Here is a 57,671-nt window from a genome sequence, read left to right as displayed (position 1 = left end):
TGCCCGAGCCGGAAGTCATGCTCGACGTCGAGGTGCTGGAGATCAAGCGCAGTCGCCTGATGGACCTGGGCGTGAGCTGGCCGGGCAGCCTGAGCTTCTCGCCGCTGATCGCGGCCGAGGGCGGGCCGATCTCGCTCAACGAGCTGCGCGGCCTGAACAGCGACACCATCGGCGTGACCGGCATCGGCGCGACCGTCAACGCCAACAAGACCGATTCCGACTCGAACACCCTGGCCAACCCGCGCATCCGCGTGCGCAACAAGGAAAAGGCCAAGGTCGTGATCGGCGACCGGGTGCCGAACATCACGACCACGGTATCGACCGGCGTCGGGGGCTTTGCCTCGCAGTCGATCACCTATGTCGACGTCGGCCTGACCCTGAATGTCGAGCCGACCATTTACCTGAACAACGAAGTCGGCATCCGCATTTCGCTCGAAGTGAGCAACCTGATCGATTCGATGACGACCAACGATGGTTCGGTGGCCTACCGTATCGGCACCCGTTCGGCCCAGACCCTGCTGCAGCTGAAGGACGGAGAGAACCAGGTGCTGGCGGGCCTGATCAGCAGCGAAGACCGCAGCAGCGGCAGCAAGGTGCCGGGCGTGGGCAGCCTGCCGATCCTGGGCCGCCTGTTCGGCAGCACGCGCGACTCGAACGACAAGACCGAGATCGTGCTGTCGATCACGCCGCACCTGGTGCGCACCATCCAGCGTCCGCCGGCCGGGGCTTCCGAGTTCAGCGCAGGCACCGAGGCCAGCTTCCGCCGCCGTCCGGATACGGCGGTGCGCCAGCCGGTCGTGGCGCCGTCCGCGCCAGGCGCCCGTCCCGCGCTGCCGGGCAATGGCGCATCCGCCGTCCAGCCGAACGCGCTGCCGGTCGCGCCGCCGGTCGGCCAGCCGCCGGTTGCGCCGGCGGTGCCGCCGGTGACCGGCATGCCGCTGTCGCAGCCGATCGGCACCACGCCGCCGCCCGCACCGGCCCCCTACACGCCGCCCGCGAACGCGCCGGACGTGCCGCCGCCGGGCACGCCCTACACCGCGCCGCCGGCCGTCCAGGTCACCCCGATCCCGAACCCATGATCCCGATCCGTGCCGCCGGCGCATACCCACGCCCGCGCGGCTTCACCCTGATCGAACTCCTGGTCACGCTGGCCATCCTGGCGCTGCTGGCCACCCTGGTCATCCCGGTCGGCCAGACCGTGGTCCAGCGCCGCAACGAACAGCAGCTGCGCCAGTCCCTGCGCGAGATCCGCCTGGCGATCGACGCCTACAAGCGCGCCAGCGACGAAGGGCGCATCAAGAAGAACGCCGGCGCCACCGGTTATCCGGCGAAGCTCGAACTGCTGGTCGAGGGCGTGCCCGACCTGCGCAGCCCGAAGCAGGCGAAGATCTACTTCCTGCGCCGCCTGCCGCGCGACCCCTTCAACCCCGATCCGGAACTGGCGGACGCGCAGACCTGGGGCAAGCGCAACTATGCCAGCGAAGCCGAGGAGCCGAAAGAGGGCGACGACGTCTACGACGTCCATTCGACGTCGAACCGGGTCGGCCTGAACGGCATTCCCTACAGGCGCTGGTGACAGGATGAGAGTCTTCATGCATAAACCGCGCGGCTTCACCCTGATCGAACTGCTGGTGGTGCTCGGTATCGTGGCCCTGCTCCTGACGTTGGCGGTGCCGCGCTTTTTCCCGAGCATCGACAAGACGAAGGAAACCATCCTGCTCGATAACCTGCGCAACACGCGCGCCGTGATCGACCAGTACCACGCCGACACCGGCCGCTATCCGGATTCGCTGGAGCAGCTGGTCGAAAGAAAATACCTGGCGCGGATGCCGGTCGACCCGATCACCGAAAGCGAGAGCACCTGGGTGCTGGTGCCGCCCGAGGAAGACGGAGCGCCGGGCGCCGTCTACGACATCCGCAGCGGCGCGCCGGGGAATGGCCGCGACGGCCGCCCCTACGCCGAATGGTAGCGCGGCGCGCACGCTCGCCCGACGCCGGCTTCACCTACGTCGGCCTGGTGATCTTCGTGGCGATCCTGGGGCTGGTGGGGGCAGCGACGCTGAAGGTCGACTCCCTGCTGCGCCGCGTGGCCGCCGAACAGGAGCTGCTCGAGATCGGGGCCGAATACAGCGAAGCCCTGCGCAGCTATGCCGCCGCCACGCCGCGCGGTTATCCGACCGCGCCGCCGACCATGCGGGAGCTGCTCAAGGATCCGCGCTTTCCCGGCACGCGCCGCCACCTGCGCAAGATCTACGTCGATCCGGTCACGGGCAGGCAGGAGTGGGGCTTCGTCTACCAGGGAGACAAGACAGGGGTGCTGGCGGTGTACAGCCTGTCGCAGGCCCAGCCGCTGAAGCAGGCGAATTTCGACGCCCGTTTCCAGAATTTCGAGAACAAGCAGCACCTGTCGGAGTGGAAGTTCACGGCCGCCGGCACCGGCGCCAGTGCATCGCCGGCAGCGAATGGACTGCCGCCGCCGAATCAGCCTAACCCGCCGGACATCCCGAATCCGGCGCCGCTGTTCCCGGCGCCCGGGACGGAGCCGCCGGCGCCGGCTGTCCCGCCGGTGCCGCCCCCGCCGGAGCCGGCCGACCCGCGCATCGAAGCGCCGAAAACGCCGCCGGACAACGACGCCGAGCCGGAGAAGGAGCGCGAGGAGCCGCCAGCCCCGCCGGAGCCGGCCGACGCCGAACCGGCGCCGCCCGCCGAGCCGCCGCCGAACGAAGGGCGGCAGGGCGGACGGTGATTACTTGGCGCGGCGCTTGAAGTCGCGCGGGCGGAAGCCCAGGGCGCCGAGCACGCCGAAATAGCAGATGCCGCACACGGCGATGATGCCGAGCAGGGCGCCGCCGCGCAGCAGCGGATGGGCGCGCAGCGCGATCCAGTCGAACTGGACCTGGCAGAACCAGGCCACCGCGCCCATGACCGACACGGCCACCACCAGCTTGAGGAAGAAGGCGCCCCAGCCCGGCTGCGGCACGTAGATGTTACGGCGACGCAGCCCATGGTAGAGCAGGGCGGCGTTCAGGCAGGCGGCGACGCCGATCGATAGCGCCAGTCCGGCGACGCCGAACAGCGGCACGAAGACCAGGTTCATCAGCTGCGTCGCGACCAGCACGCCGACCGCGATCTTCACCGGTGTGCGCACTTCCTGGCGCGCGAAGAAGGCCGGGGCCAGGGTTTTCACCAGGATGAAGCCGAGCAGGCCGGCGCTGTAGGCCATCAGCGGCAGCGACGAGGCGTTCACGTCGGCCGCGTCGAAGGCGCCGTAGTGGAACAGGGTGGAGATCATCGGCGTGGCCAGGGTGGCCAGGCCGACCGCCGCCGGGATCGACAGCAGGAAGGTCAGGCGCAGGCCCCAGTCCAGCAGGGACGAGTATTCCTGGGTGTCGCCTTCGGTGTTGGCCTTCGCCAGGCCAGGCAGCAGGATGGTGCCCAGGGCCACGCCGAGCAGGGCGGTCGGCAGCTCCATCAGCCGGTCCGCATACTGCAGCGCGGTGACGGCGCCGGCCGCCAGGCTGGCGGCAATCGTCGTGTTGATCAAGAGGCTGATCTGGGCCGCGGCGACGGCGAACACGGCCGGCCCCATCTTGCCCAGCATGCGGCGCACGCCGGCGTCGCGCAGGCCGGTGAAGGGGTTGATCGACAGGCGCGGCAGCATGCCGAGCTTGATCAGCGGCGGCAGCTGCAGCGCGACCTGCAGGATGCCGCCGATGCAGACGCCCGCCGCCATCGCATAGATCGGTTGCGTAAAGTAGTCGGACAGCACGACCGCGGCGAAGATGAAAGACAGGTTCAGCAGCACTGGCGTAAAGGCCGGAATCTTGAACTGGCGCCAGGTATTGAGCACGCCGCTGGCCATGGCGACGAAGGCCATGCAGGCGATGTAGGGGAACATCAGGCGCGTCATCACGACCGCCGCGTCGAACGCGGCCGGCTCGCGCTGCAGGCCGCCGCCGATCCAGTAGATCAGTACCGGCGCGGCCAGGATGCCGACGATGCTGGTCACCATGGTGGCCCAGATCAGGACGGTGGCCACGTGGTCGACCAGGGTCTTGGTCGCTTCCTGGCCGTGTTTCGTCTTGTATTCGGTCAGGATCGGCACGAAGGCCTGCGAGAAGGCGCCCTCGGCGAACAGGCGCCGCAGCAGGTTCGGCAGGCGGAAGGCGATGTTGAAGGCGTCGGTGAAGTTCGAGGCGCCGAAGGTGGCGGCGAACAGACTTTCGCGCAGCAGGCCCGTGATGCGGGATACCATGGTCATGCTGGAAATTGCAGCGAGGGTCTTGAGCAGATTCATGGGGCGTTATTATAGCTGGGCAACACCCCTGCACACGGCTGATCTCGCGAGAATAGTGAATTATGAATTGCCCGGATGGGATTCCTTCGCTATAATCGTGGGCTGTACTGAATTCTGTTAGCAGACACTTATGTTTGGCAGGCACTGGAATGGGCCAGTTTGACTCGCTAATGTTTGCAAACGCAACTTGACCCCGATTTAGGAAATTCCATGGCAAATACCGCACAAGCGCGCAAACGCGCTCGTCAAGCAGTTAAGCAAAACGCACACAACAGCGCTCAGCGTTCGACCCTGCGTACCGCAATCAAGGCCGTCCGCAAAGCCATCCAGGCTGGCGACAAGGCCGCTGCAACCACCATCTTCCAGCAGTCCGTGTCGACCATCGACAGCATCGCTGACAAGAAGATCATCCACAAGAACAAGGCCGCTCGCCACAAGAGCCGCCTGGCTGCTGCTCTGAAAGCCCTGTCGGCCTAATAGACCGGTTGGCGCGCGGCCTTGGCCGCGCAGGCAGTACAGTGGAAGAAAGACCCGCCCGACTTTGGTCCCGGCGGGTTTTTCCGCTTGTGCGCTTGGGTTTGTAGGGTGGACACCTGTGTCCACGCGGTTTCACCGGTTGAAAGGACGCGGCGCGGATCGCGAGCGCACGACAGCGTGGACACAGGTGTCCACCCTACGAAAAACCGGGCCTCGTAGGGTGGGTACTCGTACCCACCGCTTGTTCATGCGATGAAAACGGTGGGTTCGAGAACCCACCCTACGACCCCTTCGCCGAGGTCCAGGCCAGGCAGCCCACCGCCAGCATCGAATTGCTGACCAGGAAAGCCCCGTGCCGGTAGAGCAGGGGCGTTTTATTCTGGTCGGCCACGTCCAGCGCCCACACGTCCCCCGACGGCGCCGACCACAGGATGCGCCCGTCGACCGCCTCGATTCCGGCGAACACCTGGTTCGGCGTGGTGCCTGGCTTGAAGAACACCATCACCGTATTCACGCCCGGCGGCGGCAGCGCGGCCACCGGCGCGCCCACCAGAACGGCCAGCACCAGCGCCGCGGCGCCCGCCTTGCCGCCGAGGGCGCCGGAATCCGTATCGCGCCGCAGCCACCAGCCCAGCGCGGCAACCGCCACCCCGAACACGACGAACCACAGCACATCCCAGAACAGCACGTTGTCGCTGTCGAGCCGGATGCGGTGGATGCCGAGCACCCAGTGCGAGAGCACGCCGTCGATCATGTGCCAGGCGCCGAAACCGATCGCCGCGTTCGCCAGCAGCAGCCGGTCGCCGCCCGGCGCGCCGAAGCTGTGCCGGCCCTTCCAGAGTTTCCACAGCCCGGCGAGCGCGATCGCATACATCAACAAGTGGAACAGGCCGTCGGCCAGGATCTGCACCCGGATGTCCTGGAAGGGCGGGCGCGTGACCAGCGACAGCAGGTGATGCCACTGCAGGATCTGGTGCAGCAGGATGCCGTCGAAAAAGCCGCCGAGCGCGAAGCCGAGCAGGAAGCCGGCCCAGCCGAGGGCGCGTAGTGCGGGGATGGCGTGGGCGTCGGACTGGCGGACGGTCATGGCGGCTCCTGTCGAATGATCCTGGCGCTGAAAAGCGGATGGCACATGCTAGCGCGTTGGCGTAGGCGGGCGCGCCGGGGAGGGCGCCGCGGCCCGATTTTCCGAGCGTAAACGCAGCGCGCTCGACGCCGCTGGCCGGCGGCAGGCCTGCGGCCACCGGCCCGAAGCGGGTCGCCGGATCGCTAAACCGGTAGCGCAGCGTAAAATACTGGTGCATAATGTGAAACGCGCGTCTTATGTCTTATAGAAGACTTGCGGCGCAGCCGGGAGAACGCCAAGCGCGCCGAGCGGCCGGGAACACCCTTCGCGCTCTGTCCATCGCGCTCTGGGCGGAGTAGTATCGGAGTAGTATGATCCATCGAGCGCGGCGCATACCATGCGAGCGCAGGCAGGCGTTACTTATCAAGTTTTACACATCGCGAACCCTTCGCGATAACCGAGGAAATAGTGCATGAGCAGTGATCCGACCATCATCTACACCCTGACCGACGAGGCGCCGCTGCTGGCGACCCACGCCTTCCTGCCTGTCGTCAGCACCTTCACCAAGGCTGCGGGTATCCGCGTCGAGCAGGCCGACATCTCGGTCGCCGCACGTATCCTGGCCCAGTTCCCGGAGCGCCTGACCCCGGAACAGCGCGTCCCCGACGTCCTGAGCGAGCTGGGCAAGAAGACCCTGGAGCCGGACGCGAACATCATCAAGCTGCCGAACATTTCCGCATCGGTCGGCCAGCTGGTCGCCGCGATCAAGGAACTGCAGGGCAAGGGATACGACCTGCCGGACTACCCGGCCGACCCGAAGACCGACGAAGAGAAGGCCATCAAGGCCAAGTATGCCAAGTGCATCGGCTCGTCCGTGAACCCGGTCCTGCGCGAAGGTAACTCGGACCGCCGCGCACCGAAGGCGGTCAAGGAATACGCACGCAAGAACCCGCACTCGATGGGCGAATGGTCGCCGGCCTCGCGCACCCACGTGTCGCACATGACCCACGGCGACTTCTACCACGGCGAAAAGTCGATGACCCTCGACCGCGCGCGTGAAGTCAAGATGGAACTGATCACCAAGAGCGGCCAGACCATCGTCCTGAAACCGAAGGTCGCGCTGCAGGACGGCGAGATCATCGACTCGATGTTCATGAGCCGCAAGGCCCTGCTCGAGTTCTACGAGAAGCAGATCGAAGACGCGAAGAACACCGGCGTGCTGTTCTCGCTGCACGTGAAGGCGACGATGATGAAGGTCTCGCACCCGATCGTCTTCGGCCACTGCGTGCGCATGTTCTACAAGGACGCCTTCGCCAAGCACGGCGCGCTGTTCGACAGCCTCGGCATCAACGTCAACAACGGCATGGCCGACCTGTACAACAAGATCGCCGACCTGCCGGCCTCGCAGCGCGAAGAAATCGAGCGCGACCTGCACGCCTGCCAGGAACACCGTCCGGCGCTGGCCATGGTCGACTCGGCCAAGGGCATCACCAACTTCCACTCGCCGAACGACGTCATCGTCGACGCATCGATGCCTGCGATGATCCGCGCCGGCGGCAAGATGTACGGCGCCGATGGCCGCCTGAAGGAAGTCAAGGCCGTCATCCCGGAATCGACTTTTGCGCGCATCTACCAGGAAGTCATCAACTTCTGCAAGTGGCACGGCGCCTTCGATCCGAAGACCATGGGCACGGTCCCGAACGTGGGCCTGATGGCCCAGCAGGCCGAGGAATACGGTTCGCACGACAAGACCTTCGAGATCAGCGAAGACGGCGTGGCCAACATCACCGACATCGCCACCGGCGAAGTGCTGATGAGCCAGAACGTCGAGCAGGGCGACATCTGGCGCATGTGCCAGGTGAAGGATGCCCCGATCCGCGACTGGGTCAAGCTGGCGGTCACCCGCGCGCGCAACTCGGGCATGCCGGCCGTGTTCTGGCTCGACCCGTACCGTCCGCACGAGAACGAACTGATCAAGAAGGTCAAGACCTACCTGAAGGATCACGACACGACCGGCCTGGACATCCAGATCATGTCGCAGGTGCGCGCGATGCGCTACACCCTGGAGCGCGTCAAGCGCGGCCTGGACACCATCTCGGTGACCGGCAACATCCTGCGCGACTACCTGACCGACCTGTTCCCGATCCTGGAACTGGGCACCAGCGCCAAGATGCTGTCGATCGTTCCGCTGATGGCCGGCGGCGGCATGTACGAAACCGGCGCCGGCGGCTCGGCGCCGAAGCACGTGCAGCAGCTGACCGAAGAGAACCACCTGCGTTGGGATTCGCTGGGCGAATTCCTGGCGCTGGCCGTCTCGCTGGAAGACCTTGGCATCAAGACCGGCAACGCCAAGGCCAAGATCCTGGCCAAGACGCTCGACGCCGCCACCGGCAAGCTGCTGGACAACCGCAAGTCGCCGTCGCCGAAGACCGGCGAGCTCGACAACCGCGGCAGCCAGTTCTACCTGTCGCTGTACTGGGCCCAGGAACTGGCCGCGCAGAGCGAGGACGCCGAACTGGCGGCTCACTTCGCACCGCTGGCCAAGGCCCTGGCCGAGAACGAGCAGAAGATCGTCGCCGAACTGCTGGAAGTGCAGGGCAAGCCGGCCGACATCGGCGGCTACTACAAGGCGGACGACGCCAAGGTGAAAGCCGTGATGCGTCCTAGCGCGACCTTCAACAGCGCGCTGGAAACCATCGCCTGATAGGGAAGTGTGCGCGGTGCTGCCGCGCAGTTTGATGTAAAAGAAAACCCGCCGGTCCTTTCGGACCCGGCGGGTTTTTATTTGGTCGGAAGCGTCAAACGTGGGGACGTAGGGTGGACGGGTTTCCCGTCCACGCGTTCAACCAGCGGATGATTGCTCGTACAGTCGATCGCTGCGGGTGTCGATATCGTGCCGGATGATCTTGCTGCAAACTATCGCCGCGTGGACGGCAGTGCCGTCCACCCTACGGCTCTATTTCCGCAACTCCGCCACCGGCACCTCCACATATTCCCCCGGCATCAGGGGATGCGTCGCCAGCGAAAACGGCCCGATGCTGCTGCGCACCAGCCGCAGCGTCGGCAACCCGACCGCCGCCGTCATGCGCCGCACCTGCCGGTTCTTGCCTTCCTCCAGCGTGATGGCGATCCAGCTGGTCGGCTTGTCGGCCCGCACGCGGATCGGCGGATTGCGCGGCCACAGCCATTCGGGCTCGGCGATGCGCACCGCGCGGCAGGGCTTGGTAACAAAATCGCCCAGGTCGAGCGGCGCTTGCAGGCGCGCCAACGCGGCGGCGTCGGCGATGCCGTCCACCTGCACCAGGTAGGTCTTGGCTTCCTTGTGGTCGGGGTGGGCGATCTTGTGCTGCAGCTTGCCGTCGTCGGTGAGGAGCATCAGGCCCTCGCTGTCGGCATCGAGCCGGCCGGCCGGGTAGACGTTCGGAACCTTGACGTAGTCGGCGAGCGATTCGCGGCCTTCCTGCGGGCTGAACTGGCATAGCACCTGGAAGGGTTTGTTGAAGAGGATGAGGGCCATGGAAGAGGGTGAGGAAATCGGGACGGGGTGCCGGGCGTGGCGCGGGGCACGATACTGGTGCATAATGCAAGAGACAACATGATGTCTTATACAAGACTCGCAACCACTATTGTAATGCAGTTCGCAGGCCATGCCTGAGGCCGCGGCATTGCAGAGCGCCGTGCGACCCGCCGTGCGACCATTTTGGAGAACACGATGTACCAGCATATCAACGTACCCGCCGACGGCCAGAAGATCACCGTCAACGCCGACTTCTCGCTGAATGTACCGGACCACCCGATCATCCCCTACATCGAGGGCGACGGCACCGGGATCGACATCAGCCCGGTGATGCTCAAGGTGGTCGACGCGGCGGTGGCCAGGGCCTACGGCGGGTCGCGCCGGATCCGCTGGATGGAAATCTACGCCGGCGAGAAGTCGACCAATGTCTACGGCCCGGACGTGTGGCTGCCGGCCGAAACCCTGGACGCGGTCAAGGAATACGTGGTCTCGATCAAGGGCCCGCTGACCACGCCGGTCGGCGGCGGCATCCGCTCGCTCAACGTGGCGCTGCGCCAGGAACTCGACCTTTATGTCTGCCTGCGCCCGGTGCGCTATTTCGCCGGCGTGCCCTCGCCGCTGAAGCAGCCGGAAAAGACCCACATGGTCATCTTCCGCGAAAACTCGGAAGACATCTACGCCGGCATCGAATGGGCCGAAGGCTCGGAAGGCGTCAAGAAACTGATCGACTTCCTGACCAATGAAATGGGCGTCAGGAAGATCCGCTTCCCGGAGACCTCGGGCCTGGGCATCAAGCCGGTCTCGCGCGAAGGCACCGAGCGCCTGGTGCGCAAGGCGATCCAGTACGCAATCGACAACGACAAGCCCTCGGTGACCCTGGTTCACAAGGGCAATATCATGAAGTACACCGAAGGCGGTTTCCGCGACTGGGGCTACGCCCTGGCGCAGCGCGAATTCGGCGCCGAACTGATCGACGGCGGCCCATGGTGCAAGTTCAAGAATCCGAAGACCGGACGCGACATCGTCATCAAGGATTCGATCGCCGACGCCTTCCTGCAACAGATCCTGCTGCGTCCGGCCGAGTACAGCGTGATCGCTACCCTGAATCTGAATGGCGACTATATCTCGGACGCATTGGCGGCCCAGGTCGGCGGCATCGGCATTGCGCCGGGCGCCAACATGTCGGATTCGGTTGCGATGTTCGAGGCCACCCACGGCACCGCGCCGAAGTATGCCGGCAAGGATTACGTGAACCCGGGTTCGCTGATCCTGTCGGCCGAAATGATGCTGCGCCATATGGGCTGGACCGAGGCAGCCGACCTGATCATTTCGGCGATGGAGAAGGCGATCCAGTCGAAACGCGTCACGTATGACTTTGCCCGTTTGATGGAAGGCGCAACCCAGGTATCGTGCTCGGGCTTTGGCGAGGTGATGATCGAGCAGATGCAATAATCACGCAATCATTTGATCTGAATCGAAAGCCCCGCCATGAAAGGCGGGGCTTTTCTTTTATAGGGCAGGGCCCATATGCGAGAGAATAGCCCTATCCAAATAGATAGGTAAAAAAAACCCCGCCTGGGCGGGGTTCTTCGCGTGCTTCCGCAGGGATGATTACATGCCCTGGATGTTGGAAGCTTGCTTGCCTTTAGGGCCTTGCGTGACTTCGAATTGGACTTTCTGACCTTCTTTGAGGGTCTTAAAACCGTTCATGTTGATTGCGGAGAAGTGTGCAAACAGATCCTCGCCGCCGTCATCTGGAGTGATGAAGCCAAAGCCTTTGGAATCATTGAACCACTTAACAGTACCAGTTGCCATAAAAGAACTTTCAAATTTAAACAAATCACACGAGCCATAAAAGCAAGAAGCTTCTTGCCCCCTCCTCAGCCTGCTCACTTCTTATCAACAAGTACATAAGTACAAGTCAATGTTTGCATTGTTGATGGACTAATCTTGTAAGTCAAGCCCTTTGATCGATGTGTTGCTAAATTCTTCACACGACCTGCAAAGCCAGCTCTTGATTTCTGCAATCGGAACGCCATCTGCGCTTTCAACGGAAAACAAGTAAGATGAAGGCGAGTCGAAGTGAACTGATCGAGGTGATCTGATCTTTACGCTTGGCATCATCCTTGAAAGCATTAGAATACGTCCATGGCAACCAAGCACGATACCGAACAGCTGCTGGAGCGGCAGATTGTAAAACCACCGCCCCTGTATCAGGTGGCGTTGCTGAATGACGACTACACGCCGATGGAGTTCGTGGTCGCTATCATTCAGGAGTACTTCAACAAGGATCGCGAGACAGCGACGCAGATCATGCTTTCCGTACACCGTCACGGCAAAGGCGTGTGCGGCGTGTTTTCCAAAGATATAGCGTGTACCAAAGTGGAGTTTGTCTTAACGCATGCGCGTAAGGCAGGGCACCCCCTGCAGTGCGTGATGGAGGAAGTATGATTGCGCAGGAACTTGAAGTATCCCTACACATGGCCTTTGTCGAAGCTCGACAGGCACGGCACGAGTTCATTACCGTGGAGCACCTGCTGCTTGCGCTCCTCGATAATCCCTCGGCCGCTGAAGTCCTGCGTGCATGCGCCGTCAACATCGACGATCTGCGCAAGACCTTGACCAATTTTATCGGTGACAACACCCCGACCGTGCCGGGCACGGGCGAGGTCGACACCCAGCCGACGCTCGGCTTCCAGCGCGTGATCCAGCGTGCGATCATGCATGTGCAGTCGGCGTCGAACGGCAAGAAGGAAGTCACCGGCGCGAATGTGCTGGTCGCGATCTTCGGCGAGAAGGACTCGCATGCCGTTTACTACCTGCACCAGCAGGGCGTGACCCGCCTCGACGTGGTGAACTTCATCTCGCACGGCGTGCGCAAGGACCAGCAGATCGACAGCCAGAAGGCGTCGGAAGGCGTGGAAGAGGCGCAGGTCGAAGGCGCGACGAAGGAAAGCCCGCTCGACCAGTTCACCCAGAACCTGAACAAGTCGGCCGCCGACGGCAAGATCGATCCGTTGATCGGTCGCGAAGAGGAAGTCGACCGCGTGATCCAGATCCTCTGCCGCCGCCGCAAGAACAATCCGCTGCTCGTGGGCGAGGCCGGCGTCGGCAAGACCGCGATCGCGGAAGGGCTGGCATGGCGCATCGTCCAGGAAGACGTGCCCGAGATCCTGCAGAATGCCGTCGTGTATTCGCTGGATATGGGCGCGCTGCTGGCCGGCACCAAGTACCGCGGCGACTTCGAACAGCGCCTGAAGGCCGTCCTCAAGCAATTGAAGGACACGCCGAACGGCATCCTGTTCATCGACGAGATCCACACGATCATCGGCGCCGGCTCGGCATCGGGCGGCACGCTGGACGCCTCGAACCTGCTGAAACCGGCCCTGGCCAACGGCCAGCTCAAGTGCATCGGCGCGACCACGTTCACGGAATTCCGCGGCGTGTTCGAGAAGGACCATGCACTCTCCCGCCGCTTCCAGAAGGTGGATGTAAACGAGCCGTCGGTCGAGCAGACCGTGCAGATCCTGCGTGGCCTGAAGTCGCGCTTCGAAGAGCACCACGGCGTGAAGTACTCGTCGTCGGCGCTGTCGACCGCGGCCGAACTGGCGGCGCGCTTCATCAATGACCGTCACCTGCCCGACAAGGCGATCGACGTCATCGACGAAGCGGGCGCGGCCCAGCGCATCCTGCCGAAGTCGAAGCAGAAGAAGACCATCGGCAAGACCGAGATCGAGGAAATCATCGCCAAGATCGCGCGTATTCCACCGCAGACCGTCAACCAGGACGACCGCAGCAAGCTGCAGACGATCGACCGCGACCTGCGCAACGTCGTCTTCGGCCAGGACCCGGCGATCGACGCGCTGGCATCGGCCATCAAGATGGCGCGCGCGGGCCTGGGCAAGCAGGACAAGCCGATCGGCTCCTTCCTGTTCTCGGGTCCGACCGGCGTCGGCAAGACCGAGGTCGCCAAGCAGCTGGCCTTCATCCTCGGCATCGAGCTGATCCGCTTCGACATGTCCGAGTACATGGAGCGCCACGCCGTGTCGCGCCTGATCGGTGCGCCGCCGGGCTACGTCGGCTTCGACCAGGGCGGCCTGCTGACCGAGGCCATCACCAAGAAGCCGCACGCGGTGCTGCTGCTGGACGAGATCGAAAAGGCCCACCCGGACATTTTCAACATCCTGCTGCAGGTGATGGACCACGGCACGCTGACCGACAACAACGGACGCAAGGCCGACTTCCGCAACGTGATCATCATCATGACCACGAACGCGGGCGCCGAAAGCCTGACCAAGCGTTCGGTCGGCTTCGTGGATGCGCGTGCGACCGGCGACGAGATGGCCGACATCAAGCGCATGTTCACGCCGGAGTTCCGCAACCGCCTGGATGCGATCATCAGCTTCCGTGCGCTGGACGAGGACATCATCCTGCGCGTCGTGGACAAGTTCCTGATGCAGCTGGAAGAGCAGCTGCACGAGAAGAAGGTGGAAGCCGTCTTCACCGAGAAGCTGCGCAAGTTCCTGGCTTCGAAGGGCTTCGATCCGCAGATGGGCGCCCGTCCGATGTCGCGCCTGATCCAGGACATGATCCGTAAGGCCCTGGCCGACGAGCTGCTGTTCGGCCGCCTGGTCAACGGTGGCCGCGTGACCGTGGACCTGAACGAGAAGGACGACGTCATCCTCGAGTTCCCGGAAGGCGACGCCCTGCCGCCGCCGGCCCCGGCCGAGACGGTCGAGATCGAGTAATTCCGGTCTCTCCCAAGAAACCGCGCCTTGTGCGCGGTTTTTTTATGGGCGGCGAATAGCGCGAGCTTCGTAGGGTGGGCGCCCTGTGCCCACGCGGAACGACGAGCCGTATTGATGTTCGCATGTGCGCACACACATCCCATCTCCGGAAGGTCTCATGAGGCATCTCGTTGGCCCTCGTCGTCATGGTAAGGCGACGGAGTGAAAAGTCGCGGTAAGCAACCCCGGGCCAACACGTAACGCGTGGGCACGGGGCGCCCACCCTACGGTTATTTCCCGAGCCATCGATACGGTTCGACGCAGCGGGGTGGGCAGGTTTTTTTGCTTGTATGCACGTCAACGCATCCGCGCACTGTGGCAAACTGATGCTCTTTTGCAACCTTTGCCACCGTGTCCATGAACGTCTCCCGCACCATCCTCGCGCTGTCGCTGGCGCTGATCGGCAGCCAGGCTGCCGCCGCCGACCCTTACTTCCGTTTCCCCGCCGTGCGCGGCGACACCGTCGTCTTCACCGCCGAGGGCGACCTCTGGCGCACGACCGTGAACGGCGGCAAGGCCACGCGCCTGACTACCCACCCGAATGCGGAAACCCACGCCGCCATCTCGCACGACGGCAAGTTCGTGGCCTTCGCCGCTTCCTACGAGGGCGCGCAGGAAGCCTATGTGATGCCGCTCGAGGGCGGCCTGCCCAAGCGCATCACCTTCGAGAACGGCGGCGTCACCGTGCTGGGCTGGACCGCGCAGGGCGAGGTACTGGTCAGCACCGAGAACTCGGTCGGGCCATCGAAGCACCGCGTCGTGGCCGCGCTCGACCCGGTCAAGATGACGCGCCGCGTACTGCCGCTGGCCGACGCCAACGATGCCGTGCTCGACGACAGCGGCCGCACCGTCTGGTTCACGCGCATGGGCCTGACGATGACGAACGATAACGTCAAGTCCTACCGCGGCGGGGCCACCGCCCAGCTGTGGCGCTACGAGCTGGGATCGAAGGGCGAGGCCCAGCAGCTGTTCAAAGGCGACAATGCCAACAACCGCCGCGCCATGTGGTGGCAGGGGCGCCTCTACTACATCAGCGACGCCGGCGGCGCCGACAACATCTGGACCTCGAACCCGGACGGTTCCGACCGCCGCCAGCTGACGAACCACAAGGAATGGGACGTGCGCAATGCCTCGCTGGGCAACGGGCGCATCGCCTACCAGCTCGGCGCCGACCTGCGCGTGTTCGACATCGCCAGCGGCGGCGACACCCGCCTGAACGCCAGCCTGCTGTCGGACTTCGACCAGCAGCGCCTGCGCCGCGTGAAGTCGCCGCTCGATGCGCTGACCGGCATCGAGCTGGCCAACAAGGCCGAGCGCATCGTGATCACCGCGCGCGGCCGGGTGACGATCGCCGGCACCGGCAGCTATCGCCGCGTCGAGATCGCGGTGCCGGATGGCGCGCGCGCCCGCAGCGCCGTCTTCAGCCACGACGACAAGTGGGTCTATGCCATCGTCGACGCCAGCGGCGAGAACGAGATCTGGCGCTATGCGGCGGACGGCTCGGGCAAGGGCGAGCGCCTGACCATGGACGGCGCCTCGCACCGTTCCAGCCTGTATCCGTCGCCGGACGGCCGCTGGCTGGCCCACACCGACAAGAAGGGCCGCACCTGGCTGCTCGACCTCGACAAGAAGACCAACGTCGTCATCGACGACGCCGGCCAAGCCGGCCTGGACCAGCCCGACCAGGTCGTGTGGTCGCCCGACAGCCGCAACCTGGCGTTCGTGCGCGTCGGCAGCATGGAGCAGCGCAACCAGATCGGCATGTATAACCTGGCGAGCCGCCAGATGAGCTTTGTCACGACCGACCGCTTCGAGTCCAGCTCGCCTGCCTTCTCGCCGGACGGGAAGTGGCTCTACTTCCTGTCGGCGCGCCACTTCAACCTGGGGAACAACTCGCCCTGGGGCGACCGCAACATGGGGCCGGTGTTCGATAACCGTGTCGGCGTCTACGCGCTGGCGCTGCAGCCGGGGACCCGCTTCCCGTTCAAGCCGGAAGACGAATTGACCAAGCCGGAAGAGAAGTCGCCCGAGGCCGCGGCGCGCGAAGCGATCAAAGCGCCCGGCGCCGACGATGCCGAGAAGAGCGCGGCGGTTGCCGCTGCCGTGGCCGCGAGCGCCAGCGTCGCCGGCAAGGACAAGCCGAAGGCGCCGACGCCGGCGATCGTCTATGCCGGCCTGCGCGAGCGCCTCTACGAGGTGCCGGTCGCACCGGGCAACTACCGCGCGCTGGCGCTCGACGACAAGCGCCTCTACCTCCTCGATTCCGACGACGGCCAGAAGGGCACGCTCAAGACCCTGGAGATCTCGCGCAACGCGCCGAAGCCCGAGACCTTCGTCGCCAACGTGCGCGAGTTCGGCCTGACCCAGGACCGCAAGCACATCTTCTACCGCACTTACGCCAAGGGCACGCCGGGCGACATGCTGATCGTCGACGCCGGCGCCAAGGCCCCGGCGGATCTCACCCGCGCCAAGGTCAAGGTCGACGACTGGGCGGTGAGCTCGAACCCGCGCATGGAATGGGTCCAGATGTTCAACGACGCCCGGCGCATGCACCGCGACTTCCTGTACGACGCCAACATGCGCGGCGTCGACTGGAAGGCCGTGCGCGCCCGCTACGCGCCGCTGGTCGAGCGCGTCACCGACCGCGCCGAACTGGACGACGTGCTGGGCATGATGGTCGGCGAAGTCGGCGCCCTGCATTCGCAGATCCGTCCGGGCGACGTGCGCCGCGCCCCGAGCGAGGGCACGCCGTCCAGCCTGGGCGCGGTGCTGACCCGCACCGGCGAGGGCTACCGCGTCGACCGCGTCTACCGCAGCGAGCCGGAACTGCCGTCGGAGGCCGGGCCGCTGTCGGCGCCGGACGTCGACGTCAAGGAAGGCGACGTCATCACGATGGTCAACGGCAAGTCGCTGCCTGAGGCGCGCGACATCGCCGACCTGCTGCTCGACCAGGCCGACAAGCAGGTGCTGCTGCAGGTGAAGAGCCCTGGCGGCAAGCCGCGTTCGGTGATCGTCACGCCGGTATCCATGATGCGCCACGCCAGCCTGCGCTATTCGGACTGGGAGCAGGGCAGGGCCCAGCAGGCCGACGCCGCCTCGAAGGGCCGGATCGGCTACCTGCACCTGCGCGCGATGGGCGCGCGCGACATCAACGCCTTTGCCCGCGACTTCTACGCCAACATCAACAAGGAAGGCCTGATCATCGACGTGCGCCGCAACAACGGCGGCAACATCGACAGCTGGATCATCGAGAAGCTGCTGCGCCGCTCCTGGGCCTTCTGGTCTTCGAACGGCAAACAGCCGCAGTCGAACATGCAGAACACCTTCCGCGGCCACCTGGTCGTGCTGGTGGACGAGCTGACCTATTCCGACGGCGAGACGTTTGCCGCCGGCATCAAGGCCCTGAAGCTTGGGCCCCTGGTCGGCAAGCGCACCGCCGGCGCCGGCGTCTGGCTGAGCGACTCGACCGGCCTGAGCGACAACGGCATGGCGCGCGTGGCCGAGTTCGGCCAGTTCGGGGCGGACGGCGAGTGGCTGATCGAAGGCGTGGGCGTCGCCCCCGACGTCGAGGTCGACAACCTGCCGCACGAGACCTTCAACGGGCGCGACCGCCAGCTGGAAGTGGCGATCGAGCTCCTAGAGAACAAGATGAAGGAGCAGCCGGTCAAGCCGTGGAAGCCGGCGGCGATTCCGGCGTTGAAGCGGTGATGTTTGATCCGCGGCGTCCCGAGGACGCCGCGGATAGTTCGAATCGTGATGACGGTGGGTACAAGTACCCACCCTACGCCCTTGCCGACGTTCGTGACTCCGGTTTTGTAGGGTGGACACCTGTGTCCACGCGGTCTCAACGCCCGATCGGAGCCACACTTTCCACTTCATCAAGCCGTCACATTCCCGGCCTACACTGCGCGCATCCTCACTCCCCGTGACCCGCATGCGCTCTTTCAAGCTCCACACCGGCACCAAGATCCTCGGCGCCTTCGCCATCGTCTCCCTGGTCCTGCTCGTCATCGTGTCGAATGCGCTGTGGCGCATGCATGCGGCCGACGCGCTCACCGCCGACCTGGTGAACGACAAGCTGGCCAAGCAGCAGCTGGCCTCCGACCTGCTGGGCCTGGAGCGCCTGAACGGCTCGCGCACGCTGTCGGTCGCGCGCAGCGACAGCCTGGAGCTGGCCGACTACTTCCTGGCGCAGCTGGCCGAAGGGCGCCGCCAGGCCGAGTCCATCGAGGCCAAGTGGACAAAACTGCCCGCGAGCGAACGCGAAACCGCGCTGCTGGACGCCAGCGGCCGGCGCAAGGCCAGCCTCGCCGCCGCCCAGGCCGAGCTGCTGCGCGCCAAGGAGTTCGGCCAGACCCAGCTCGTGGAGGACATCATCGCCAGGCGCTGGGAACCGGCGTACCAGGCACGGGTCGGCGCGCTCGAGGCGCTGCTGGCGCACGAGAGCGGCGAAGCACATCGCCTGGCGGCGGAATCGGCCGCGGCCTCCAGCTTCAGCAAGGCCCTGCTGCTGGCGCTCGGCGCCGGCGCGCTCGTCATCGGCGCGCTGCTGGCCTGGCTGCTGACCCGGAACATCGTCGGCCCGCTGCAGCAGGCCGTCGCCCTGGCCGAGCAGGTCGCGCACGGCGACCTGCGCCCGACCATCGCCCACGATCGCAGCGACGAGATCGGCCGCCTGTTCGACGCCCTGAACGGCATGACGGGCGGCGTATCGAACACCGTGGCCCAGGTGCTGCAGGGCGCGGTCGCGATCGACTGCGCCTCGCACGAGATCGCCGACGGCAACCACGACCTGTCGCAGCGCACCGAGCGCCAGGCCGGCGCCTTGAAGCAGACCGTGACGGCGATGGCGGCCTTGACGGATGCGATCGCCGAGAACAATGCCAGCGCCCGGCGCGCCAACGCGCTGGCCCAGGCGGCATCTAGCGTCGCGGGCGAAGGCGCGGCGGCGGTCGAGCAGCTGGTCGCGCGCATGGGAGCGATCAAGGCCTCGGCCGCGCGCATCGTCGACATCACGGGCATGATCGACAGCATCGCCTTCCAGACCAATATCCTGGCCCTGAACGCGGCAGTGGAGGCGGCGCGCGCCGGCGCCGAGGGGCGCGGCTTCGCCGTGGTGGCCGCCGAAGTGCGCAGCCTGGCCCAGCACTCGGCCGGGGCGGCCAAGGAAATCAAGACCCTGATCGGCCGCTCCGCCGGCGAGATCGAGGCCGGCACCGGCATCGCCAACGCGGCCGGCGCCACCATGCGCGCGATGCTCGCGCACGTGCGCGACGTCGCCGCGATCCTGGACGCCATCGACACCGCCAGCGCCGGCCAGGCCGGCGGCGTGGCCCAGCTCGGCCAGGCGATCGCCGAGATGGACTTGTCGACCCAGCAGAACGCGGCGATGGTGGAACAGGCCGGGGGAGCCGCCGAATCGATGCGCGCGCAGGCGGCCGAGCTGGCGCGCCTGGTCGCCACCTTCAGGCTGCGCGACGAGGCAACCGACGAGGCGGCGGACGCGCCGGAAAACGAGGCGCCCGCCGCAGCGCCGCGGCTGCCGGCCCTGGTCGCCGCCTGACTAGCTGGCGACTATACCGCCGCGAGCGCGCGCGCCAGGTCGGCGCGCTGGTCCTCGAGGTGCTCGATGCCGACCGACAGGCGGATGAGGGTGTCGCCGATGCCCAGTTCCGCGCGCTGCGCCGGCGGAATGGTCGCGTGCGTCATCAGGGCCGGATGCTCGATCAGGCTCTCCACCCCGCCCAGGCTTTCGGCCAGGGTGAACACCGAGCAGCTTTCCAGGAAGCGGCGCGCGCCGGCCAGGTCGGTGTCGAGCTCGATCGAGATGATGCCGCCGTAAGCCTCCATCTGGCGCCGCGCCAGCGCGTGTTGCGGGTGCGATTCCAGCCCCGGGTAATGCACCTTGCGCACCTTCGGTTCGCGCTCCAGCCACTGCGCCAGCGCCAGGGCGTTGGCGCTGCTGCGCTCGACGCGCAAGGCCAGGGTCTTGATCCCGCGTAGCACCAGGAAGCTGTCGAAGGGACCTTGAATGGCGCCGACCGCGTTCTGGATGAAGCCGAGCTGCTCGCCCAAGGCCGCGTGGCGCGGCTCCCGGCCGACCACGGCGACGCCGCCGATCACGTCCGAGTGCCCGTTCATGTACTTGGTGGTCGAGTGCACCACGATGTCGATGCCGGACTCCAGCGGGCGCTGGACGATGGGACTGGCGAAGGTGTTGTCGCAGACGCTGACGATGCCGCGCTCGCGGCACAGCTGCGCGATGGCCGCCAGGTCGGTCAGCTTCAGCATCGGGTTGGTCGGCGTCTCGACCCAGACCAGTTTCGTCTCGGGCTTGATGGCGGCCGCCAGCGCTTCCGGATCGGCCAGGTTCACGTAGCTGAAGTCGTGGCCCGCGCTTTTTCTCCTCACCCGTTCGAACAGGCGGTAGGTGCCGCCGTACATGTCGTCGCCGGCGACGATGTGCGAGCCGCCAGGGAGCAGTTCCAGCACCGCCGAGATGGCCGCCAGGCCCGAGGCGAAGGCAAAGGCGGCGCCGCCGTTTTCGATGTCGGCCACGCAGCGCTCGAGCGCCCAGCGCGTCGGGTTGTGCGAGCGCCCGTAGTCCAGGCCCTTGTGCACGCCCGGGCTCTCCTGGACGAAGGTCGAGGTGGCGAAGATCGGCGGCATCACCGCGCCGGTGGCGGGTTCGGGCGACTGGCCGCCGTGGATGACGCGGGTGGCGAGATGCCGCTTGTTGGTCGGCTTGTCGGTGGAGTCGGTCACGATAAGGTCCTGCGCAAATGGTTGAGGAGGTCGAAGCGGGTGATCAGGCCGTAGAAGCGCTCGCCGTCGGCGATGACGGCGGTCAGGCCGCGGTCGAGGATGTCGCGCAACTGCATCATGCCGGCCGACGGTGTGAGCGTCTGCAGCTGCGCCGTCATGGTGCTGGAAACGGGCGCCTTGAAGCGCCCGGGTTCGCTGGTCACGTGCAGCAGCAAATCGGATTCGTCGATGATGCCGACCAGGCGGCCGTTGTCGATCACCGGCAGCTGGGCCAGGTCGCTGCTGCGCATGCGGTTGAAGGCGGTGAGCAGGGTGTCGGTCGGCGCCACGGTGACGACTTCGCCGGCATCGAAGCGGCGCCCGATCAGGTCGCGCAGGTCGCCCAGTTGCGGGCGGTGCAGCAGGCCCTGGTCGACCATCCAGCCGTCGCTGTAGACCTTGGTCAGGTAGCGCGTGCCGGTGTCGCACACGAAGGTGACGACGCGCTTCGGCGTGGTCTGCGCGCGGCAGTAGCGCAGGGCGGCGGCCAGCAGGGTGCCGCTGGACGAGCCGGCCAGGATGCCTTCGTGCTGGAGCAGGGCGCGCGCCGTGTTGAAGCTTTCCTCGTCGCTGATGGTATAAGCGCTGCGCACCCGCGACAGGTCGGCGATGCCGGGGATGAAGTCCTCGCCGATGCCTTCGACCGCCCAGGAACCGGCCTCGGTCGACACCTGCCCGGTCTGGACGTACTCGGCCAGGATCGAGCCCTGCGGGTCGGCCAGCACGAATTCCAGCTCCGGCTGGACGCGGGCGAAGTAGCGCGACAGGCCGCTCAGCGTGCCCGAGGAGCCGACGCCGACCACGATGGCGTCGAGCGCGTGCCCGGCCTGCTGCCAGATCTCGGGGCCGGTCGTGGTTTCGTGGGCCAGCGGGTTGGCCGGGTTGTTGAACTGGTCGGCGAACCAGGCGCCCGGGATCTCGCGCGCCAGCCGCGCGGCGTAGTCCTGATAGTACTCGGGGTGGCCCTTGCCGACGTCGGAGCGGGTCAGGTGGATCTCGGCGCCCAGGGCCTTCAGGTGCAGGATCTTTTCGGCGGCCATCTTGTCGGGCACCACCAGCACCACGCGGTAGCCCTTGATGCGCGCCACCAGCGCCAGGCCCAGGCCGGTATTGCCGGCGGTGGCCTCGACCACGGTGCCGCCGGGCAGCAGGCGGCCGTCGCGCTCGGCCGCGGCGATCATCGCCACGCCGATCCGGTCCTTGATCGAGCCGCCGGGATTTTGCGATTCCAGTTTCAGGAAGAGCTGGCAGGGGCCGGTGTCGAGCCGGGTGACCTGGACCAGCGGCGTGTTGCCGATCAGGGAGAAGATAGCCGCCTGCGCCGGTGCGTGGGACGGGTGTTCCAGATTGCGTTGCATGTTGCCTCCAGGAAGGCGCCTTGTGGGCGCCGCGAACGCCAGAAGAGGGCGCGGATATGCGCCGGATCGTGAAGAACAAGACATCTTACGGCGATCGGCAGGCGAGCGTTTGAAGTGGCGCCAAGCGTGAGCGCGACCGGCCGTGAAGCGTCGAGGAGCCCAAGCTTAACAGTCAACGCATTGTTTGTTTAATAAGATAATCTCATATTGGTATGCGATTCATGAGACGGGCTTATGAAGCATAGGCAGGCCGCAAGCGCGCTCGACGGGCGCAAACGTGTTACCTGAAATGCATGCGATTTTGCCAATGATTGTTGCTCGCTGATGCTATACTGCCCCATCTTCCTTGCCCCGACATCCAGACCCATGCGCTTCCAGCGACTCTCCCTGACCGCGGCCGCCGCGCTGCTCCTGCTTGCCGCCTGCAGCGACAACGGCGTCCAGCTCGGCGAATTCCCGCCGATCACCAAGACCGAGGGCGACGAGCCTTTCGACCTGGTGGCGCCGACGTCGGACAGCCCGGCGCCGTTCACCTTCGACAGCAGCGATGCGCGGGTGGCCAAGATCGAGGGCAAGAGAGTGACGATCGGCGTGGCCGGCGTCGCCACCATTACGGCGCGGCAGGGGGAGCGCGGCAGCTACAATCCGACCTCGACCAGCACGACCCTGACCGTGAACGCGCGCGTCTGCGAAGCGCCATCGGTGCGCGAGAACGGCCTCTGCGTAGCGCCGCCCACCACCGCCGGCTACGTCACGCGCGGCGAAGTCGTGTGGATGCCGGCTTCCTTCCAGCTGAGCTGGGCCAAGGCCGATGCGTTCTGCAGGAACACGACCATCCAGGGCGCGAAAGCCTGGCGCCTGCCGACCAGGAACGAGCTGGCCGAACTGGTCGCGTCGGGCGAGCTGGACGGGCGCGGCTGGAAGGGCGGCGACGCCTGGACCAAGAGCGCCGGCGCCACCGCCAATACCTATGCGACCGTCAACCTGCTGAGCGGCGCGGCCAGCGACCTGGCCGCCGGCGACGAGGCCTACGTCACCTGCGTGCGTTGAGCGCAGGGACCGTGCAGCGTCTTCGCCCCATGACAGCGGCCATGCCTGCACGCGTATCTGCGTGCATGCCTTCGGCAAAGCCGCGGGCGTGAGCGTGCGCCTGTCCCAGGGCCTGCGCGCCGTCGCGATGCTTGAGGCCGCCAAGGGGCTGATCGTCCTGTTGACCGGTTTCGGCCTGTTCTCGCTGCTGCACCGGGACGTGCAGCACTTTGCCGAGATCCTGGTGCGGCACGCCCACCTGAATCCGGCGTCCCACATACCGCGCATCTTCCTCGCCTATGCGGCCAGGCTCGACGACGCGCACTTGCTGCAACTGGCCGCGGCGGCGCTCGCCTATGCCGCCGTGCGCATGGTCGAAGCCTACGGCCTGTGGTTCGGCCGCGCCTGGGGGGAGGGCTTTGCCGCCGCCAGCGGCGCCGTCTACCTGCCCTTCGAGCTGCACGAGCTGGTGCACCGCCCCGGCTGGCTTCCCGCCAGCCTGGCCGCGCTCAACCTGGCCGTGGTCGCCTTCATGATCTATAGCCTGCGCCGGCGCACGCGCGCCGGCAGGCCCGGTTAAGCGAGTCCTACCGGGGCTGCGTGCTACAATCGACTGCCGGCGCATCGTGCTCGTTTCGAGAGCGTCCCGGCGAGCGCGGGGCCGCATATGGTAGCGAGTCAACCTGGCTTTATCTTTGCAACCGGCATCGAAAACAGTATCCCGACCATCGATGGCGGGCGCGTCCGCATGGACGAGATGGCCAAGTGTGGCCATTACCGGCACTGGCGGCGCGATTTCGACCTGGTCGAGGAGATCGGCCTGCGCTTCCTGCGCTACGGCCCGCCCTTGCACACCAGCCTGCTGGGCGCCGGGCGCTACGACTGGTCGTTTGCCGACGACGTCTTTCCCGACCTGCGCCGCCGCAACCTGGTGGCCATCGTCGACCTCTGCCATTTCGGCTTGCCCGATTTTCTCGGCAACTTCCAGAACCCCGACTTTCCCGAGATCTTCGCCGCCTACGCCCGCGCGTTCGCCCAGCGCTATCCCTGGATCCAGCTCTACACGCCGGTCAACGAAATGTCGATCTGCGCGCTGTTTTCCGCCCTCTACGGCTGGTGGAACGAACAGATGCACAGCGACAGGGGCTTCGTCACAGCCCTGAAACACGTGGTCAAGGCCAACCTGCTGGCCATGCGCGCCATCCTGCGCGTGCGTCCGGACGCCTTGTTCATCCAGAGCGAATCGACCGAGTATTTCCACGCCGTGAAACCCGCCGCCATCGGCCCGGCGGAAACCATGAACGCGCGCCGTTTCCTGTCGCTGGATTTGAACTATGGCCGCCGCGTCGACTCCACCATGTACGAATACCTGCTCGACAACGGCATGACCCGGGACGAGTACCACTTCTTCCTGAACAACAACCTGAAGCACCACTGCCTGATGGGAAACGATTACTACCAGACCAACGAGCACCACGTGACGGCCGATGGCGCGACCACGGCGTCCGGCGAAATCTTCGGCTATGCTGTGATCACCCACCAGTACTACAACCGCTACCGCCTGCCCGTGATGCACACCGAGACCAACCTGTGCCAGGGACCCGCCGGCGACGAGGCGGTCAAGTGGCTGCGCAAGGAGTGGGCGAACGTGCTGCGCGTGCGTAACAACGGCGTGCCCATCGTCGGCTTCACCTGGTATTCGCTGACCGACCAGGTCGACTGGGACACTGGCCTGCGCGAAAACAATGGCCGCGTCAACGCCCTCGGCCTGGCCGACCTCGACCGCAAGCTGCGGCCGGTCGGGCTGGCCTACCGCGACCTGATCGCCGACTGGACCGAAGTCCTGCCGACCCAGAGCGTCTGCCTGCAGGTGCCCGTCGCCCTCGGCCAGGATTACCCCGGGCTCGCCGGTCCGCCCGCGCCCACGTCCCTTGATGCCGCGACCGCCACCAGCGCGCCGCGCAATGCGGAGTAAGGCCGAGGGGGAGCCAAGCATGCGATTCTCGAACAAGGTGGTCCTCGTCACCGGCGCCGCCGGCGGCATTGGCCTGAGCGCGGCGCTGCGCTTCGCCGCCGAGGACGCCAGCGTGGTGCTGGTCGACCGCGACGCCGCCGCCTTGCGGACGGCGTTCGACCTGCTGCGCGGGCATGGCCACGAGCAGGTACTGGAAGCGGTGTGCGACGTCGGCGACGAGGGGCAGGTGGCGAGCGCCGTCGAGCAGGTCATGCGGCGTTTCAAGCGGCTCGACGCGGTCGTCAACAATGCCGGGCTGATGATGTTCAAGCCGATCGAGGCCTTGAGCGGGGACGACTGGAGCAAGGTGCTGCGGGTCGACCTGCTCGGCGCCTTCTACTTCATCAAGCAGGCCTTCCTGCACATGCGGCCTGGGGGCGCGGTCGTCAACGTCTCCAGCGTCCACGCGCTGGAAACCGAGCCCCGGGTCGCGCCCTATGCCGCGGCCAAGGCCGCCATGCTGTCGCTGACCCGCTCGGCGGCGCTGGAAGGCATCCCCAAGGGCATCCGCGTCAACGCGATCCTGCCCGGCGCGATCGACACGCCGATGTTGTGGAATAACCCGGAAGTGCATTCCGGCGCCGAGCACATCGATCCGGCCGAGGTCGGCAAGCCCGCGGACGTGGCCGCCGCGATCGCCTTTCTCGCCTCCGACGAAGCCGCCTTCATCCAGGGCGCGTCGCTGCTGGTCGACGGCGGCCGGATGTGCCGTCTCTGATCGCAATGCTTAGGTGCCTGCCCTCAAGCGCCGCCACAGCGTCGTGCGGCTGATGCCAAGGTGCCGTGCGGCGGCCTCGCGCGAGCCGCCGAAGCGGGCGACGACCTCGGCGGCGGTCTCCAGCGCCGGCGCCGCCATAGCGCCCGCGACGAGACCGGATGCCGGCTGCGATGTGGGCTGCGATGTGGGCTGCGATGCGGCCTGCCCCAGCTCGGGCGCCACCGACAGCAGGAAGGCCGGGCTCAAGGCCTGCAGCGGCTCGGCCGCCAGGAACAGGGCCAGGCGTTCCATCAAATTGCGCAGCTCGCGCACGTTGCCCGGCCAGGCATAGCGTTCCAGCAGCGGCGCGCAGGCCGCCAGCTCGGCATGCAGGTTCGGGTGCGGCCGCGCGCCGAGCGCGGCGAGCGACTGCTTGAGCGACCACTCGGCCAGCGGCGCGATGTCAAGCAGGCGCGCGCGCAGCGGCGGCAGCGCCAGGCGCAGCACCGCCAGCCGGTAGAACAAATCGGCGCGGAAGCGTCCTTCGCGCACCCGCGCTTCAAGGTCGCAGTGGGTGGCGCTGATCACGCGCACGTCGATCGGCACCGGCCGCGTGCCGCCGACCCGCATCACCTCGCGCTCTTCCAGCACCCGCAGCAGGCGCGTCTGCAGGGGCAGCGGCATCTCGCCGATCTCGTCCAGGAACAGGGTGCCGCGGTTCGCCGCCTCGAACAGCCCGGCATGGCCGCCGCGGCGCGCGCCGGTAAAGGCGCCTTCCTCGTGGCCGAAGAGTTCCGATTCCAGCAGCGACTCCGCGATCGCCCCGCAGTTCACCGCCACGAAAGGCCGGTTCGCGCCCAGGCTGCGCGGGCCCTCGCGGTGGATCGCCTGGGCGACGAGCTCCTTGCCGCTGCCGGTCTCGCCCTGGATCAGGACGGTCGCCGGCGAGCGCGCATACAGCACCACCGATTGCCGCAGCCGCTCCATCGCCTCGGACTCGCCGCGCAGGTCGTTCAGGCCGCGCCGGGCGCGGCGCGGTTCGCTGGCGGGGCCGCGCCGGATGCGGTTCGCTTCCAGCTGGGTCAGGCGCGCCACTTCCAGCGCATCGTCGAAGGCCTGGCGGATCGACGCGGCCGAGTACAGGAACACGCTGCCCAGGCCCGCTTCTTCGGTCAGGTCGGCGATCAGGCCGGCGCCGACGATCACCTCGATCCCGGCCGCCTTCATTTCCTTGATCGCGGCGCGCGCGTCTTCCCGCGTCACATAGGTGCGCTGGGCGATGCGGATGCCGAAGGTGGCGCTGAAGTCGGCCAGCTCGGGCAGCGGCTGCTGGTAGCTGATCACGCCGATGCGGCTGGAGGCCTTGCGTGCCCGCGCCAGCGCCTGCATCACGTCGAAGCCGCTGGCCTTGGCCACCACCACCGGCGCCGAGACCCGGCCCTTGAGGTAGGCGCCGTTCGAGCCGGCGGCGATCACCACGTCGCAGCGCTCGCTCGCCATGCGTTCGCGGATGTGGCGCGCGGCCTCGTCGAAGCCCAGGTTGATGGGTTCGATGGTGGCCAGGTGGTCGTACTCGAGGGTGATGTCGCGGAACAGGTCGGACAGGCGCGACACCGAGACGGTCCAGATCACCGGCTTGTCGACTTCCTGGGGAAGAGGGGAGAGAGGGCGCATGTTGCAATTGTAACGCATCGTTGTTTCAGATGTTTCACCGTGAAACGCATGTGCAACATCGCCTTGCTTGACGCAGCAGGCTGCTTGACGCTAAACGCCTGAACTATCAGGCTTTCAGGGAGCCCAAGCAGTGCCGGCGCCGCTGGCACGGTCCTTGCAAAAGAACATGCATCATTGTGCAATCGTTTGCGAACCACCAGGAGAGACCATGATCCAATCGCCAGGCGCGCTGTTCCGCCGCGCCGTCCAGGAAGAATCGCCGCTGCAGGTCGTCGGCGCCATCAATGCCAACCACGCCCTGCTGGCCAAGCGCGCCGGCTTCAAGGCCATCTACCTGTCGGGCGGGGGCGTCGCCGCCGGCTCGCTGGGCCTGCCGGACCTGGGCATCTCGAACCTGGACGACGTGCTGACCGACGTGCGCCGCATCACCGACGTCTGCGATTTGCCGCTGCTGGTCGACGTCGACACCGGCTTCGGTTCCTCGGCCTTCAACGTCGCCCGTACCGTGAAGTCGATGATCAAGTTCGGCGCCGCCGCGATGCATATCGAAGACCAGGTCGGCGCCAAGCGCTGCGGCCACCGTCCGGGCAAGGAAATCGTCTCCAAGCAGGAGATGGTCGACCGCATCAAGGCAGCCGTGGACGCCCGCACCGACGAGAACTTCGTGATCATGGCGCGCACCGATGCGCTGGCCGTGGAAGGCATCGACGCGGCCATCGACCGCGCGGTCGCCTGCGTCGAGGCCGGCGCCGACATGATTTTCCCGGAAGCGATGACCGACCTCAAGATGTACGCGCAGTTCGCGAAAGCCGTCGGCGTGCCGATCCTGGCCAACATCACCGAGTTCGGCTCGACCCCGCTGTTCACGGTCGACGAGTTGAAAACCGCGGACGTCGGCATCGTGCTGTACCCGCTGTCGGCCTTCCGCGCCATGAACAAGGCGGCCGAGAACGTCTACACGGCGATCCGCCGCGACGGCAGCCAGCAGGCTGTGGTCGACACCATGCAGACCCGCGCCGAACTCTACGAGCGCATCAATTATCACGATTTCGAGCAGAAACTGGACGCGCTGTTCGCAGCGCAAAAGAAATAATCGGACACTGAACAGGAGACCAACATGAGCGAACAAAATCCAACTTTCAAGCCAAAGAAATCCGTGGCCCTGTCGGGCGTCGCCGCCGGTAACACCGCGCTGTGCTCGGTCGGCAAATCGGGTAACGATTTGCACTACCGCGGTTACGACATCCTGGACGTGGCCAACTCCTGCGAATTCGAGGAGATCGCCTACCTGCTGGTGCACGGCAAGCTGCCTACCGGCGCCGAACTGAAGGGCTACAAGGCCAAGCTCAAGATGCTGCGCGGCCTGCCGCAAGCGGTCAAGCTGGCGCTGGAAGCGCTGCCGGCCGGCAGCCACCCGATGGACGTGATGCGTACCGGTGTCTCGGCCCTGGGCTGCGCGCTGCCGGAAAAGGACGACCACAACATCGCCGGCGCGCGCGACATCGCCGACCGCCTGATGGCGTCCTTCGGCTCGATGCTGCTGTACTGGTACCACTACAGCCACAACGGCAAGCGCATCGAGACCGAGACCGACGACGATTCGATCGGCGGCCACTTCCTGCACCTGCTGCACGGCACGAAGCCGCCGGAAGAGTGGGTGCGCGCGATGCATACCTCGCTCATCCTCTACGCGGAGCACGAGTTCAACGCCTCGACCTTTACCGCGCGCGTGATCGCCGGCACCGGCTCGGACATGCACTCGGCCATCACCGGCGCGATCGGCGCGCTGCGCGGCCCGAAGCACGGCGGCGCCAACGAAGTGGCGCTGGACATCCAGAAGCGCTACGAGAACGCCGACGAAGCCGAGGCCGACATCCGCAATCGCGTGGCAAATAAAGAAGTCGTGATCGGCTTCGGCCACCCGGTCTACACCATCAGCGACCCGCGCAACGTCGTCATCAAGGAAGTCGCGCGTTCGCTGTCGCAGTCGGCCGGTTCGATGAAGATGTTCGACATCGCCGAGCGCCTGGAATCGGTCATGTGGGAAGTCAAGAAGATGTTCCCGAACCTGGACTGGTTCTCGGCCGTGTCGTACCACATGATGGGCGTGCCGACCGCCATGTTCACCCCGCTGTTCGTGATTTCGCGCACCTCGGGCTGGGCCGCGCACATCATCGAGCAGCGCATCGACAACAAGATCATCCGCCCGAGCGCGAATTATGTCGGTCCGGAAGACCTGCAGTTCGTGCCGATCGCCGATCGAAAGTAATGAGCATCACCATGAACAACGCCTACCGCAAACCCCTGCACGGGACCAACCTGCATTACTTCGACGCGCGCGAAGCGGTCGACAGCATCGAAGCCGGCGCCTGGGACAAGCTGCCCTACACCTCGCGCGTGCTGGCGGAAAATCTCGTGCGCCGCTGCGAGCCGATGGCTTTGGTGCCATCGCTGAAGCAACTCATCGAGCGCAAACGCGACCTCGACTTCCCCTGGTTCCCGGCGCGCGTGGTCTGCCACGACATCCTGGGCCAGACCGCCCTGGTCGACCTGGCCGGCCTGCGCGACGCCATCGCCCTCGAAGGCGGCAACCCGGCCCTGGTCAATCCAGTCGTGCCGACCCAGCTGGTGGTCGACCACTCGCTGGCCGTGGAGTGCGGCGGCTTCGATCCCGATGCCTTTGCCAAGAACCGCGCCATCGAGGACCGCCGCAACGAGGACCGCTTCGACTTCATCAACTGGACCAAGAAGGCTTTCCAGAACGTCGACGTGATCCCGCCGGGTAACGGCATCCTGCACCAGATCAACCTGGAGCGCATGAGCCCCGTGATCCAGGTGAAGGACGGCGTCGCCTTCCCGGACACCCTGGTCGGCACCGACTCGCACACCCCGATGGTCGACGCGCTGGGCGTGATCGCCATCGGCGTCGGCGGCCTGGAAGCCGAGAGCGTCATGCTGGGCCGTGCTTCGTATATGCGCCTGCCGGACATCGTCGGCGTCGAGCTGCTAGGTGCGCCGCAACCGGGCATTACCGCCACCGACGTGGTGCTGGCGCTGACCGAATTCCTGCGCCGTGAAAAAGTCGTCTCGACCTACCTCGAATTCTACGGCGAGGGCGCGGCCAGGCTGACCCTGGGCGACCGCGCCACCATCTCGAACATGGCGCCGGAATTCGGTGCGACGGCCGCGATGTTCTACATCGACGAGCAGACCATCAAGTACCTGAAGCTCACCGGCCGCGAAGACGAGACCGTGAAACTGGTCGAGCTCTACGCGAAGGAAACCGGGCTCTGGGCCGACGCCCTCGCAACCGCCGAGTACGAGCGCGTGCTGCGCTTCGACTTGTCGACCGTCGTGCGCAATATCGCGGGACCGTCGAACCCGCACAAGCGCGTGCCGACCTCGGAACTGGCCGCGCGCGGCATCGCCGGCGTCGTGGAAAACGAGCCCGGCCTGATGCCGGACGGCGCCGTTATCATCGCCGCGATCACCAGCTGCACCAACACGAACAATCCGCGCAACATGGTCGCCGCCGGCCTGCTGGCGCGTAACGCCAACAAGGCCGGCCTGCTGCGCAAACCCTGGGTCAAGTCCTCGCTGGCGCCGGGCTCGAAGGCGGTCTCGCTCTACCTGGAAGAAGCGGGCCTGCTGCCGGAACTGGAAAAGCTGGGCTTCGGCGTGGTCGCCTTTGCCTGCACCACCTGCAACGGCATGAGCGGCGCGCTCGACCCGGTCATCCAGAAGGAGATCGTCGAGCGCGACCTGTACGCGACCGCCGTCCTCTCGGGCAACCGCAACTTCGACGGCCGCATCCACCCCTACGCGAAGCAGGCTTTCCTGGCCTCGCCGCCCCTGGTCATCGCCTACGCGATTGCCGGCACCATCCGCTTCGACATCGAGAAGGACGTGCTGGGCACGGACGCGAACGGCAAGCCGGTGACCTTGGCCGACATCTGGCCGAGCGACGAGGAGATCGACGCCGTCATCGAACAGAGCGTGAAGCCCGAGCAGTTCCGCAAGGTCTACACGCCGATGTTCGCGCGCGTGGCCGACGACGGCGAGGCCGTGAGCCCACTGTACGACTGGCGTCCGCAAAGCACCTACATCCGCCGTCCGCCCTACTGGGAAGGCGCGTTGGCCGGCGTGCGCACCTTGTCCGGCATGCGTCCGCTGGCGGTCCTGGGCGACAACATCACGACCGACCACCTGTCGCCGTCGAACGCGATCATGATGGACTCGGCCGCCGGCGAATACCTGTTCAAGATGGGCCTGCCGGAAGAGGACTTCAACTCCTACGCGACCCACCGCGGCGACCACCTGACGGCCCAGCGCGCGACCTTCGCCAATCCGACCCTGAAGAACGAGATGGTGCGCAATCCGGACGGCAGCGTGCGCGCCGGTTCCCTCGCGCGCATCGAGCCGGAAGGGCAGGTGACCCGCATGTGGGAAGCGATCGAGACCTACATGGAGCGCAAGCAGCCGCTGATCGTGATCGCCGGCGCCGACTACGGCCAGGGTTCCTCGCGCGACTGGGCGGCCAAGGGCGTGCGCCTGGCGGGCGTGGAGGCGATCGTGGCCGAAGGCTTCGAGCGCATCCACCGCACCAACCTGGTCGGCATGGGCGTGCTGCCGCTGGAGTTCCAGCCGGGCACCAACCGCCTGAGCCTGGGCATCGACGGCACCGAGACCTTCGACGTGATCGGCGAGCGCACCCCGCGCGCGACGCTGACCCTGGTCATCCACCGCAAGAACGGCGAGCGCGTCGAGGTGCCGGTCACCTGCCGCCTCGATACGGCCGAAGAGGTGTCGATCTACGAAGCCGGCGGCGTGCTGCAGCGCTTCGCGCAGGACTTCCTGGCCTCCTCGAAGGTTGCGGCGTAATCACGCCTGCGACTTGCCCGGGAACCCGTAGGGTGGGCGGCTCCGCCGCCCACGCGTTCAAGCAGCAGGTGATTAATCGCGACAATGCGCGCCGATCACACGTGCGTTGAACGCGTGGGCGGGAGACCCGCCCACCTTACGTCCCTTCGGCCCACCAATTGGGAATTCAAACAATGGCACACCAACCCCAAATCAAAATCCCCGCCACCTACATGCGCGGCGGCACCAGCAAAGGCGTCTTCTTCCGCCTGCAGGATCTCCCCGCAGCCGCCCAGCAGCCCGGCCCGGCCCGCGACGCGCTCCTGCTGCGCGTGATCGGCAGCCCCGACCCCTACGGCAAGCAGATCGACGGCATGGGCGGCGCCACCTCGAGCACCAGCAAGACCGTGATCGTGTCGAAAAGCACCCGCCCCGACCACGACGTCGACTACCTGTTCGGCCAGGTCTCGATCGACAAGCCTTTCGTCGACTGGAGCGGCAACTGCGGCAACCTGTCCTCGGCGGTCGGCTCCTTCGCGATTTCAAGCGGCCTGGTCGACCCCGCGCGCCTGCCGAAGGACGGCATGGCGCTCGTGCGCATCTGGCAGGCCAACATCGGCAAGACCATCAATGCGCACGTTCCGATGACCGACGGCGAAGTCCAGGAAACCGGCGACTTCGAACTCGACGGCGTGACCTTCCCGGCGGCCGAGGTCCAGCTCGAATTCATGGACCCGGCGGCCGACGAAGAGGGCGCCGGCGGCTCGATGTTCCCGACCGGGAACCTGGTCGACGACCTGGAGGTACCGGGCCTGGGCACCCTGAAGGCGACCATGATCAACGCCGGCATCCCGACCATCTTCGTGAACGCGGCCGACATCGGCTATACCGGCACGGAGCTGCAGGAAGCCATCAACGGCGACGAGCGCGCGCTGGTGATGTTCGAGACCATCCGCGCCTGCGGCGCCGTGCGCATGGGCCTGATCAGGCACGTCGACGAGGCGGCCGGGCGCCAGCACACGCCGAAGGTCGCCTTCGTCGCGCCGCCGCGCGACTACACCGCGTCCAGCGGCAAGCCGGTGGCGGCGTCCGACATCGACCTGGTGGTGCGCGCGCTTTCGATGGGCAAGCTGCACCACGCGATGATGGGCACGGCGGCCGTGGCCATCGGCACCGCCGCCGCGGTGCCCGGCACGCTGGTGAACCTGGCGGCCGGCGGCGGCCGCCCAGGCGCGGTGCGCTTCGGCCACCCATCCGGCACGCTGCGCGTGGGCGCCGAGGCGGTCGAGGCGGACGGCGAATGGCAGGTCACCAAGGCCGTGATGAGCCGCAGCGCGCGCGTGCTGATGGAAGGGTGGGTACGGGTGCCGGGCGATACGCTCTAAGACCCAGGCCTGCGCTTGCGGCGGCCGGCTGTCGTCAATATCGCGACAGTTGGTCGCTTTTTGTTTCCAAAATGCTAGTACGTCCATGCAGCGTGGTTTATGATCTGCCAACGCCAAGCGGCCCATCGTTAGAGGTCGCGGCCTGGGGAAACACCTGAGATGGACAGAATGTCGAGTCAACCCGCCCTCGTGGCCGACGCATTGCGGCTGCTGGGGGCGCCCGCCTGCGCCTGCGATGCCGCAGGCGTCATCGTTGCCGCCAACGACGCGCTGGTCGCGCTGCTCGGCGCGCCGCCGCATGGCCGCGCGCTGACGGAGCTGCTGCGCGTGGCCAGCGCCAACGACGCCAGCCTGATGGCGGAGGCGATGGCGCAGCCCTGCACCTGGCCCGGCGCGCTGGCCGCCAGCCATGGCATGGTGCCGGTACAGGTCTGCGTCCAGCCGCTCGCCGACGGCGTCGGCACGAGCGGCGCGAGCTTCGTCTTCGTCGACGTCGGCCCGTGGCAGAGCGAAAGCCTGCGCAACAGCGCGCTGGAACAGCGCGTGATCCTCGAGAACGCGCCGGTCGGCATCCTGTTGACGCGCGGCGGGCGCATGCTCGACTGTAATCCGCGCCTGGCGGCGATGCTGGACTCGACGCCGGCCGAACTGGTCGGCATGGATCCGGCCCAGGTCTTCGTGACCCAGCAGGCCTTCCGCGCCTTCATGGAAGACGCCTTCGGCGCGCTGCTGCAGGGCCGCGTGTTCGAGCGCGACGAGCAGCAGTTCCGGCGCCGCGACGGCAGCCTGTTCTGGTGCCGCGTGCGTGCCCATGGCGTCGAGCCCGGCCGGCGCGAGGCCGGCACCATCTGGATCGTCGAGGACGTGACCGAGACCCGCCGCGCCCAGCTCGAGGTCGAGGCGCTGCTGACCAACTCCTCGCTGGCGATCCTCTTCACGCGCTCGCGCAGGATCACCCGCTGCAACGCCGGTTTCCGCGCCATCTTCGGCTATGCCGACGCGTCGCCGGCCCACGTGTGCCAGCTGTACCGCGACCAGGACGAATGCGACACGGTCGGCGCCGCGGCCTACCGCCAGTTCGAGCGCGGCCAGGCCTACCATGGCGAGACCGAGATGGTGCGCGCCGACGGCACGCCGATCTGGGTCCAGCTGATCGGCTACATGGTCAATCCGGACGACCCCGGCCAGGGCAACGTCTGGATCATCGAGGACCGCACCCGCCACAAGCGCGACGAGCAGTCGCTGCGCAATGCGCTGCTGGAGAACCAGGCCATCCTCGACACCGCGGTGCTGGGCATCGCCGTGGTCGAGAAGGGGCGCACGCTGCACTGCAACCGCAAAATGGAAGAGCTGTTCGCCTGCACCCAGGGCAGCGTCACCGGCGCCACCGTGCGTTCGCTGTACCCGGATGCCGACAGCTGGGACGCCGCGCGCGTCGGGACCGCGCGCGACTTCGCCGCCGGGCGCGTGCACGTGTCCGAACACCGCCTGATCCGGCGCGACGGCGAACTGTTCTGGGCGCGCCTGTCGGGACGGCCGTTCGACCTGGACGACCCGGGCGGGCGCAGCGTCTGGATGGTCGATGACGTCACCGCGCAGCGCGCCGCCGCCGAGGAAGTGCGGCGCGCGCGCGACGAGCTCGAGGTGCGGGTGGCCGAGCGCACCGCCGAACTGGCGGGCGCCAACGCGCTGCTGCAGGAAGAGATCGTCGAGCGGCGCCAGGCCGAGGCGCGCGTGCAGCACATGGCCTACCACGACAGCCTGACCGGGCTGCCGAACCGCGCGCTGCTGACCGACCGCCTCGAGCGCGCCATCCTGGCGGCCAAACGTGCGGACGGCAAGCTGGCCGTGATGTTCATCGACCTGGACCGCTTCAAGACCATCAACGATTCGCTCGGCCACCTGATCGGCGACTACCTGCTCAAGGAAGTGGCGCAGCGCCTGTGCCGCGCGGTGCGCGCCAGCGACACGGTCGCGCGCCTGGGCGGCGACGAGTTCGTGGTGCTGGTGCCGGGCGTGGGGGCGGTCGAGGAATGCCACCACGTGGGCGAGAAGATCATCGAGGCGCTGGCCGTGCCGGTGCCGATCGAGGGCCACCTGCTGCACATCTCGCCCTCGATCGGGATCTGTCTGTATCCGGACGACGGCCTGGACGCCGAGACCCTGATGCGCCATGCCGACGCCGCGATGTACCACGCCAAGGGCGCGGGCCGGAACAACTACCAGTTCTTCACCCAGCGCATGAACCAGGCGGCGGCGCGCCACTTCGAACTCGAATCCAACCTGCGCACGGCGCTCGCCAACGGCGAGTTCGAACCCTTCTACCAGCCGATCATGGACATGGCCACGCGCCGCGTGCATGCGCTCGAGGTGCTGCTGCGCTGGCGCCGCCCCGGCATCGGCCTGGCGCTGCCGGACGATTTCATTCCTATCCTGGAAGAGAACGGCATGATCGTGCCGGTCGGGGAGTGGGTGATCCGGCGCGCCTGCGAGCAGAGCATGGAATGGCAGCGCCAGGGCCTGCCGCCGGTGCCGCTGGCGATCAACCTGTCGGCGCGCCAGTTCATGCACAAGGCGCTGGTGACCTCGATCCGGCGCATCGTCGAGGAGACCGGCATCGACCCGGCCCTGGTCGAATTCGAGATCACCGAATCGGCCCTGATGCAGCACAGCGAGCAAACCCTGGAGATCCTGGGCCAGATCAACCGCATGGGCATGCGCCTGTCGATCGACGACTTCGGCACGGGGTATTCGAGCCTGGCCTACCTGAAGCGCTTCCCGGTCAGGAAGATCAAGATCGACCGCGCCTTCATCCGCGAGCTGGAAGCGAGCAGCGAAGACCGCGCGATCGTCGCCGCCGTCATGGCGCTCGCGGGCAGCCTGCAGCTGCAGGTGGTGGCCGAAGGCGTCGAGACCGAGGAACAGCTGGCGCTGCTGCGCGGCTACGGCTGCCAGTACGTGCAGGGCTGGCTGTTCGCGAAGGCGCTCGACAGCGGGGCGACGCGGGCGCTGCTGGTGGACGACGGCGGTTCGTGATCGTCAAGAACGCGTGGGCACGGGGCGCCACCCTACGCCCGCACGGCCTGTGGCTTTCGATGCTGTAGGGTGGGCGCCCCTGTGCCCACGCGTGATACGCGACGCATCGTGGCTGGACACGTCATCGGCGCCTGTTAATCCAGCGTCGCCACCACCGGCGTATGATCCGACGGCTGCTCCCACTTGCGCGGTTCGCGGTCGATGATGCAGGCGGTGCAGCGCTTGGCCAGTTCGGTCGACAGCAGGATGTGGTCGATGCGCAGGCCGCGGTTGCGGCGGAAGGCCATCATGCGGTAATCCCACCAGCTGTACTGCTTCTCGGGCTGCTCGAACATGCGGAAGGCGTCGACCATGCCGAGGTCGACCAGGGCCGCCATCGCCGCCTTTTCCTTGTCCGAGAAATGGATCTTGCCTTCCCACTCGGCCGGATCGTGGACGTCGCGGTCTTCGGGGGCGATGTTGTAGTCGCCCAGCAGGGCCAGTTGCGGATGCTGGCGCATTTCCTCGCCCAGCCACTCGTGCAGGGCCTTGAGCCAGGCCAGCTTGTAGACATATTTGTCCGAATCGACCGCCTGGCCGTTCGGGATGTAGGCGCAGACGAAGCGCACGCCTTCGATGGTGGCGGCGATGATGCGCTGCTGCTCGTCCTCGAAACGCGGGTTGTTCTTGACGACATCGGTGATCGGGTGCTTCGACAGGATGGCCACGCCGTTGTAGGTCTTCTGGCCGGTGTAGGCGACTTGATAACCTGCAGAATTAATTTCTGCCAGCGGGAACTTATCGTCGGTCAGCTTGGTCTCTTGAAGGCAGAGCACGTCAACCGGATTGGCTTGCAGCCATTGCAGCAGGTGCGGCAGGCGCACCTTCAGCGAGTTGACGTTCCATGTTGCTATTTTCATGTATGCGCGTGGTAAGTGAAACGCCGGGCGGACCGTCCGCCCCGGCTCGTGCGCAGTATCGGCGCTCCCCGCGAATCCTGCAACTTTCCACAACCGCAGCCTTTCTGGCAGCGCAGCATTTTATTTGCTTAAAATGCAATTCGAATGATCAAAGCATAAGTTTGTGTAATAAAATACCCGCATCGCGAAAACTTCCGCTCGGAATTGTTGCAAGGTGTAACATTTAAGGCGCAGCAGGTAACAGTTCTTTATTGTTACCCTAAAGGAACTTTAAGTTGTATTTGCATAACTCGCGATGTAGTATGCCGTTTGACGGCCTGAACGACTTCCAGGCATGCCGTTCCGTAGGGCCGCACGATTGATGATTCATCCGTGCAAGGGTTTGCGGGACAAAATGGTACTATGGTGAAATATTGCTGTTTCGATAGCGAGTATCCGTACCCATATGAAAAGGACAGAGATGCGCAGTGCATTTGAAGCATGGGCCCAACGCGATGGCCACATTACGCGACGCCGTGAAGACAAGCCCGAGGAATACCTCGTCTACGAAACCCAGCGCCGCTGGGTGATCTGGCAGGCTGCCCTGGCCCATGGCGCGAAGGCTGCGGCCGAGACCCCGTCGAAGTTCGGCGAGGGGGCGATGCAGCAGGACGAAGCGGCGGTGCGCAACCGCGTGCTCAACGAAGTGCTCGACGCCTTCAGCGACCTCGACGAGAGCGCCGGCATGGAAGGCGTGCTGAAGGTCATCCAGGCCCTGAAGAAGAAGCAAAAAGCGACGGCCGAACAGGCCTGATGCAATACCGCCACTACAAAGGCGGCCTCTACGAGCTGGTCTGCGAGGCCACGCTCGAGGCGGACCTTACGCCGATGATCATCTACCGCGCGGCCGACGGCTCGATCTGGGCCCGGCCGAAGGCGGTGTTCTTCGAGCTGGTCGAGGTCGACGGGGTGATGACGCCGCGCTTCGCGCCGGTGTCCTGACGCGCGCGTGAAATAAAATTTCACGCTTGAGCGGCCGCTGAAATATTCTTTCGTCAGGTGGACCCGGCCGCGCAGGCACCTGTGTCCACGCTGCCTCACCGTCCGCGTGAGCGCGGCTTTCCCGAATTCCATCCGTTTGCGTCATCGCCAATGCTGACGTGACGCAGGCGCCCCATACCGCGTGGACACAGGTGTCCACCCTACGAAAAGCCACCGATCGTAGGGTGGGTACTTGTACCCACGCGGTCTCACCGTCTACGTGGTCGTGGTGCGTCTCGCACCGATGTGCGCGCATCGATGTGATATCGATGTCGACAGCGCGCCGCCGCGCAATACCGGTGGGTACGAGTACCCACCCTACGAACGTCAACGGCCCCGCCATAAAAAAACGGGCCGCTTCAAGCGGCCCGTCTTCATTCCATCGAACCGATCACACGCGGTTCATCAGGAAGGTCGTCAGCAGCGGCACCGGACGGCCGGTGGCGCCTTTCTGCGCGCCGCTCTTCCAGGCGGTGCCGGCGATGTCCAGGTGGGCCCAGGTGTAGTTGCGGGTGAAGTTCTCCAGGAAGCAGGCCGCGGTGATCGAGGCGCCGCCCGGGGTGCCGATGTTGGCCAGGTCGGCGAAGTTCGACTTCAGCTGCTCGTTGTACTGCTCGCCGATCGGCAGGCGCCATGCGCCGTCGCCGGCTTCCTTGCCCGCTTGCAGCAGTTCTTCGGCCAGGGCGTCGTGGGCGGCGTCGTGGCGGGTGAACAGGCCGCTGTTGTGGTGGCCCAGCGAGATCACGCAGGCGCCGGTCAGGGTGGCGATGTCGACCACGGCGGCCGGCTTGAAGCGCTCGGCGTAGGTGAGGGCGTCGCACAGGATCAGGCGGCCTTCGGCGTCGGTGTTCAGGATCTCGATGGTCAGGCCGTTCATCGAGGTGACGATGTCGCCCGGCTTGGTGGCGCGGCCCGACGGCATGTTTTCGCACGCGGCGACGATGCCGATCACGTTCAGCTTCAGGCCCATCTCGCCGATCGCGCGGAAGGTGCCCAGCACCGAGCCGGCGCCGCACATGTCGTATTTCATCTCGTCCATGCCCGGACCGGCCTTGATCGAGATGCCGCCGGTGTCGAAGGTGATGCCCTTGCCGACCAGGACCGTCGGCGCATCCTTCTTGCCGCCGCCCATGTGCTTCAGGACGATGAACTTCGGCGCTTCCTCGCTGCCCTTGGCGACCGCTAGGAAGGAGCCCATCTTCAGGGCTTCGAGCTGCTTGCGCTCCAGGACTTCGATCTCGAAGCCGAAATCGTCGGCGAGTTTGCGCGCGACGTTGGCGAGGTAGGTCGGGGTGCAGACGTTCGGCGACAGGTTGCCCAGTTCCTTGGTCAGCTTCATGCCGTTGGCGATCGCGATGGCCTGCGCCAGCGAGGCCTTGGCCTGGGTATTCGCCAGCGGCACGGCGACCGCGATCTTGCGCACGCCGCTATACGCCGGTTCCTTCTTGCTCTTTTGTGCGTCGCTGCGGAATTCGGCCTCGTTGGCGGCAACGACGATGGTTTGCAGCGCCCATTCAGGCGTGCGCTCTTTCACTTCGGTGCTTGGAAATGCGATAATCGCGTCCGCCGCGCCCAGCGATGCGAAGGCCTTCAGGGTCGCGTTGACCGCGGTGACGAAATTCTTCTCGCTGACCACTTCGTCGGCGCCCATGCCGACCAGCAGGACGCGCGCCGCGGCCACGCCCGCCACGCCGCGCAGCAGCAGGGTCGAGCCGGCCTTGCCGGTAATGTCGCCCGACTTCAGTGCCGCGGTGATTTCACCGGTTTGATCGAGGGCTTTCGCAGCCTGCGACAGTTTTTTGTTTTCGAACACCGCCACTGCCACACAGCCGGATTTGGCCGCGGCCAGGGTGTTTTTTGTGTCGAATGCTTTTATGCTAAAGTCCATTTGATTCTCCCGTTTCGTATTGTGCGCAGCATGCGAACAGCAGTGGACACACTGCTCAACCTGCAATTATAACTATCGAATGATTTTTTCACGCGCCTTGCACCGTGAACTGGCCAGCGCGGCCGGAGCAACCTTCACGGTGCTCTTCTCGGTGTGCATCACCTGGACCTTGATCGCCATCCTCGGCAGGGCCGCGGGCGGACGTGTCGCGTCCAGCGACGTGGTCGCATTGATCGCGTTCCAATCCCTGAATTATCTGCCAACTGTCCTGATCCTCACCAGCTTTATTTCCGTGCTGGTGGTCGTCACCCGCACCTACCGCGATTCCGAGATGGTGGTCTGGTTCGCCTCGGGCCAGTCGCTGCTGGCCTGGATCCGGCCGGTGCTCGCGTTCGGCATTCCGCTGGTGCTGCTGGTGGGCGCGCTGTCGCTGTTCGTCGCGCCCTGGGCCAAGATGAAGAGCACCGAGTACATCCAGCGCTTCGAGAAACGCGAAGACCTCAAGCGCGTCGCGCCCGGCCAGTTCCGCGAATCGTCCTCGGCCGACCGCGTGTTCTTCGTGGAGGGCAGCGCCAACGGATCGACCGTGGTGCAGAACGTGTTCGTCAACAGCCTGAACGGCGCCAACAACTCGATCGTGGTCGCCAAGGAAGGCGTGATCGAAGCCGACGGCAAGGGCGGCCAGTACCTGGTGCTGAAGAACGGCCGCCGCTACCAGGGCGTGCCGGGCCAGGCCGATTACCAGTCGATGGAGTTCGAGCGCTACAGCATGCGGGTGGCGACCCAGGTACCGGTGCTCGGCACCGACGTGCCGCTCGACGCCCAGTCCACGGCCATGCTGCTGGCGGTCGAGAACCAGTACACGCGCTCGGAGCTGCTGTCGCGCATTTCCTCGCCCATCGTCTGCCTGGTGCTGGTGCTGCTGGCGATCCCGCTCGGCTTCGTCAATCCGCGCGCCGGCAGTTCGGCCAACCTGATCCTCGCGCTCCTGATCTTCTTCACCTATAACAACCTGGTGAAGATGGCCGAGGCCAGCGTCAAGCAGCAGAAGATCGATTTCGGCATGGCCTGGTGGCCGCTGCACCTGCTCGTCGCCCTGATCGTGCTGGGCCTGTTCGCCTGGCGCCTGAACGTGAATCACCGCTATCACCCGCTGGTGATCATCAATGCCTGGAAGCGCCGCCGCCTGCTGCGCAAGTCGCCCGAGCTGGCAGGCGTGGAGTCCCGATGAAAGTCCTGCAACGCTATTTTGCGGTGAACATCACGCAGGCCGTCGTCTTCGTGCTGTTCGCCTTCCTCGGCCTGATCGCCTTCATGGACCTGACGGGCGAGCTGCCTTCGGTCGGCAAGGGCAACTACCAGTTCCAGCATGCGCTGCTCTACGTGGCGCTGATGCTGCCCGGGCACGTCTACGAGGTGATGCCGGTGGCCGCGCTGATCGGCACCATCTACGCGATGGCGCAGTTCGCGCAAAGCTCGGAGTTCACCATCATGCGCGCTTCGTCGATGTCGACGCGCATGGCCGGGATGATGCTCTTCAAAATCGGCATCGTCTTCGTGGTGGTCACCTTCATCTTCGGCGAACTGATCACGCCGCGCACCGCGCCGCTGGCGGAAAAGGTGCGCCTGACCGCCAAGGGCTCGACGCTCGCCTCCGAGTTCCGCTCGGGGATGTGGACCAAGGATAACGTGCACGCCCCGGGCCCGAACGGCGCCCGCGGCGAGATCGTCGGTTCGCGCTTCTTCAACGCGCGCCAGATCCGCCCCGACGGCCAGCTGCTCGACGTGCGCGTGTACGAGTTCGACAAGGCGATGCGCATGCGCGCCATCATCACCGCGGCCAGCGCCAGCTTCAGCGGCAACGGCACCTGGCGCCTGCAGAACGTCACCGAGACCCTGTTCACCAACAGCCGCACGCTGCCCGAGCCGGGCGCGCCGGTGCCGGCCGGGCAGACCATCCAGAGCACCTTCGGCCAGGACACCAGCGCGGTCGCCACGCGCCGGCTCGACAGCCTCGACCTGGTCTCGGAGATCACGCCGAAGATCCTGCAGGTCTCGCGCCGCGATCCCGAACGCATGTCGGCCAACGAGCTGGCGGTGTACTCGCGCCACCTGGTCGAGAACCGCCAGGAGAGCGAGCGCTTCCAGATCGCGTTCTGGAAGAAGCTGATCGATCCGCTCGCGATCTTCGTGCTGATGGCGCTGGCCTTGCCCTTCGCCTACCTGCACACGCGCAGCGGCGGCGTCAGCCTGAAGATCTTCATCGGCATCATGATCGGGGTGAGCTTCATCCTGATCAACTCCCTGTTCTCGCACCTGGGGCTGCTGTCGACCTGGCCGGCCTTCTTCACGGCGGCCGCGCCCAGCCTGCTGTTCCTGGCGCTCGCGGTCGGCGCGCTGCGCTGGGTGGAGCGGCACTGATGAACGCGACCACGCAGCGCCGCGCGCTGGTCCTGTTCGCCCACGGCGCGCGCGCGGCTTCCTGGGCCGCGCCCTTCGAGCGCCTGCGCGACATCACCCAGGCGCGCCTGCCCGATTGCGAAGTGACGCTGGCCTTCCTGGAATTGATGGAGCCGCGCCTGCCGGCGGTGGTGGCCGGGCTGGTCGAGCGCGGCGTGTTCGAGGTCACCGTGGTGCCGGTGTTCCTGGGGCAGGGCGGGCACCTGCTGCGCGACCTGCCGCTGCTGGCCGAGGGCCTGCGCGCGGCGCATCCGCAGCTCACGCTGAACGTCGTGGGCGCGGTCGGCGAAGACCCGGACGTGCTTGCGGCGATGAGCGACTACTGCCTCAAGGCCCTGGGCTGAGACGGGCCGTCTCGCTTCTTCTTACGCCGATTCCTTCTCGCGGCGCGCCACGCGCGCGTTGATCCAGGCATGGCTGCGCGCCAGCGCCAGATCGGCCATGCGCGTCGGGAAGTGGATGAAGCCATGCGGCGCCTCGGGCAGCAGGTGCAGCTCGACCTCGTTTACCGCCTGCCAGCGCGCCGCCATCTGCGTCGTGTCGTCGCGCAGCGGGTCGCGCTCGCCGGCGAACATCAGGGCCGGCGGCATGCCGGACAGGTCGCCGTACAGGGGCGAGAGCGGCGGACGGCGGCGTGCGGCGTCGTCCAGGTGCGGCGTCAGCATGCGCATCGACGCGGCCATCGACGGACCGTGCAGCAGCAAGGTCTCCGGCCCGGCCGCGTGCACGCATGGGGTGCCGGCCAGGTCATAGACGCCATAGAACAGCACGGCGCCCGCCACCCGTTCCAGCAAGGCGGGCCAGGCTTTCAGGCACAGCAGCGCGCTCGCGGCCAGGTGGGCGCCGGCCGATTCGCCGATCACGAACACTGGCAGGTTGCGATACTCCGGCAAGGCGCCGTCCAGCAGCCAGCGCGCAGCCACCACGCAGTCTTCGATGATGTCTTCGATGGCGGCGCCGCTTGCGAGACGGTAATCGACCGAGACCACGGCGGCCTCGCAGGCCTTGACGCGCGCCGCGTTGAAGCGGTCGTCCATGCAGGCGTTGCCGATCACCCAGCCGCCGCCGTGGATGTCGAGCACGACAGCCTTCACCGGACCGGCCGGGCGCAGGATGCGCACCGGTACGCGCTGCGCGTCAACCTCGGCGATGCCGCGATCGACCCGGATGCCGGCGCGCGCCAGCCTGCGGTCGGCGCCGAACTGCGAGAGGCGCAGCAGCCCCTGGCCCAGCATCGGCACGAAGCGGTTGCGCACGCGAAGACGCGGCGCCCATGCGAGCTTGCAGTTGAAGCGGCGGGCTTCCTCGAGGATGGCGGCGTCGAGCGGGAGGTCGGTCATGGAAGGCTGTCGGCTGAAGCGATGCCGCGATGATAACAGCGGCGCCGGCCTGCCGGCCTTGTAATGCTGCCGTTTTGGCAAAGCCGCTTTGACAATGTTTTCGATAGCGGCTTGACAAGGACTGCGGCGAAGTCGCCACGGATTGTTTCGAATCATGGCCGCTTGCCGCTTGGCGGTTTGACAGTGCATCGGAATGCGCCCACACTGCTCGGGCTATTCCGGATGAGTGCCGGACCACCAACCAACCGACCCGCGCCATGCTTGCACCGCTCCTGAAGCACCTCGTTGCCGCGCTGCTGCGCCCCGTCCAGGCCTTGTTCCGGCGCGTCGCGCGCCTGCCTGCCGCCCTGGTCGTCGAGATGCGCTGCGCCAGGCGGATCGACGCCGCGGCGCGCCGCGTCGCGACCATGCGCGGCAAGATCGCGGCCATGTCCCGCCACCTCAGCGCGGGCAACGTCCCGGGCCGGGTCGACGCCGACCGCAAGCTGCGCGCCATGCTGGCCGAGCTGAAGGAAGACCTGAGCAACATGCGGCGCGACCTGGCGCACTGGCACGTGAAGGAGTGCCGCGGCCGCGTCGGCGCGCGGCTGGAAGCGGCGATCGACCAGTTGAACCGGATCGCGGCCGATACCTGGACGGAGGCGGACCGGCTGGTCGTGCAGATCGAGGAATACGACGGCGCCCGGGCGCACTGCCCGGCGCACTGAGCGGGAACTGAAGTCTTCATGCCGCGGCGCTGGCGTGCGTCGGGCCGGCGCCGGGATGCGCGATACTAGGGACTGGTCAACCAATCCGCCAGCCGCCCGCCCATGCAAGACACCGACATGCCGTTCCTCGTCCTCACCCGGCAGGGCTACGACGATCTCGTCGCGCGCATCCGTCCCGCCGGCGCCCGCCTGCGCCTGAATCCGGGGATCGCATCACACGACGAACTGGCGCGCCTGCGCGCCGAGGGCGCGGACGTCGAGGTGCTGCCGGCGCCGCTGTCGCCGGACCGGCGGGGCGAGGTCGACGCCTTCCTCGATGCGTCCGACGGCGCGCTCTGGGTCGAGCGCGCCGCCGCGCAGTTGCCGCCACCGTTGCCGTTGCCCGTGACGCAGGCCGAGGCCGCGCAGGCGCCGGCTGCCGGACGCCGCGAGGCGCTGCGCCAGCGGCTCGCCGACACCGCCGGCACCTTCGCCCGCCAGGCCCTGCGCCGCCTGCGCGTGCCCGGCCTTGGCCGCCAGTTGATGCTGCTTCCCTACCAGGGCTTCGGCAATGCGCGCACGCTGTGGATCAAGGGCCGGGTGCTGGACGAAGTCGCGTTCCGCGAACAGGCCCGGGACGATAGCGGCTGGCGCAACCTGGTCGCGCTGTACCGGCGCCTGGAAGCCGACGAGGTGCCCGGGGCGCGCGTGACGGCGCAGTTCCAGGGACGCAGCTACGAAGCGATCACCGACGACGGCGGCTATTTCACCTTCGAGATCGCGGCCGACCCGCCGCTGCCCGGCGGCGCCCATCGCATCGAACTGGCGCTGCCCGACGCGCGCGCGCCCGGAGGCGGCCCGGTGACCGGCGTCGCCGAGGCGCTCGTCCCCGCGGCCTCGGCCCGTTTCGGCATCATCAGCGACATCGACGACACTGTCCTGTGGACCAACGTGACCAACAAGCTGAACATGGCCCTGATGCTGGCCCGCACCAACGCCCACACGCGCAAGCCCTTCAAGGGCGTGGCCGCCTTCTACCGGGCGCTGCGCGACGGCGCCGGCGGCAACGAGGCCAATCCGGTGTTCTACGTGTCGAGCAGCCCCTGGCACCTGTACGGGCCGCTGGTCGACTTCATGCGCCTCCAGGGCATACCGCTGGGGCCGCTGCTGCTGCGCGAGATCGGCCTGCGCGACGTGTTCAAGCTGACCAAGCACGGCAACCACAAGCTCGAGAAGATCGAGCTGATCCTGCGCTTTTATCCGGGCATGCAGTTCGTGCTGATCGGCGACAGCGGCGAGCGCGATCCCGAGATCTATGCCGAGATCCTGCGGCGCCATCCGGGCTCGGTACGGATGATCTACATCCGCAACGTCAATCCGGACCCGGCGCGCATCGAGGCGCTCGACCGCCTGATCGAGGAAACCAGCAGCACGGGAACCCAGCTGGTGCTGGCGCCGGACAGCGTGTTCGCCGCCTCGCATGCGGCGGCGGAGGGACTGATCCAGGTCGACCGGCTGGGCGCGGTGCGCCAGGACAAGCGCGAGGACGAAGGCAAGCCGGCGGCGAACTGAGCGCAGGCTGGTGCCTGGGCGGCGCGTTGGACGCGACGCTGCAAGGACGTCAGGGAAGTGTTTTCGGGCGCGTCGCGGCCGCGTTGTCGGCATATGCTCGCGCAGCCGCAGCCGCAGCAGCAGCCCTAGGGTGGGCGGGTTCCCCGCCCACGCGGCCAAACCACGGTGATACAAGCCGTGCGCCTGCTCAAGAGGCAACGATCACCGCGTGGGCGGGAGACCCGCCCACCCTACAAGATCCTGACTGGACGGTGCGACCGTCAGGGAAGGGGGTTCAGGCGTGCGGCGCGGCCGCGTTGTCGGCCTGGTGTTCGCGCAGGCGCAGCGCCTCGCCGATCATCACCAGCACCGGCCCATGCGCGGGGTCCAGGCCGCGCGCGAGGTCGGCCAGGGTCAGGCGCGCGATGCGTTCGTCGGGCCGGCTGCAGTTCTCGACCACCACCACCGGCGTGTCGGTGCTGCGCCCCTGGGCCAGCAGGCGCTCGGCGGTGGCCGCCGCTTCGCGGCCGCCCATGTACTGGATCATGGTGTCGGTGTGGGGCAGGGCGGGGTGTTCGGGTTGGTCGGGCGCCGTGCTGGAGGTGAAGAAGGCGACGCTCCTCGCCACGCCGCGCTTGGTCAGCGGCTGCCTGGCGGCGGCCGCGGCGGCCACCGCGGTGGTGATGCCGGGGACGATCTCGACGTCGATGCCGAGCGCTTCGAGCGCGCGCAATTCCTCGTCGGCGCGGCCGAACAGCATCGGGTCGCCGCCTTTCAGGCGCACCACCATCCTGTACTGTTGCGCGCATTCGACCAGCAGGCGGTTGATCGCCTCCTGCGCCGTGGAGCGCTGGCCGGAACGCTTGCCGACCGAGATCAGCTCGGCCTGGGCGCACAGCGCCAGCATCTCGGGCGTCACCAGCGCGTCGTAGAGCACGACGTCGGCCTGCGCCAGCAGGCGCGCGCCACGCACGGTGATCAGGTCGGCCGCACCCGGGCCGGCGCCGATCAGGTAGACCTTCCCGAGTTCCCTCATCCGCTGCTCCTGGTTATTCGCCCAGGCGAATCATACCCGCTGCGACGGTCTGGTGCGTGACTTCGTCGATCAGGATGAAGGCGCCGGTGGCGCGGATGTCGTCGTAGGCGTCGGCCGCCAGCGGCTGCTGGACCGTCAGGTGGATGCGCGCGATGTCGTTCAGCTTCAGGCCTTCGGCCGGGTTGTCGACCGCCTTGCGTTCCTGGGTATTCACGTCGAGCAGGGTATCCACTTTCGTGACCTTGGCCGCGGTCTGGCGCGTGCCGTGCTTGATCCAGTACTTGCGGCGCACATCCAGCGGCTCGTCCGACATCCAGCAGACGTCGGCCACGACCTGCTTGAGCAGGGTCGCCGGCGCATCCAGGCTGGCCAGGGTGTCGCCGCGCGAGATGTCCAGGTATTCGTTCAGCAGCAGGGTCACCGACTGGCCGGCGCTGGCCGACTGCAGGGAGCCGTCGAAGGTGACGATCTCCTTGACGGTGGCGCCCTGGCCCGAAGGCTGGACGACGAGCTTGTCGCCGACCGCGACCTTGCCCGACTCGATGCGGCCCATGTAGCCGCGGAAGTCGTTGGCTTCGTGGCCGTTGTGGCGGGCCACCAGCTGGACCGGGAAGCGGAACGGTGCAAGGTGGGCGTTACTGCCATGGGCCTCGTCGTAGACCGAGAGCGACTCCAGCAGCGCGATCAGGGTCGGGCCCTGGTACCAGGGCATGTTCTCGCTCGCTTCGACGACGTTGTCGCCGCTGAGCGCCGACAGCGGAATCGCGGTGACGTCCTTCAGGCCCAGCGAATCGGCGAAGGCGCGGTAGCTTGCCACGATGCGCTCGTAGACGGCCTGGTCGTAGTTCACCAGGTCCATCTTGTTGACGGCGACGATCACGTGTTCGATCTGCAGCAGCTTGGCGATGGTCGAGTGGCGCTTGGTTTGGATAAGTAACTCAACACCAGCTCCACCTTCGCCGCCGTCCTCGCGCAGTTTGACCTTCGAGACGTCGACCAGGATGATCACGGCGTCGGCGGTCGAGGCGCCGGTCACCATGTTGCGCGTGTACTGCTCGTGGCCCGGGGTGTCGGCGATGATGAACTTGCGCTTCGGCGTGGCGAAGTAGCGGTAGGCCACGTCGATCGTGATGCCTTGCTCGCGCTCGGCTTCCAGGCCGTCGGTGAGCAAGGACAGGTCGATCGTGTCGCCCACGGTGCGCTTGTGCTTCGAGCGCGAGACGGCGGCCAGCTGGTCGGCGAAGATGCCCTTGCTGTCGTACAGCAGGCGGCCGATCAGGGTGCTCTTGCCGTCGTCGACGGAACCGGCGGTGATGAAGCGCAGCAGGCTGTGTTGTTGGAGGTTTTCAATACCGGAGTCAATGCGGGCGTTCATCAGAAATATCCTTGCTTCTTGCGTTTTTCCATCGAGGCTTCGGAGGTCTGGTCGTCCATCCGGGTCGCGCCGCGCTCGGTCACCTGGGTGACGGCGGTCTCGGCGATGATTGCCTCGACGCTCGATGCGTCCGAGGACACCGGGCAGGTGCAGGAGATGTCGCCCACGGTGCGAAAGCGCACGGTCTGGGTCTCCACGGTTTCGCCTTCCTTCGCCGGGGTCAGCGGGGTCAGCGGCACCAGCAGGCCGTTACGCGGAATCACCTGGCGCTGGTGGGCAAAATAGATCGAGGGCAGGGCCAGCTGTTCGCGGGCGATGTACTGCCAGACGTCGAGCTCGGTCCAGTTCGAGATCGGGAACACGCGCATGTTCTCGCCCGGGTGGACGCGGGTGTTATACAGGTCCCACAGTTCCGGACGCTGGGCCTTCGGGTCCCACTGGCCGAATTCGTCGCGGAAGGAGAAGATGCGCTCCTTCGCGCGCGCCTTTTCCTCGTCGCGGCGGGCGCCGCCGATGCAGGCGTCGAAGCCGTGTTCGGCGATGGTTTCCAGCAGCGTCACGGCCTGGGCCGCGTTGCGCGAGTCCGTCTGCGGGTTACGCAGGCGCACAGTGCCCTTCCTGATCGACTCCTCGACCGAACCGACGATCAGGTGCTCGCCCAGTTCCGCGACGCGGGCATCGCGGAAGGCGATCACTTCGTCGAAGTTGTGACCGGTGTCGATGTGCACCAGCGGGAAGGGGAATTTGCCCGGTCGGAAGGCCTTTTCGGCCAGGCGCAGCAGCACGACCGAGTCCTTGCCGCCCGAGAACAGCAGGGCGGGGTTGCTGCATTCGGCCGCCACTTCGCGCAGGATGTGGATCGCCTCGGATTCGAGGGCGTCGAGGTGGCGCGCGTTGACGTCGGCCAGCACCTTGTTGGTTTCAGAAAGATTCGTCATGAACTGAGCCTTGTATTCTTGAGTTGGCGTACTGAATCACGCTGCAACGGATTTGATGCGAATGAGTTTGCCGTCGACCACGTGCAGGCCGCACTCCTTCGATTCCGGGTTTTCCCACCACCAGCGGCCGGCGCGCACGTCCTCGCCCGGCTGGATCGCGCGGGTGCAGGGCTCGCAGCCGATCGACGGATAGCCGCGGTCGTGCAGGGCGTTGTAGGGCACGGCGTTGGCGCGGATGTATTCCCACACCTCCGCTTCGGACCAGTCGGCCAGCGGATTGAACTTGGTCATGAAGTGGGCCGGATCGTCTTCCTCGACGCGCAGGTCGGAACGGGTTGCCGACTGGGCGCGGCGCTGGCCGGTAATCCATGCCTTGTTGCCGAGCAGGGCGCGGCCCAGCGGCTCGACCTTGCGCACGCGGCAGCACTCGCGCCGCATCTCGACGCTGTCGTAGAAGGCGTTCAGGCCATTCGCGGCGACGTAGGCATCGACAAGCTCCGTCTGCGGACGGAACAGCGCGATCTCGTAGCCGTAGTGGGCCTTCACCTGCTCCAGCACCGCCAGGGTTTCCCGGTGCAGGCGGCCAGTTTCCAATGAGAAGATGCCGATCGGCAGCTTGTTCTTCAGGATCAGGTCGGTCAGCACCATGTCTTCAAGCGCCAGGCTGGAGGCGAACACGGCCGGCGTGAATTCGGCCGCGATGCGCTCGAGGATGGCGCGGGTGTCCTGCACGCGGGTGGCGAGTTCGCTCATGTCGCGGTCCTCAGATGCCGGCGCCGATGTCGCTGTGTTCCGGCTTCACGTCGCGCTCGGCGCGGCGGAACAGCGGCAGCGGCTGGTCGATGGAAGCCTGGTAGGTTTCCGAGAACACGGTCAGGCCCTTGAGTGCGTCATGGATCGAACGGTCCTGGCGGGTGGCGTAGGCGTTGAAGCCGACGCGCGACATCGAGAACAGCTGGTCGCGCAGCACGTCGCCGATCGCGCGCAGCTCGCCGCTGTAGCCCAGGCGCTTGCGCACGTTGTAGGCGATCGAGTAGCCGCGGCCGTCGCTGAATTTCGGGAAGTCGACGGCAATGACCTGGAAGCGGTCCGATTCGCCTTTGAGGCTTTCGAAGCGCTCGTCGGCAGCGATCCATACGCCGAGCTCGGCGCGCGCCGCCATGGCATCCTTCTGCGCCAGCCAGACGCCCAGCGGCACGATGACGCGGCCTTCCGGGATCACCACGCTCTCGGGCGCTTCGCCTTCTTCGAGGCGCAGCACGCGCCAGTCGTCGGCCACCACTTCGCGGCCGCGGATGATGTGTTCGTGGACTACTTCAAGCATGGTCTTCCCCAACCAGTTCGCCCGCCGGGATCGGCGTGGCATACACGTGTTCCTTGAATGGCGTAATGCCAAGGCGCTGCGCGGTCTCGGCGAAGCGCTCGCCTTCGAAGCGGTTCTCGACATACACTTTCAGCAGGCGCCCGATCACTTCCGGCATCTGGCCGGCCGAGAACGACGGGCCGATGATCTTGCCGATGGCCGCGTTGTTGCCCTGCGCGCCGCCGATCGAGACCTGGTACCACTCGCTGCCGTCCTTGTCGACGCCGAGCACGCCGATCGAGCCGACGTGGTGGTGGCCGCAGGCGTTGATGCAGCCCGAGATGTTCAGTTCGATGTCGCCGATGTCGTGCTGGAAGTCGAGGTCGTCGAAACGCTCGGCGATGGCGGCCGCGATCGGGATCGACTTCGCATTCGCCAGCGAGCAGAAGTCGCCGCCCGGGCAGGAGATGATGTCGGTCAAGAGGCCGATGTTCGGCGTCGCCAGGCCTTTCGACTTGGCCAGTTGCCAGAGTTCGAACAGGTCGGATTGCTTCACGTCCGCCAGCACCAGGTTCTGCTCGTGGGTCACGCGCAGTTCGCCGAAGCTGTACTTGTCGGCCAGGTCCGCCACGAAGTCCATCTGCTCGGCGGTGGCGTCGCCCGGCGGCACGCCGGTTTTCTTCAGCGACAGCACGACGGCGGCATAGCCCGGCACCTTGTGCGGCTTGACGTTGCGGTTCAGCCAATTGGCGAACGCGCGCTTGTCCGGATGCGCGGCGCTCGGGTCGGTGTCGTGCAGCGTCTCGTAGGCCGGCGGCTGGAAGTAGGCGGCCACGCGGTCGTATTCCTCGCGGGTCAGGGTTTCCGGGCCGTCCTTCAGGTCTTGCCACTCTTCTTCGACCATGCGCGCGAATTCCTCCACGCCCAGGGACTTCAGCAGGATCTTGATGCGGGCCTTGTACTTGTTGTCGCGGCGGCCATGCGAGTTGTACACGCGCATCACGGCTTCGGTATAGGTCAGCAGGTGCTGCCAGGGCAGGAACTCGCGGATCACGCTGCCGATGATCGGGGTGCGGCCCATGCCGCCGCCGGCCATGAATTTGAAGCCGACTTCGCCGGCGTCGTTCCTGACCAGGGTCAGGCCGATGTCGTGGATCGCGATCGCGGCGCGGTCTTCCACGGCGCCGTTGATGGCGACCTTGAATTTACGGGGCAGGGCGATGAATTCGGGGTGGAAAGTGCTCCACTGGCGCAGGATCTCGGCAAAGGGGCGCGGATCCATGATCTCGTCGGCCGCAACACCGGCGAACTCGTCAGTGGTAATGTTACGGATGCAATTGCCCGAGGTCTGGATCGCGTGCATCTCGACGGAGGCCAGCTCTAGCAGGATGTCCGGCGTCTGCTCCAGCTCGATCCAGTTGTACTGGATGTTCTGGCGCGTCGTGAAGTGGCCATAGCCGCGGTCGTACTTGCGTGCGATGTGGGCGAACATGCGCATCTGGGCGGTGGACAGCAGGCCGTACGGCACGGCGACGCGCAGCATGTAGGCGTGGCGCTGCATGTACAGGCCGTTCTGCAGGCGCAGCGGCAGGAACTCTTCTTCGGTCAGCTCGTCGTTCAGGCGGCGTGCAACCTGGTCGCGGTACTGCGCAATGCGTTCGCGGACGATGAGATGGTCGTATTGGTCGTAGCGGTACATAGGTATCCTGGATAATTCGAGCCATTGCAGACCCGTTAAGCTAGGTTGAATGGTAAGGGCGGGGGAGCTTATTCCAAACTACCGACTATTTATTTGCTTATATGCGATGGGGGCATAAGCATTCGCATAAAATAGCGACTGGCGTTTTCACTAGAGCCGGTTACAGGCTCTCACTACATAACAACAGGAATGAACCTTCATCAATTGCGCTTCGTTCGCGAAGCCGTGCGCCAGAACTTCAACCTCACGGACGCGGCCAAGGCCCTGTTCACGTCCCAGCCGGGAGTGTCGAAAGCCATCATCGAGCTGGAAGAAGAGCTCGGGGTCGACATTTTCACGCGCCACGGCAAGCGCATCCGCGGGCTGACGGAACCGGGCCGGCTGGTGCTGGCCTCGGTCGAGCTGATCATGCAGGAAATCGACAGCCTGAAACGGATCGGCAAGGAATACGCGGCCCACGACAGCGGCAGCTTCACCATCGCCACCACCCACACCCAGGCGCGCTACATGCTGCCGAAGGTGGTGCAAGCCTTCATGGGCAAGTTCCCGAAGGTGAGGTTGTCATTATTGCAAGGAAATCCGAAGCAGATCGCCGACATGGTCAAGAACGGCCAGGCCGATCTCGCCATCGCCACCGAGTCGATCGCCGCCGTCGACGGCCTGATCACGCTGCCTTGCTACCAGTGGGAGCACGTGTTGGTGGTGTCGCCGGAACACGAGCTGCTGCGCTCGAAAGCGGTGGCGCTGGACGAAATCGCGCGCTATCCGCTGATCACCTACGACGCCGCCTTTGCCGGGCGCAGCAAGATCGACCACGCCTTCAACCTGCGCGAGCTGAAGCCGGACGTGCTGCTCGAAGCGATCGACGCCGACGTCATCAAGACCTATGTCGAGCTGGGCATGGGCGTGGGCATCATCGCCGGCATGGCCTTCGATCCGGAACGCGACCGCAACCTGCGCGCGATTCCCGTCGGCCACCTGTTCGGCATGAACGTCTCGCGCGTGGCTGTGAAGCAAGGCGCCTACCTGCGCAGCTACATCTACACCTTCATCGAGCTGCTGGCGCCCAGCCTGAACCGCAAGATGGTCGAGGCGGCGATGCGCGGCGGCGAAAACTACGAGCTGTAAGAGAAAGATATGAGCAATAAACAAGTAGCAGAATATTACGCCCGCCTGGGCGAAGCCGTCGAAGACATCTACCTCGAGCCGGACATGGACGAGGACATCGACGACATGAGCATCCACCTCGGCAACCTGCTGGCCGGCCACAGCGTGCTGGAACTGGGCTGCGGCACCGGTTACTGGACCGAAGTCGTGGCCGAGTCGGCCGCATCGGTGCTGGCGGTGGACATCAACGCCAACCTGGTCGACATCGCCCGCGAGCGCGGCATGCCGGAAGGCAAAGTCAGCTTCCGCGTCGCCGACGCCCTCGACCTGCCTGAGGACATCGGAAAATTCTCGGCAGTGCTGGTGAGCTTCCTGTGGTCCCACCTCACCAAGGGCGAGCAGGACAAGCTGCTGGCGGGCCTGAAGAAACGCCTGGGCAAGGACGTGCTGCTGGTGATCCTCGACGAGTCCTTCGTGGAAGGCTTCAGCGAAACCACGGCGCGCACCGATGCCGAGGGCAACACCTGGGAAATCCTGACCACCGAGGAGGGCGAGCGCTTCGAGCTGCCGAAGAGCTACCCGGCCGACAGCGCGCTGCGCAAGCGCGTCGGCGCGGTCGGCAAGGAACTAAAGATCGAGCGGATCGAGTTTTTCTGGATTTTGACTTGCCGCTTGAAGTAAACGCGAACGCTGGCCGACCCGTAGGGTGGGGTCTCGACCCCACGCGGCGCCACGTGTGAATGTCGACATGTCTGCGGATGACAAGGCCGATGATCATCGCTTGCTGCGAGATCATCGGCCTCGTTGTTTCAACCGCCGTAAAGCGTGGGTTCGAGAACCCACCCTACGCCTCTGCGAGCGTACGTGGCCCACGCGAACCGTAGGGTGGACACCTGTGTCCACGCGGTGCCACGTGCGAATGTCGAAACGCGTGCCAACGGAACGAGGCCGATGATCATCGCATCGCTGCGAGATCATCGGCCTCGTTGTTTTCAACCGCCGTACAGCGTGGACACAGGTGCCTTGCGCAGCCCGGTCCACCCTACGCCTTTGCGCACGTACGTGACCAGAAAGGCACCCGTCACGCCATCAGAACGAGTGACGCACACCCACCGTGAACGCGCTCGGGTCCGCGCCCAAGGCGGCAGCCGGCGGGGTCACGTTGGTCGAGGACGAGTTGATGCCGAACACGCCGCGCTCGTTGTTGCGCATGGTGCCGTAGGTCGTGTAGATGTTGGTGCGCTTCGACAGCGCGTAGCTGTAGGCGACGGCCCACAGGTTGCCCTTGGCGCCGTTGTCGATCTCGTTGCGCTGCAGGTTGACGAAGAACTTGTTCGGGCCGGTGGTGTAGGCGCCGCCGACGTTGATCTGCTCGAACTTGTTGTTGGCGCCGGTCTGGTCGGCCACCAGGTAGTTGCCCTTCAGGTCGAAGGCGCCGAAGGTATAGCCCGCGCCGAACGCGTATTCCTTGTCGTCGCCGCTCGCCAGGCGCTCGAGCTGGTGGTAGCCGGCGCCCAGGTACAGGCCGCCGTTCTTGTATTCCAGGGCCACGCCGCTCAGGTCGCCCGACGGGTCGGCGCTGCGCTCGCCGGCCGAGTAGGCGGCCAGGACCGAGAAGCCGGCGATCGGGTTGCTCTTGTAGTTGACCGAGTTGCTCAGGCGGCGGGTCAGGCGGTTGCTGGTGAAGGCCGACAGGTTGCTGCCGTAGAAGCCCTGGCCGAACACGTCCGAGGCGGCGGCGACCGAGGCGATCGGGCTGTATTCGCGGCCGACCGTCAGCTGGCCGAAGTTGCCCTGCAGGCCGACCACCGAGCGGCGGCCGAACAGCGCCGAGTCGGCGGCGCCGGTGTCGAGCGACACGCCGGCTTCGATGTTGAAGATGGCTTTCAGGCCGTTGCCCAGGTCTTCGGTTCCGCGAAAGCCGATGCGGCTGCTCGACTGGTTGCCCGAGTTGATGACGGTACGGCGCTTCTCGCCCGGCGCGTCGGTGTCCTCGACGGCGATGGCCGCGTCCATGACGCCGTAGATGGTGACGTTGGTCTGCGCGTGCGCGAACAGCGGGAGGGTCGTGATCAGCGCTGCGGCCAGGGCTTTGTATTGCATGAAGATCTCCAATAAGGTTCGACAAAGGATTGAGTTGGCGTGGGGCAAACTCAAGGTCGAGCGAATCTTATCGAAGCAATATGTCGTCTTGATGACAAGACGGCATGACCGGCCGGAGAAAGCGGCGGCGGGGAGGAAACCGGCTAAACGATATGGCTTGCCACCGGCAGCACGATGTCGATGCGGGTGCCTGGCCCCTCGTCGGGGCCGATGCTGATCTCGCCCTTCAGGCCCCAGACCCGCTCGCGCATGCCGACCAGGCCGAGCGACTCGGCCTTTTCCATGTCGGCGTCGTCGATGCCGCGGCCGTCGTCGCGGATCGTGATCAGGAGTTCGCTGTTGCTGCGGTAGAGGGTGAGGGTGACGCGCGTGGCCTGGGCATGGCGCGCGACGTTGGTCAGCGCTTCCTGGACGATGCGGAAGATGGCGGTGCTGGCCTGGTCGTCCAGGCGCAGCTCGGCCTCGTCGGCCAGCAGCTCGCAGGCGATGCCGTGGCGCTCCACGAAGTCGTCGCGCAGGCCCTGCAGCGCGAAGTACAGGCCGCCCTCGTCGAGCGCGCGCGGACGCAGGTTGGTGGCGATGCGGCGCAGCGAGGTGATGGCGGTGAGCAGGTTGGCGTCCATGCCGGCGATCAGGCGCTGGGAGTCGTCGGAGCCGGCGCAGGTCTCGCGCAGCAGGGTCAGGTCCATGCGCAGCGAGGCCAGCAGCTGGCCAAGGTCGTCGTGCAGTTCGCGCGAGATATGGGTGCGTTCCTCTTCGCGGATGGTCTGCAGCGCCGCCGACAGCTGGCGCAGCTGGTCGTGCGAGCGCGCCAGCTTCTGCTGCACGCGCTGGCGTTCCGAGATGTCGCGCAGGATGATGGTGTAGAGCGTGACGCCGTCCTGGAAGGCATCGGTGATCGAGCCCTCGATCGGGAAGGCGTCGCCGTCGGCGCGCATGCCGACCCCGGCGTAATCGGTGGCGCGGCGCCCGGCGCGTCCGCCGCCCTGGAAGTAGTCGAGCGGACTCCCGCCGGGTTCGGCGGGCGCGCGGATGAAGTGGGCCAGCGGCTGCCCGAGCATTTGCCCGACGCTGACGCCGAACATCGCCGCCGCGGCCGGGTTGGCCAGCACCACGCGGCTGAACTCGTCGGCCGAGATGATCGCTTCGCCGGCATTGTCGACGATGCGGCGGCTGTGGCGCGCCGGCGCGTCGCCATGGCCGTCGACGTTCAGGCGCGCGATCAGGTTCCCGCCGAGCAGGCCGAGGGCGAATACCGCCGCGCT

At 66.3% G+C, this 57,671-nt stretch carries 47 protein-coding genes (2 of these 47 cut by a window edge); 29 read left to right on the top strand and 18 right to left on the bottom strand.

All coding sequences use genetic code 11. The features are described from left to right. The 4 genes in view from RT688_RS04325 to RT688_RS04310 are tightly spaced (at most 16 nt apart) and all read left to right on the top strand, a layout consistent with a single transcriptional unit that may run on beyond the window. On the top strand, nt 1–1,079 hold the 3' portion of the coding sequence (locus RT688_RS04325) for a secretin N-terminal domain-containing protein (RefSeq protein WP_313703615.1). The gene continues 940 nt to the left of window position 1, outside the view; only the last 1,079 of its 2,019 coding nucleotides appear in the window; the start codon falls outside the window, past its left edge; the stop codon is at nt 1,077–1,079. Next, entirely contained in the window at nt 1,076–1,576 is a 501-nt protein-coding gene (locus RT688_RS04320) for a type II secretion system protein (protein ID WP_313703614.1), read from the top strand. The genes RT688_RS04325 and RT688_RS04320 overlap by 4 nt, the downstream gene beginning before the upstream one ends. 16 nt (nt 1,577–1,592) lie before the next feature. Beyond that, the gene (locus RT688_RS04315; protein WP_313703613.1) at nt 1,593–1,970 is read left to right on the top strand and encodes a type II secretion system protein; all 378 of its coding nucleotides are present in this window, start codon (nt 1,593–1,595) and stop codon (nt 1,968–1,970) included. Continuing rightward, a complete protein-coding gene (locus tag RT688_RS04310; RefSeq protein WP_313703612.1) occupies nt 1,964–2,746 on the top strand; it encodes a type II secretion system protein in 783 nt (260 codons plus the stop codon). The genes RT688_RS04315 and RT688_RS04310 overlap by 7 nt, the downstream gene beginning before the upstream one ends. Here RT688_RS04310 and murJ read toward each other — a convergent pair whose 3' ends face one another. Then, nucleotides 2,747–4,297: a murein biosynthesis integral membrane protein MurJ gene (murJ, locus tag RT688_RS04305; protein ID WP_313703611.1), complete on the bottom strand. Its 1,551-nt coding sequence runs from the start codon at nt 4,295–4,297 to the stop codon at nt 2,747–2,749. Nucleotides 4,298–4,507: 210 nt separating this feature from the next. On the opposite strand from murJ, the gene rpsT reads away from it, so the two are divergent. Beyond that, on the top strand, nt 4,508–4,774 hold the full coding sequence (rpsT, locus tag RT688_RS04300; RefSeq protein WP_036216299.1) for a 30S ribosomal protein S20: 267 nt from the start codon (nt 4,508–4,510) through the stop codon (nt 4,772–4,774). Nucleotides 4,775–5,054: 280 nt separating this feature from the next. Here rpsT and RT688_RS04295 read toward each other — a convergent pair whose 3' ends face one another. Beyond that, complete coding sequence (locus tag RT688_RS04295; protein ID WP_313703610.1) at nt 5,055–5,861, bottom strand: DUF2243 domain-containing protein; 807 nt, start codon at nt 5,859–5,861, stop codon at nt 5,055–5,057. 451 nt (nt 5,862–6,312) lie between these two features. Here RT688_RS04295 and RT688_RS04290 point away from each other — a divergent pair, with 451 nt between their 5' ends. Further along, nucleotides 6,313–8,544 carry an NADP-dependent isocitrate dehydrogenase gene (locus RT688_RS04290; protein ID WP_313703609.1) on the top strand — a complete coding sequence of 744 codons (2,232 nt, stop codon included), beginning with the start codon at nt 6,313–6,315 and terminating at the stop codon, nt 8,542–8,544. Between the two features lie 252 nt (nt 8,545–8,796). Here the strand turns inward: RT688_RS04290 and RT688_RS04285 are convergent, their stop codons facing one another. Continuing rightward, the gene (locus RT688_RS04285; protein ID WP_313703608.1) at nt 8,797–9,357 is read right to left on the bottom strand and encodes a pseudouridine synthase; all 561 of its coding nucleotides are present in this window, start codon (nt 9,355–9,357) and stop codon (nt 8,797–8,799) included. A gap of 195 nt (nt 9,358–9,552) precedes the next feature. Here RT688_RS04285 and icd point away from each other — a divergent pair, with 195 nt between their 5' ends. Then, nucleotides 9,553–10,809 (top strand): NADP-dependent isocitrate dehydrogenase, encoded by a 1,257-nt coding sequence (gene icd, locus RT688_RS04280; RefSeq protein ID WP_313703607.1) that lies wholly within the window; start codon nt 9,553–9,555, stop codon nt 10,807–10,809. Nucleotides 10,810–10,968: 159 nt separating this feature from the next. Here the strand turns inward: icd and RT688_RS04275 are convergent, their stop codons facing one another. Continuing rightward, nucleotides 10,969–11,172, bottom strand: coding sequence for a cold-shock protein (locus tag RT688_RS04275; protein ID WP_020653506.1), 204 nt, complete (start codon nt 11,170–11,172; stop codon nt 10,969–10,971). Between the two features lie 333 nt (nt 11,173–11,505). On the opposite strand from RT688_RS04275, the gene clpS reads away from it, so the two are divergent. The 4 genes from clpS (at nt 11,506) to RT688_RS04255 (ending at nt 19,707) form a co-directional block, all read left to right on the top strand. Then, nucleotides 11,506–11,808, top strand: a complete 303-nt coding sequence (clpS, locus tag RT688_RS04270) for an ATP-dependent Clp protease adapter ClpS (RefSeq protein WP_312549969.1) — start codon at nt 11,506–11,508, stop codon at nt 11,806–11,808. Next, nucleotides 11,805–14,105 (top strand): ATP-dependent Clp protease ATP-binding subunit ClpA, encoded by a 2,301-nt coding sequence (gene clpA / locus RT688_RS04265; RefSeq protein WP_313703606.1) that lies wholly within the window; start codon nt 11,805–11,807, stop codon nt 14,103–14,105. The genes clpS and clpA overlap by 4 nt, the downstream gene beginning before the upstream one ends. A gap of 396 nt (nt 14,106–14,501) precedes the next feature. Then, nucleotides 14,502–17,852: a S41 family peptidase gene (locus RT688_RS04260; protein WP_313703605.1), complete on the top strand. Its 3,351-nt coding sequence runs from the start codon at nt 14,502–14,504 to the stop codon at nt 17,850–17,852. A gap of 226 nt (nt 17,853–18,078) precedes the next feature. Then, nucleotides 18,079–19,707: a methyl-accepting chemotaxis protein gene (locus RT688_RS04255; RefSeq protein WP_313703604.1), complete on the top strand. Its 1,629-nt coding sequence runs from the start codon at nt 18,079–18,081 to the stop codon at nt 19,705–19,707. A gap of 11 nt (nt 19,708–19,718) precedes the next feature. Here RT688_RS04255 and RT688_RS04250 read toward each other — a convergent pair whose 3' ends face one another. Both RT688_RS04250 and RT688_RS04245 read right to left on the bottom strand, forming a co-directional pair. Continuing rightward, complete coding sequence (locus RT688_RS04250) at nt 19,719–20,909, bottom strand: PLP-dependent aspartate aminotransferase family protein (RefSeq protein WP_313703603.1); 1,191 nt, start codon at nt 20,907–20,909, stop codon at nt 19,719–19,721. After that, nucleotides 20,906–22,306 carry a cystathionine beta-synthase gene (locus tag RT688_RS04245; protein WP_313703602.1) on the bottom strand — a complete coding sequence of 467 codons (1,401 nt, stop codon included), beginning with the start codon at nt 22,304–22,306 and terminating at the stop codon, nt 20,906–20,908. The genes RT688_RS04250 and RT688_RS04245 overlap by 4 nt, the downstream gene beginning before the upstream one ends. A gap of 366 nt (nt 22,307–22,672) precedes the next feature. Here RT688_RS04245 and RT688_RS04240 point away from each other — a divergent pair, with 366 nt between their 5' ends. The 4 genes from RT688_RS04240 to RT688_RS04225 all read left to right on the top strand — a co-directional run bounded on the left by RT688_RS04240 (nt 22,673) and on the right by RT688_RS04225 (nt 26,067). Next, nucleotides 22,673–23,356 (top strand): DUF1566 domain-containing protein, encoded by a 684-nt coding sequence (locus RT688_RS04240; RefSeq protein ID WP_313703601.1) that lies wholly within the window; start codon nt 22,673–22,675, stop codon nt 23,354–23,356. Between the two features lie 61 nt (nt 23,357–23,417). Continuing rightward, nucleotides 23,418–23,915 (top strand): DUF2127 domain-containing protein, encoded by a 498-nt coding sequence (locus tag RT688_RS04235; protein WP_313703600.1) that lies wholly within the window; start codon nt 23,418–23,420, stop codon nt 23,913–23,915. 87 nt (nt 23,916–24,002) lie between these two features. After that, the gene (locus RT688_RS04230; RefSeq protein WP_313703599.1) at nt 24,003–25,310 is read left to right on the top strand and encodes a family 1 glycosylhydrolase; all 1,308 of its coding nucleotides are present in this window, start codon (nt 24,003–24,005) and stop codon (nt 25,308–25,310) included. A gap of 19 nt (nt 25,311–25,329) precedes the next feature. Beyond that, the gene (locus RT688_RS04225) at nt 25,330–26,067 is read left to right on the top strand and encodes an SDR family NAD(P)-dependent oxidoreductase (RefSeq protein WP_313703598.1); all 738 of its coding nucleotides are present in this window, start codon (nt 25,330–25,332) and stop codon (nt 26,065–26,067) included. A gap of 9 nt (nt 26,068–26,076) precedes the next feature. Here the strand turns inward: RT688_RS04225 and prpR are convergent, their stop codons facing one another. Beyond that, complete coding sequence (prpR, locus tag RT688_RS04220) at nt 26,077–27,720, bottom strand: propionate catabolism operon regulatory protein PrpR (protein ID WP_313703597.1); 1,644 nt, start codon at nt 27,718–27,720, stop codon at nt 26,077–26,079. Nucleotides 27,721–27,928: 208 nt separating this feature from the next. Here prpR and prpB point away from each other — a divergent pair, with 208 nt between their 5' ends. The 5 genes from prpB (at nt 27,929) to RT688_RS04195 (ending at nt 37,001) form a co-directional block, all read left to right on the top strand. Next, on the top strand, nt 27,929–28,813 hold the full coding sequence (gene prpB / locus RT688_RS04215; RefSeq protein ID WP_313703596.1) for a methylisocitrate lyase: 885 nt from the start codon (nt 27,929–27,931) through the stop codon (nt 28,811–28,813). Between the two features lie 24 nt (nt 28,814–28,837). Next, nucleotides 28,838–29,989: a 2-methylcitrate synthase gene (gene prpC / locus RT688_RS04210; RefSeq protein WP_312549953.1), complete on the top strand. Its 1,152-nt coding sequence runs from the start codon at nt 28,838–28,840 to the stop codon at nt 29,987–29,989. An 11-nt stretch (nt 29,990–30,000) separates the two neighbouring features. Next, complete coding sequence (gene acnD / locus RT688_RS04205; RefSeq protein WP_313703678.1) at nt 30,001–32,601, top strand: Fe/S-dependent 2-methylisocitrate dehydratase AcnD; 2,601 nt, start codon at nt 30,001–30,003, stop codon at nt 32,599–32,601. A gap of 173 nt (nt 32,602–32,774) precedes the next feature. Continuing rightward, nucleotides 32,775–33,965, top strand: coding sequence for a 2-methylaconitate cis-trans isomerase PrpF (gene prpF / locus RT688_RS04200; protein ID WP_313703595.1), 1,191 nt, complete (start codon nt 32,775–32,777; stop codon nt 33,963–33,965). A 168-nt stretch (nt 33,966–34,133) separates the two neighbouring features. Continuing rightward, entirely contained in the window at nt 34,134–37,001 is a 2,868-nt protein-coding gene (locus RT688_RS04195) for an EAL domain-containing protein (protein WP_313703594.1), read from the top strand. A 134-nt stretch (nt 37,002–37,135) separates the two neighbouring features. On the opposite strand, the gene xth is transcribed toward RT688_RS04195, so the two are convergent. Beyond that, on the bottom strand, nt 37,136–37,900 hold the full coding sequence (gene xth, locus RT688_RS04190) for an exodeoxyribonuclease III (protein WP_313703593.1): 765 nt from the start codon (nt 37,898–37,900) through the stop codon (nt 37,136–37,138). A 460-nt stretch (nt 37,901–38,360) separates the two neighbouring features. On the opposite strand from xth, the gene RT688_RS04185 reads away from it, so the two are divergent. Continuing rightward, nucleotides 38,361–38,693 (top strand): hypothetical protein, encoded by a 333-nt coding sequence (locus RT688_RS04185; RefSeq protein WP_313703592.1) that lies wholly within the window; start codon nt 38,361–38,363, stop codon nt 38,691–38,693. Beyond that, nucleotides 38,693–38,881, top strand: a complete 189-nt coding sequence (locus RT688_RS04180; protein ID WP_313703591.1) for a DUF1653 domain-containing protein — start codon at nt 38,693–38,695, stop codon at nt 38,879–38,881. The genes RT688_RS04185 and RT688_RS04180 overlap by 1 nt, the downstream gene beginning before the upstream one ends. 430 nt (nt 38,882–39,311) lie before the next feature. Here the strand turns inward: RT688_RS04180 and RT688_RS04175 are convergent, their stop codons facing one another. Next, nucleotides 39,312–40,808, bottom strand: coding sequence for a leucyl aminopeptidase (locus tag RT688_RS04175; protein ID WP_313703590.1), 1,497 nt, complete (start codon nt 40,806–40,808; stop codon nt 39,312–39,314). Between the two features lie 79 nt (nt 40,809–40,887). Between RT688_RS04175 and lptF the strand changes: the two genes are divergently transcribed. The 3 genes from lptF to RT688_RS04160 are packed head-to-tail and all read left to right on the top strand — an operon-like array spanning nt 40,888 to nt 43,612. Further along, entirely contained in the window at nt 40,888–42,039 is a 1,152-nt protein-coding gene (gene lptF / locus RT688_RS04170; protein ID WP_313703589.1) for an LPS export ABC transporter permease LptF, read from the top strand. Then, nucleotides 42,036–43,229 (top strand): LPS export ABC transporter permease LptG, encoded by a 1,194-nt coding sequence (lptG, locus tag RT688_RS04165; RefSeq protein WP_313703588.1) that lies wholly within the window; start codon nt 42,036–42,038, stop codon nt 43,227–43,229. The genes lptF and lptG overlap by 4 nt, the downstream gene beginning before the upstream one ends. Further along, a complete protein-coding gene (locus tag RT688_RS04160; RefSeq protein WP_313703587.1) occupies nt 43,229–43,612 on the top strand; it encodes a CbiX/SirB N-terminal domain-containing protein in 384 nt (127 codons plus the stop codon). Before lptG ends, RT688_RS04160 begins: the two co-directional genes overlap by 1 nt. Nucleotides 43,613–43,633: 21 nt before the next feature. Here the strand turns inward: RT688_RS04160 and RT688_RS04155 are convergent, their stop codons facing one another. Continuing rightward, nucleotides 43,634–44,608, bottom strand: coding sequence for an alpha/beta hydrolase (locus tag RT688_RS04155; RefSeq protein ID WP_313703586.1), 975 nt, complete (start codon nt 44,606–44,608; stop codon nt 43,634–43,636). Between the two features lie 257 nt (nt 44,609–44,865). Here RT688_RS04155 and RT688_RS04150 point away from each other — a divergent pair, with 257 nt between their 5' ends. Then, nucleotides 44,866–45,315: a hypothetical protein gene (locus RT688_RS04150; RefSeq protein WP_313703585.1), complete on the top strand. Its 450-nt coding sequence runs from the start codon at nt 44,866–44,868 to the stop codon at nt 45,313–45,315. A gap of 102 nt (nt 45,316–45,417) precedes the next feature. Continuing rightward, complete coding sequence (locus RT688_RS04145; protein ID WP_313703584.1) at nt 45,418–46,866, top strand: App1 family protein; 1,449 nt, start codon at nt 45,418–45,420, stop codon at nt 46,864–46,866. A gap of 274 nt (nt 46,867–47,140) precedes the next feature. Here the strand turns inward: RT688_RS04145 and cobA are convergent, their stop codons facing one another. Genes cobA through RT688_RS04115 form a run of 6 tightly spaced genes read right to left on the bottom strand, consistent with a single transcriptional unit; the run spans nt 47,141 to nt 53,196 of the window. After that, nucleotides 47,141–47,881: a uroporphyrinogen-III C-methyltransferase gene (gene cobA / locus RT688_RS04140; protein WP_313703583.1), complete on the bottom strand. Its 741-nt coding sequence runs from the start codon at nt 47,879–47,881 to the stop codon at nt 47,141–47,143. A gap of 13 nt (nt 47,882–47,894) precedes the next feature. Next, complete coding sequence (locus RT688_RS04135) at nt 47,895–49,256, bottom strand: sulfate adenylyltransferase subunit 1 (RefSeq protein WP_313703582.1); 1,362 nt, start codon at nt 49,254–49,256, stop codon at nt 47,895–47,897. Further along, nucleotides 49,256–50,194, bottom strand: a complete 939-nt coding sequence (gene cysD, locus RT688_RS04130) for a sulfate adenylyltransferase subunit CysD (RefSeq protein WP_313703581.1) — start codon at nt 50,192–50,194, stop codon at nt 49,256–49,258. Before cysD ends, RT688_RS04135 begins: the two co-directional genes overlap by 1 nt. Nucleotides 50,195–50,230: 36 nt before the next feature. After that, a complete protein-coding gene (locus RT688_RS04125) occupies nt 50,231–50,947 on the bottom strand; it encodes a phosphoadenylyl-sulfate reductase (RefSeq protein ID WP_313703580.1) in 717 nt (238 codons plus the stop codon). Between the two features lie 10 nt (nt 50,948–50,957). Continuing rightward, entirely contained in the window at nt 50,958–51,518 is a 561-nt protein-coding gene (locus RT688_RS04120) for a DUF934 domain-containing protein (protein ID WP_313703579.1), read from the bottom strand. Then, a complete protein-coding gene (locus tag RT688_RS04115) occupies nt 51,511–53,196 on the bottom strand; it encodes a nitrite/sulfite reductase (protein ID WP_313703578.1) in 1,686 nt (561 codons plus the stop codon). Before RT688_RS04115 ends, RT688_RS04120 begins: the two co-directional genes overlap by 8 nt. Before the next feature lie 189 nt (nt 53,197–53,385). Between RT688_RS04115 and RT688_RS04110 the strand changes: the two genes are divergently transcribed. Beyond that, nucleotides 53,386–54,324, top strand: a complete 939-nt coding sequence (locus tag RT688_RS04110; RefSeq protein WP_313703577.1) for a CysB family HTH-type transcriptional regulator — start codon at nt 53,386–53,388, stop codon at nt 54,322–54,324. Between the two features lie 9 nt (nt 54,325–54,333). After that, nucleotides 54,334–54,984, top strand: coding sequence for a class I SAM-dependent methyltransferase (locus tag RT688_RS04105; RefSeq protein ID WP_313703576.1), 651 nt, complete (start codon nt 54,334–54,336; stop codon nt 54,982–54,984). Nucleotides 54,985–55,392: 408 nt separating this feature from the next. Here the strand turns inward: RT688_RS04105 and RT688_RS04100 are convergent, their stop codons facing one another. Further along, on the bottom strand, nt 55,393–56,406 hold the full coding sequence (locus RT688_RS04100) for a porin (RefSeq protein ID WP_313703575.1): 1,014 nt from the start codon (nt 56,404–56,406) through the stop codon (nt 55,393–55,395). Between the two features lie 143 nt (nt 56,407–56,549). Continuing rightward, nucleotides 56,550–57,671, bottom strand: partial view of a PAS domain-containing sensor histidine kinase gene (locus RT688_RS04095; protein WP_313703574.1) — the 3' portion only. It continues 36 nt past the right edge of the window; only the last 1,122 of its 1,158 coding nucleotides appear in the window; its start codon lies beyond the right edge, outside the window; it ends in the stop codon at nt 56,550–56,552.

It is taken from the genome of Massilia sp. (assembly GCF_032106685.1).
In the GTDB taxonomy this organism is placed as follows: domain Bacteria; phylum Pseudomonadota; class Gammaproteobacteria; order Burkholderiales; family Burkholderiaceae_D; genus Telluria.
Note: the sequence above shows the minus strand (reverse complement) of the source record. Positions and strands in the feature narration are given on the sequence as shown.

Bases quoted from the DNA above. Each gene is read 5' to 3' on its own strand.
- prpF (WP_313703595.1), top strand. From the start codon at position 32,775: ATGGCACACCAACCCCAAATCAAAATCCCCGCCACCTACATGCGCGGC.
- RT688_RS04310 (WP_313703612.1), top strand. From the start codon at position 1,964: ATGGTAGCGCGGCGCGCACGCTCGCCCGACGCCGGCTTCACCTACGTC.
- RT688_RS04120 (WP_313703579.1), bottom strand. From the start codon at position 51,518: ATGCTTGAAGTAGTCCACGAACACATCATCCGCGGCCGCGAAGTGGTG.
- prpB (WP_313703596.1), top strand. From the start codon at position 27,929: ATGATCCAATCGCCAGGCGCGCTGTTCCGCCGCGCCGTCCAGGAAGAA.
- RT688_RS04225 (WP_313703598.1), top strand. From the start codon at position 25,330: ATGCGATTCTCGAACAAGGTGGTCCTCGTCACCGGCGCCGCCGGCGGC.
- RT688_RS04150 (WP_313703585.1), top strand. From the start codon at position 44,866: ATGCTTGCACCGCTCCTGAAGCACCTCGTTGCCGCGCTGCTGCGCCCC.
- clpS (WP_312549969.1), top strand. From the start codon at position 11,506: ATGGCAACCAAGCACGATACCGAACAGCTGCTGGAGCGGCAGATTGTA.
- RT688_RS04230 (WP_313703599.1), top strand. From the start codon at position 24,003: ATGGTAGCGAGTCAACCTGGCTTTATCTTTGCAACCGGCATCGAAAAC.
- RT688_RS04145 (WP_313703584.1), top strand. From the start codon at position 45,418: ATGCAAGACACCGACATGCCGTTCCTCGTCCTCACCCGGCAGGGCTAC.
- RT688_RS04245 (WP_313703602.1), bottom strand. From the start codon at position 22,306: ATGCAACGCAATCTGGAACACCCGTCCCACGCACCGGCGCAGGCGGCT.
- prpR (WP_313703597.1), bottom strand. From the start codon at position 27,720: ATGCGCCCTCTCTCCCCTCTTCCCCAGGAAGTCGACAAGCCGGTGATC.
- cysD (WP_313703581.1), bottom strand. From the start codon at position 50,194: ATGACGAATCTTTCTGAAACCAACAAGGTGCTGGCCGACGTCAACGCG.
- RT688_RS04125 (WP_313703580.1), bottom strand. From the start codon at position 50,947: ATGAGCGAACTCGCCACCCGCGTGCAGGACACCCGCGCCATCCTCGAG.
- RT688_RS04110 (WP_313703577.1), top strand. From the start codon at position 53,386: ATGAACCTTCATCAATTGCGCTTCGTTCGCGAAGCCGTGCGCCAGAAC.
- RT688_RS04240 (WP_313703601.1), top strand. From the start codon at position 22,673: ATGCGCTTCCAGCGACTCTCCCTGACCGCGGCCGCCGCGCTGCTCCTG.
- murJ (WP_313703611.1), bottom strand. From the start codon at position 4,297: ATGAATCTGCTCAAGACCCTCGCTGCAATTTCCAGCATGACCATGGTA.
- RT688_RS04115 (WP_313703578.1), bottom strand. From the start codon at position 53,196: ATGTACCGCTACGACCAATACGACCATCTCATCGTCCGCGAACGCATT.
- lptF (WP_313703589.1), top strand. From the start codon at position 40,888: ATGATTTTTTCACGCGCCTTGCACCGTGAACTGGCCAGCGCGGCCGGA.
- RT688_RS04105 (WP_313703576.1), top strand. From the start codon at position 54,334: ATGAGCAATAAACAAGTAGCAGAATATTACGCCCGCCTGGGCGAAGCC.
- RT688_RS04160 (WP_313703587.1), top strand. From the start codon at position 43,229: ATGAACGCGACCACGCAGCGCCGCGCGCTGGTCCTGTTCGCCCACGGC.
- RT688_RS04260 (WP_313703605.1), top strand. From the start codon at position 14,502: ATGAACGTCTCCCGCACCATCCTCGCGCTGTCGCTGGCGCTGATCGGC.
- xth (WP_313703593.1), bottom strand. From the start codon at position 37,900: ATGAAAATAGCAACATGGAACGTCAACTCGCTGAAGGTGCGCCTGCCG.
- RT688_RS04290 (WP_313703609.1), top strand. From the start codon at position 6,313: ATGAGCAGTGATCCGACCATCATCTACACCCTGACCGACGAGGCGCCG.
- RT688_RS04320 (WP_313703614.1), top strand. From the start codon at position 1,076: ATGATCCCGATCCGTGCCGCCGGCGCATACCCACGCCCGCGCGGCTTC.
- icd (WP_313703607.1), top strand. From the start codon at position 9,553: ATGTACCAGCATATCAACGTACCCGCCGACGGCCAGAAGATCACCGTC.
- rpsT (WP_036216299.1), top strand. From the start codon at position 4,508: ATGGCAAATACCGCACAAGCGCGCAAACGCGCTCGTCAAGCAGTTAAG.
- RT688_RS04295 (WP_313703610.1), bottom strand. From the start codon at position 5,861: ATGACCGTCCGCCAGTCCGACGCCCACGCCATCCCCGCACTACGCGCC.
- clpA (WP_313703606.1), top strand. From the start codon at position 11,805: ATGATTGCGCAGGAACTTGAAGTATCCCTACACATGGCCTTTGTCGAA.
- RT688_RS04195 (WP_313703594.1), top strand. From the start codon at position 34,134: ATGTCGAGTCAACCCGCCCTCGTGGCCGACGCATTGCGGCTGCTGGGG.
- lptG (WP_313703588.1), top strand. From the start codon at position 42,036: ATGAAAGTCCTGCAACGCTATTTTGCGGTGAACATCACGCAGGCCGTC.
- RT688_RS04155 (WP_313703586.1), bottom strand. From the start codon at position 44,608: ATGACCGACCTCCCGCTCGACGCCGCCATCCTCGAGGAAGCCCGCCGC.
- cobA (WP_313703583.1), bottom strand. From the start codon at position 47,881: ATGAGGGAACTCGGGAAGGTCTACCTGATCGGCGCCGGCCCGGGTGCG.
- acnD (WP_313703678.1), top strand. From the start codon at position 30,001: ATGAACAACGCCTACCGCAAACCCCTGCACGGGACCAACCTGCATTAC.
- RT688_RS04180 (WP_313703591.1), top strand. From the start codon at position 38,693: ATGCAATACCGCCACTACAAAGGCGGCCTCTACGAGCTGGTCTGCGAG.
- RT688_RS04315 (WP_313703613.1), top strand. From the start codon at position 1,593: ATGCATAAACCGCGCGGCTTCACCCTGATCGAACTGCTGGTGGTGCTC.
- RT688_RS04285 (WP_313703608.1), bottom strand. From the start codon at position 9,357: ATGGCCCTCATCCTCTTCAACAAACCCTTCCAGGTGCTATGCCAGTTC.
- RT688_RS04275 (WP_020653506.1), bottom strand. From the start codon at position 11,172: ATGGCAACTGGTACTGTTAAGTGGTTCAATGATTCCAAAGGCTTTGGC.
- RT688_RS04100 (WP_313703575.1), bottom strand. From the start codon at position 56,406: ATGCAATACAAAGCCCTGGCCGCAGCGCTGATCACGACCCTCCCGCTG.
- RT688_RS04135 (WP_313703582.1), bottom strand. From the start codon at position 49,256: ATGAACGCCCGCATTGACTCCGGTATTGAAAACCTCCAACAACACAGC.
- RT688_RS04185 (WP_313703592.1), top strand. From the start codon at position 38,361: ATGCGCAGTGCATTTGAAGCATGGGCCCAACGCGATGGCCACATTACG.
- RT688_RS04175 (WP_313703590.1), bottom strand. From the start codon at position 40,808: ATGGACTTTAGCATAAAAGCATTCGACACAAAAAACACCCTGGCCGCG.
- prpC (WP_312549953.1), top strand. From the start codon at position 28,838: ATGAGCGAACAAAATCCAACTTTCAAGCCAAAGAAATCCGTGGCCCTG.
- RT688_RS04255 (WP_313703604.1), top strand. From the start codon at position 18,079: ATGCGCTCTTTCAAGCTCCACACCGGCACCAAGATCCTCGGCGCCTTC.